Source organism: Streptomyces sp. NPDC031064, assembly GCF_055570965.1.
Genome location: NZ_JBVIGF010000015.1, coordinates 1 through 46375 on the forward strand (window position 1 = coordinate 1; position 46375 = coordinate 46375).

Genomic DNA, 46375 nt, shown 5'->3' on the forward strand with positions numbered 1-46375 from the left:
AAGGCCGCCGAAGGCACCGACAACGTCCTCTACCCCATGAAGGACGCCCTCAAGGCCCGCGCCACCGTCGGCGAGGTCTGCAACGCCCTGCGCGAAGTCTGGGGCGTCCACACCCCCAGCGACACGTACTGAAACCCGCACCCGCCGCCCACCCCGAGGACGAACCATGCCGTCAGACACCCTCCCACCGCTCCGCGTGGTGATCGCCAAGCCGGGGCTCGACGGCCATGACCGAGGAGCCAAGGTCATCGCCCGTGCCCTGCGCGACGCGGGCGTCGAAGTCATCTACACCGGCCTGCACCAGACGCCACGGCAGATCGTCGACACGGCCGTCCAGGAGGACGCCGACGGCATCGGCCTGTCGGTGCTCTCCGGCGCCCACATGACCCTCTTCGCCGAGGTCCTGTCGGTCCTCGCGGAGCAGGACGCCCGGGACATCACGGTCTTCGGCGGGGGGATCATCCCCGAGACGGACATCCCGCAGCTCCTGGACCTCGGCGTGGCCGCCCTGTTCACCCCCGGCACCCCCACCCGCGCCATCACGGAGTGGGTACGGACCCACGTACGCTCCCTCTCCGCCCCTGCCCCGGCCTAACTCCACCGCATGCCGATCGCGGACAGCCGCTCCACCCGCTCCTGCGACAGGGTCGCGGCCCGGGTGCGCTGATTGCTCACCCAGGACCCGAGTTTGACGTGGTGTTCCCGGACGCCGCCCCGGTCGTCCTCCACGGTGACCGTCTCCACGTGCTTGCGGGGTACGCGCAGGTGCCCCTCACGCTCGTAGAACCGGGTCGCCGCCGCGAAGTTGACCGCCCACTTGTCGGCCTGGGAGCGGCGCGGCGGGGGCTTCTCGTCCTCGGCGGCCGGTTCGATGCCGAGGACCTGCTCGCACATCCACTGCTGCACCGTGCTCAGCCCGTCCCAGCCGAGCCGCTGCGCCGTGACCCACCGCCCGAGGTCCTCGCCCTGCCGGACGGCCTCGCCCGGCCGGGTGGGGAGCGTGCCGCCCGCCTCCAGGTGCTTCCAGGTCAGGTGGAAGCACCGCTGCCAGGTGACCGGCCAGGCGGGGCACCACGACGGGTCGATGTCCTCCAGTTGTTCGCGCCGCTCGGCGGACAGCACCGTGGCCCTGGTCCGCAGCGGCGCCAGCCCCGCCGCCGCCCGCTGCTCGTTCTCCATGGCCCTGCGGGCGGCGGCCCGCGCGTTCTTCAGCCAGATGCCGACCGGCGCGCCCTGGTACGTGGCGTCCAGCGGCGCCAGCAGGTGACCCTTCTCCGCCGCCCACGCGCGGGCCGCGGCCAGCCCCTCCTCCCAGGCGACGTCGTGGTGCGACCACACCATGTCCAGCCGCTCCAGCGCGGCCACCCGCTCGTCGTCGAGGCCGCCCCGGGCGTGGGAGCGCCGTGCGTCGGCGATCCACTGCCCCAGCGGGAACCCCGCCAGCGAGCTGGGCCACCCCTCCACCTCCGCGCCCTCCCCGGTGGGCACCCGGTAGGTGAACGGCACGCGCAGGTCACCGTGGAGCCGGCGGTAGAGGTGGGCGGCCTCGATGCCGCGCCGCCAGTGCCCGCGCTCGGGGTTGAGGACGCGCAGGTTGATGAACGCGGCCAGGGCGGCCGGGTCGCGCGGCGTGGAGAACTTCAGCAACCGCCTGGCGGGCGCGCTGACGCCCGCCCACGGCCCGTGCTCCTCCTCGCCCTCGGGGCCCGTCTCACGGCCCTTGGGGGAGCGGCTCTGGGCCTGCCGCTCGGCGAGCTGCTCCACGACGCGGGCGTCGTGGGCGCGGAGGGCCTCCAGCAACTTCGCCAGCCCGCCGTACGCGCGGGAGGTGAGCATGTTGTCCGGCGTCTCGCCCGGCCCGAGCAGGACGGGCACCACCAGCGCGGCCGTCTTGCCCTCGCCCGGCCGCATCCGCAGCGCGCGCCCCACCGCCTGCACCAGGTCAGGCATCGACCCGCGTACGTCCGCCCAGTACACCGAGTCGCAGTTGCGGGTGTCGACGCCCTCCCCGAGCACCCGCACCGACCCCAGGAAGCTCTTCTCCACCGCCGTGCCGTCCGCCGCGACGCCCTCGGCGAACTCGGCGAGCACGCGCTTGCGGTGCAGCGGCTTGTGCTCGCCGCACAGCCAGTCGACCCGGATCGTCCTCGGGTACCGCTGCGGGTCGTCGGCCCACAGCTTGGCGGCGACGTCCGGCAGTCCCGCCGCGAACGCCTCCGCCTCCTTCACCATGTGGTGGAACACCAGCGTGCGGTGGAACCCCTCCTCGGCCGACGCCTTCACCAGCGCGGTCTGGAGGGCCGCCAGCCGCGCCCCGCGCACCTCGTCCGTACGCCCCTCGGCGCCCAGCAGCACGGCGGCCTGGAACCGCGTGTCGGTCACGTCCACGCACACCACCTGGTACGGCGCGCAGATGCCCCGGTCGATCGCCTCCGACAGCGTGAGCGTGTACGCGCGGGCGCCGAACGGCCCGTCGGGGTCGTCCTCCATGCTCGCCACCAGCTCACCCGGCGCGCCCGGTTCCTGGCCCTCGTCCTCCCCGAGCTGCCAGAGCCGGGGCGTGGCGGTCATGTAGAGGCGCCGCAGCGACGGGATGCGGGTGTTGTCGTGCACGACCGCCCACGGCTTGCCGATCCGGCCCGAGGTCCGGTGCGCCTCGTCCACCACGATGAGGTCCCAGCCGGCGAGGCCGGCCCGGTGCGCCCGCTCCAGCGTCCCGAGGCCGAGCGAGGCGTACGTGGCGAACACGGTGTACCGGTCCAGGTAGCGCGTCCACTCCACCAGCTCGTCGGCGCTCGTGGTGTTCGGGAAGGGCACGTCCTCGCCGCGCAGCGAGGAGACCCCGATCACCGGGCCCGGGCGGCCGCCCTCGCGCCAGGCGGCCTCCGTCTGGGCGAGCAGGTCCAGCGACGGCACCAGGACCAGCACCCGGCCCGCCCGCAGCTCCTCCGCGCACCGCACGGCGACGAGGGTCTTGCCCGACCCGGTCGCCATGATCACCTGCGTACGCAGCCCCTGCTCCGGCACGAGCGGCGCGGGTGACTCGAAGGCCCGCAGCACCGCGTCGACGGCTTCCTTCTGGTGGGGCCGGAGCGTCCTCTTCGTCACCGCCTCATGGTAACACCTGTTACCATGAGGTCATGGCCAAGACACAGCTCGGAGCACGAGTCGACCAGGACGTCGCGGAGCTCGCCAGGAAGCGCGCGGCGGACCTCGGACTGAGCATCGGCGACTACCTCGCCCGCCTCGTCCACGACGACGCCAGCGGCCTGCGCGCCCGCGCCGTCGAGGCGGCCTCCCGCTTCCTCGCCGAGCACCGGGACGTCTTCGACGAGGCCGAGGACGCCCAGCGCCCGGACCAGGACGCCCAGCAGCCCCGCCCGGGAGCGCACGCCGCCTGATGGACCTGCACATCGACGTCCCCTGGATCCTGCAGGTCGCCGAGGCGGCGGGGGCCGACGACCCCGCCCCGGACGACTACGGCGTCCCCGTCGCCGCGGTCGCGCGCCACCGCGCCGAGCTGTTCGAGCAGCCGGTTTACGACGGCCCCTACGCCAAAGCGGCCGCCCTCGTCCACACCCTGGGCCGCTGCCGCTGGCTGGAACGCTCCAACCTGGCCGTCGCCGCCGCCACCGGCGTCATGTACCTGGAGGCCGCCGGCATCCGCGTCAAGCCCACCCGCGACGACGCCATCGCCCTGCGCGACCTCCTCCTCGCCCCCACCTGCACGGCCGCCCGCATCGCCACCCTGCTGCGCTCCTGGCCCACGGCCACCTAGCCGGCACCCCTCACGGTCAGGAGGCCCGGCCGGCCCCCTAGGGCGTCCGGTCGCCGAGCCGCCACAGGGCGACACCGTGCTCCGCCAGCGCCTCCGGGAGCGAGGCCAGGGCGGGGAGCTGCTCGATGTGATGGACCCCCGGCGGCGGGCCGCCGGTCAGCAACTCCCGGGCGACGTGGGCCGTGACCAGCCCGGTGACCCGGCTCTGCGCCCGTCCGGTGAGCGCGTACGCCGCATGCCGGTCCCCGCGCCGCGCGTCGGCCCGCACGGCGAACCCGTCGTCCCCCACGTGGACCCGCCCGAAGGCGGCCGTCAACGCCCGCCGCACCGCGGGCCGGTGGACGCCCCGCAGCAGCCCGGCCCGCCGCGACCCGAACAGCATGGCGGTGAGCGGCCGGGAGTCCAGGCACAGACGGGTCGTCACCCCGGCGACGCCGAGGGTGCGGGGCAGGGTGTGCTGGTCGGAGAACGGGAACCAGTGCGCGGTGCGCGTGCCGTACCCGGGCAGGCCCGTCCGCGCCGGACCGGCCTCCGGGGCGCGGGCCAGCCCCTCGACCGTCCAGCGGACCGCGTCGCCGCCGTGCCGGTCGCCGGTCCCCAGGAGGACCGTGAGGTCGACGTGCTCGGCGCCGCCGACGGCCTCGTGCGCCCGGCGGGCGAGGAGGTTGGTCAGCCCGGGCGCGACGCCGACGCTCAGCACGGCGGTGGCGCCCGAACCGGCCGCCAGGCCGTGCAGGTCCGCCACGTCGTCGAGCAGCCGGGGCGTCGCGGAGATGTCGACGACGTGGACGCCGCTGCCCAGGCACACCCGCGCCACGCCGGCGTCGGGCGGCTCGGCGCACAGCACCACCGCGGCCACGTCGCCCAGTTCCTCCAGCGTCCGCCCAAAGCCGGCCGGGTCGGTGAGGTCCACCCGCACCCCGCCGAGTCGCCGCGCCCTGTGCGGGTCGCGCCCCGCGACCACCACCCGGCCGGGGAACCAGTCGCCGAGCGTCGCGCTCACCGTCGCGCCGACGGCGCCGTAGCCGCCGACGACGAGGACGCGCCCGCCGTTCCCGCCTCGTTTCACTGTAGTCATGCTCCAATGAAATACCGTCGTACCCGGCGGCGGACACCCGACCCCGCCTTCCGGTCCTTCGGGTGCCGTGGCGCGATGTGCTCTCAGGGGCTGCCCCGATGCCCCGCGCCGCCGCCCGGCCCTACCGTCGAGACCGTCATCGGCGGCCCGCACGGGCCGCTCGTGAACGTGACCGACAAGGGGGACCGACACGTCATGCACAAGCGACTGACCCGCGGATCACCACGGCGCTGGCGGCCACCGCGCTGACGGCCGGCCTGGGGCTGGCCGCCCCCACATCGGCGAGCGCCGCCGAAGGGCGCTGCGGCTACAGCGGGGTCCTCAACACCTGGCGCGCCCCGCACCCGGACACGAGCTGGTGCAATAGCTGACGCACTCCGGCACACCCCGGCCCGGGAACTCAGGGTCAGCCCCGATGCGGGCCGCCCTCCGGCTCCCTACTGTGGGCCGTACGGGGGCAGGACACGGGGGAAACGGGGGAGTTGTCCTGCTGGATGACCGGCTTCCGCCTGCCATGGCGGGAGCCGGTCCTCATGCCCGGAGGTAGGTGAGCACGGCGAGGACCCTGCGGTTGTCCATCAGACCGGGTTCCAGGCGCAGCTTGGTGAACACGCTGCGGATGTGGGTCTCCAGCGTCTTCGCGCTGACGCCCAGCCGCCCGCTGATGGCCTCGTTCGAGCGGCCCTCCGCCATCAGGGCGAGCACCTGCCGCTCGCGCGCGGTGAGCCCGTCCAGCAGACTGTCGGCGCGCCGGCGCGCCAGCAGCCGGGCGACGATCTCCGGGTCGACGGCGGACTCCCCGGCGGCCACCCGTTTCAGGGCGTCGTACAACTCGTCCGCGTCGGCCACCCGTTCCTTGAGGAGGTACCCGAAACCCCGGGGCTCGCGCGCCAGGACCTCGACGGCCGCGCTCGTCTCGACGTACTGGGACAGCAGCAGCACACCGGTGCCGGGGTGCCGCGCCAGGATCGCCTCGGCGGCCCGTACGCCTTCGTCGGTGTGGGTCGGCGGCATACGGATGTCGAGGAGCACCGCGTCCGGCTCCTCCCGGGCCACCAGCGCCAGTACGTCCTCCGCGTCACCGGTCTGCCCCACCACCTCCACGCCGCAGTCCTCCAGCAGGCGGACCAGTGCCTGCCGCAGCAGGGGGGCGTCCTCGGCCACGATCACGCGCACGGCAGCTCCGCCCGGATCCGGGTGCCTTCCCCGCGCGGGCTGTCCACCGCCAGCGTGCCGCCCACCGCGGCCACCCGGTCGGCCAGCCCCCGCAGACCGGTGCCGTGCGACAGCCGGTCGTCGGACGGCATCCGTACGCCGCCCACGCCGTCGTCCGCCACCTCCACCACCAGCCGCGCACCGCCGCGCCGCACGCCCACCCGGATGCGCCGCGCGGCCGCGTGCTTGACGGCGTTGGCCATGGCCTCGCACACCAGGAAGTACGCGGTGGTCTCCACGAGCGGCGACCAGCGGCCGGGTTCGGCGTCGACCGTGACCGGCACCGGGCACTGCTCGGCGAGCGCCGTCAGGGCCGGGCCCAGTCCCGCGCGGCCGAGGACCGCCGGGTGGATGCCGCGGGCCAGGTCCCGCAGCTCCTCCAGCGCCTGGCGCAAGCTCTCCTCCGCCTCGGCGACGGTCCGCCGCAGCGCCGGATCGGCGCCCTGGGGGAGCTTGGCGTCGAGCTGGCGCAGCGTCATCAGGGTGTACAGCATCCGGGTCTGAGCACCGTCGTGCAGGTCCCTCTCCAGTCGCTTCCGCTCGTCGTAGGCGGCTTGGAGAATACGCCGGGGACTGAGCCCCGCGCGCGGCCGCAAGTCCCGTGACCAGAGCCGGACGACCGCACCGGCCGCGTCGAGCAGGTCCGGGTCCTCCCCGAGCGCCCGGTCGTGCTCCAGGACGGCATCGGCGCCCTCGTCCTCGCCCACCGCGACCCGTGTGACGTCCCTGCCCTCGTCCCCGCCTCCCGCGCCCGGTTCGGGCAGGCGCACGGGACGGCCGTCCGGATCGGTGTAACCGCCGTCCTCCGCCCGTACGCCCAGCACCAGGGAGGGATCGCCCAGCGTCCTGCGCAGCATCTTCTGCATGTCCGCCTGGGTGGGCGCCCGGCCCGCGCTCGTCACCAGGTCGCCCACCGACGCCCGCCGCAGACGCATCCTCAGCAGGCTCACCAGGAACACGACCGGCACGGCCACCTGACTGGCGTCCGACAGGGCGGTCATGACGGCGTCGGCCGCGCCGAGGGCCTCCGGGTTCAGCAGGTACAGCACCTCCCAGCCCACGAACGTGAACGTCAGCCCGACGGCGACCCAGGCGGGCAGCAGGACCCTGCGCCGCGCGGGGCTGCCCGTGCGCCACCGCCGGACCAGGGTCAGGGCGACCAGCACGGTCAGCACGACACCGGCCCACCGGTAGGCGAGGTCCACCGCGTCGAAGGCCCCGGGGGAGTGGAGGACGAGCAGGGCGTTCGGACCGCAGTGCGCGCACGACAGGTAGCTGGTCGAGGCGTCCGCCGCCGGGTCGTACAGCATGGCCCGTACGAGACCCCCGACGGCCACCAGCGCGTACCCCGCGACGATCAGCCGGCGCTCGTGCGCGGTGCCGGCGCGCCCGTCGGGGAACACCAGCAACAGGTGGGCGAGGACGGCCAGGTTGAGCGCCTCGCCCCAGGCCCCGGCCGCGAAGAGCACCGGTACGGGGAAGCCCTGGAGGTTGCCCAGGAACCAGGTGAGCCCCTCGGCGAGCAGCAGCCGCCCGGTGCGGTTGGCCGGGCGCCGCACCCACGCCACCAGCCCGGACACGGCGAACGCCCACCCGACCGCCAGGTCGCGCACCAGGTCGGCCGGCTCGCCCCCCGCCCTGCGGTACGCCCACGCGCCGCACCCGCCGACGACGAGGGCCACGGCTCCCCACGGCACGACCACCCGCCACACAGCGGCACCCCGAAGGGCGCCTCCACGCGCCGTCTCCCCCTGCATGCTCCTCCTCGCCCAGCGGTGCCCGCACCATTCTCACCCGGCGGGACCCGCGACCCCGTCCGCCGGACGGCCGGCGTACGTCCCGGCAAACGCCCCGGCGTACGTCCGGCGTACGTTCAGCGAGGGAGAATTCCTTTCAATCTCATTTCTCGTCCTTCCAAAGAAATGATCCCCGGCCGGGTACGAGCGCTCACCCTCTTGGTTACTGCCGTGTCTTATACACGCCACAGGAGCGATAAAAGGCTCGCGGATACACCCAAATGACCTGCTGAAGTCACCCTATTGCCGCGCATCGGGCTCAAGATCCACGGCGTTAGGGCGAACGTGACTACAGAACAGGTACCTGGATCGTTTCCCAACGGCCTCGCAGCGACCATCCGGGCGGGAAAGTGGACATTCACGCCCCGATTTGCCGCCTTGCCCCTGGGGAAACACGCCACTTTGCACGATGAACGTCATTGCATCCCCCTGGAGTACACCTCGGCGGTCCTTGAGGACTTCTTGTTGACGATGAACAGAATCCAGGCCGAGTTCCACCGGCTGGCGTCGCGGGCCCGCGGCCCCTTCGCGGCACACGGCGGTGAACAGCCGGGGCAGCCCCGCCATGTATGAGTCCCACGGCCGCCACGTCAAGCCCCCCGTCGACGTCCCGCACGTCGAGCCGCTGTTCCCCTCCTGGGACCCGGCGGAGGAGCTGGCCAGCATGCTCCAGGGCACCATCCCCCACCAGCACGGCGGCATGCCGCCGCTGCTGACCGACGCCACCGACATCCACACCGCCGGTGGCGGCGGCCCGATGGCCGGACTGGAACAGATCACCGCCGAACTTCCCCCCGTACGGCCTCCCATAGCGAGCCACCGCCGCACGGCGCCCAACAAACGCGTCCTGAGCCTGTTGCAGACGTGCAGCGTCCTCACCGCCGCCATCGCCGCGGCCATCGTCTCGATGGTCAGCCTCTACGGCGGCATGGTCACCTACGACCCCCTGCGCCACATCGCCGAACCCCGCACCTCCGACGCCGTCGTCCAGTGGTGGCCCCTGCTGGTCTACGGACCCTGGATGGTCGCCTCGCTCTCCATCCTCCGGGCGGCCCTCCACCGCCGCCGCGCGGCCCACTCCTGGTTCGTCGTCCTGCTCTTCTCGACGATCGCCATGCTGCTGTGCGTCTCCCAGGCCCCCAGGACCCTCTCCGACGCCGCGGCGGCCGCCCTGCCCTCGATCGCCGCACTCGCCTGCTTCCAGCAGTTGGTCCGCCAGATCACCCTGACGCGCCCACCCCGCCAGACCGCCCCCCGTCACCGCAACGCCCCCACCCCTCCACCGCCCAGGCCCACCCCGGAGGAACCCACCCGAGTGGGTCCGGCCCCCGAGTAGACAGCGGCGCTCCTCGTACCCGGGCGCGAAGGCCCCAGCGCTTCAGGTCAGCCGGGCTCCCGACCGGGTACGGGTGGTCCGCCCCGGTGGCTCACTCGTCGTCGAGGCGCGCCGGGGCGGTCCTCGCCGCCGCGGGCCTGCTCTCGGGCTGCGACGAGGAAAAGGTGGGCCGGCTGGTCTCGCTGAGTACGCGCACAAACTCCTGACGCGCCTTCAGCTCCACGGCGTCGACCTTCCAGGGCCGCATCATCGCCGGTCCAGCCAGGGCTGACATGACCGTGCACGCGGACGCACAGGCGACAAGCAGCCACAGAGTCGTGCTCATCTGCATGACACTCCCTCTCCACGCTCAGGACGCGAAACCACTGTGACGGGATTTGTGTCGCAGGGGTCGCACGCATAACTTCTGCGCATATTCCGGAGTCACGGAAAGGATTGGCGAATACTCGCCACGGGTGTTTGGAGTGGCAACTGAGAAGCTATGGACCTATTTTCGCGTGCACCGGAGCCTGATCATCAATGCCGTTCATCAAGGAAAACGCCAACACGGTGACGCAGAGTCGTCAGCGGGTGAAGATGATCATTCCGTTAAAGGGCCGGCCTCGGCCGGCCGATGAGGGCGGTGTGACTCTCCCCTTCCGCCGCCTGCGCATGATCGCCGCCGGGCTGTTCGCCGCTTTGTGCGTCATGGCCCCGGGCACACCGGCCGTGCCGGCCGACACCGACCGCCTCCGGGCGCTGTTCGGGTCGGAGAACCGCACGATCCGCACGGGCGACCAGGTCGTCGCCGTGACGTTCAACGCGGCGTGGAACGACGCCGGCCTGGACCGCATCCTCGGCGAACTGGCCCGCCGTCGGACGCCTGCCACCTTCTTCCTGACCGGCGACTTCGCCGACCGCCACCCCGAAGTGGTCCGGAGGATCGCCGCCGCCGGGCACGGCCTGGGCAACCACTCCCACAGCCACCCCTACTTCAAGGACCTGACGGCCCCGGCACGCACCCGCGAAGTCCTGGCGGCGGACCGGGCACTGCGCGCGGCCGGCGCGGGAGCGGCACGTACGCCGTTCTTCCGCTTCCCCTACAGCGAGACCAGCCCCGCACACATCAGGGAGGTCAACGCCCTCGGATTCGCGGACATCGAGTTCACCACCGACACCAACGGATGGAAGGGCACCGAAGGCGGCATGACCGTGGACCACGCGGTGCGCAGAGCACTCGACGCCCTCCGCCCCGGAGCCATCCTCCAGATGCACCTCGGCGCCCCCGAAGGCCGCACCGAGGTGATCGACGCGTACGCCCTGCCCCTCATCCTCGACGCCTTCACCGCCCGCGGCTACCGCGTCGTCGACCTCCGCACCCTCCTCGGGTGAGCGGTGAGCGGTGAGCGGTGAGCGGTGGCCCCGCGGCCCCTTCGCGGCCCGGCGAAGGGGCTCGCGCGTCACAGCAGGCGTGTGCGGATGAAGTCCGGCAACTCTCCCGCCTCCAGCCGCTGCTCAAGGGCGGCCAGTTCGGCCGCCGTGGGGCCGGTGATGTCCAGGTAGCCGGGGTCCTCGGGAGGCCTTGGCCGCCCGGAGGGCCGGTCGGGCCCGGGCAGCGCGAGGGCGGAGGTCGCCGGCGAGTCCCCGGCGAGGTGCCTGGCCATGGCCGCCTCCGGCTTCACGGGCAGCCGCATGGGCTTGTTGCGGAGGAATCGCCAGACGTCCTCCTGGACGGCCGGAAGGTTGGGCAGGCTGCCGTGTTCGCCGTTGACGTAGCGGGTCTCGCCCACCCACGGGAGCTGGGCGGAGGCGAGGGGGACCCGTCCGTCGCCGTCCCGGTCGGGGTGGTGGGGGATCCGCGTGGTGACGCGGTCCATGTGCTGCCACAGGAAGCCCGCGCGCTTGTTGTAGGCGAGGCGGAAGAGCGTGTTGAAGCCGGTCCCGGCGATGACCGCCATCCGGTCGCGCCGGCCCTGGTCGAGCGAGCAGTGCCACGCGTGGAGGTCGCGGTGGTGCCGGGCGGCGGCGTCGAGCAGGGCCTGAAGCCGCAGTTGCCCGGCCGGGTCCGCCTTCAGGTGCCAGGCCGCGGCGTCGTACGGGTCGAAGTTGGTGCAGGGGTGGTCGTAGTCGGCGGCTTCCCCGGCGCTGCTCGCCGGGTAGACGCCGGCCGGGGCCGGGAGCAGTTGGAGCACGCCCGCCAGCGAGCGGAAGGTGTCGCGCGAGAGGTACGTGCCGAGCAGGACGAGGCGGTCGCGGCCCCACAGGTGGTTCTTGAGGTAGCCCCCGATGGCCGGGGCGCCGTAGTGGGGCGTGCCGAGGAAGACGACCCTGCCGACGTGGTCCCACAGGTCCGGGTGGCGCATCAGCGCGGTACGGACGACCAGGCCCCCCATGCTGTGCGCGACGATGTCGACGGGCACGCGCGCCCCGGCCCCGGTCCGCCGGGCGAGCACCGTGTCGTACAGGCGGTCCGCGCTGATGTGGAGCGGCTTGCGCCAGTCGTAGGGGAAGGCGAGGGGCTGGATGCCGCTTCGTCGTTCCGCCGCGAAGAGGAACCCCTCGTAGGAGGCGTCCACGGCCACGGGCTGGATCTTGAAGGCGGGGTGGGAGTCGCTGTGGCCGTCGGGGGCCAGCGCCAGGCTGTCGATCCGGTCGCGGGAGCGGATGTCCAGCCACCAGATGCCGCCCAGCCCCGTACTGGCGAGGATGCTGCCCATGACGCCGGGCACGAAGACGAGGTTGACGGGTTCGTCGTCGGCGAGGTGGTGCGCCGGGGGCGGCCCGGCCAGAGCGGCGAGCTCCTCGTAGGCGGCGGTGCCGAGCAGGTGGCGCAGCGCGTCCGCGGAGCCCGGGTCACGCACGAGGGCCATGCGGGTGCGCGTGTCCGCGGTGAGGAACCGGTGGGCGATGTCCTGCGGGTGGTGCGGTGTTGTCACGCCTGCCTCGCTCGGGTCTGCGGTGTCCGTGGGCCGGGGCGGTGCATGGCCGCGACTTCATGGGGTTTGGCGATGAAGACCTGGTCGTCGTTGACGTAGCTGTAGAACAGGCCGCCGATGCTGCGGAACTCGTCCCAGAAGAACTTCCTCGTCTGGGCCAGGGCCTCGCCGGCCGCGGTCGGGGCGCCCTTGGCGTCACGGGTGTAGAGGAAGTGGAAGAAGACGCTGGCGAAGCGTGCCGCGAAGTTCGTGGGCACCTTGCACTCGCTGCCGATGTACGCGCGGCTGCCGCGCTCCAGGAAGGTGTTCTGGAGCTCGTTGCTGTAGGTGTGCTCGGCGGCGGACGTCTCGCAGGCGTTGATGAAGATCAGGGGCTTGTCGGTCAGCGGGTCGTCGCCCATGTCGGCGAGCTGGAGCACGTCGCACGCCTCGCCGGTGCTGCCGAAGCGCAGGCTCGGCTTGTTGCCGGCCCCGGTGGCCGCCTGGCAGAAGACGTAGATCAGCGAGACGGGGGAGGGCGAAGGGTCCCAGAGGAACGCCGACAACTGCGCCTTCGGGTTCTCCTTCGAGGCGGGCAGGACCGTGGGCTGCCAGGCGGCCAGCTCCAGCGCGTGCTCCTCGGCCGCCAGCAGGGTTTCGTCGTCCGGCCGGCCGCCCCAGTACATCAGGTGGGCACGGACGGCGTCGTCGTCCAGCGAGCGCGTGGACTCGCAGGGGTGTATGACGTGCGAGATCCGCAGACGGAGGCCCAGGAAGTCATGGGCCTGTACGGGGTGCCCGGGCGGCGGCAGCGGGCCGCGGTACAGCAGCGGCCACGGCACGTGCTGGGGTGTGCAGTCCTTCCAGTGGATGGTGAGCCGGTCGCCGGGCTCCAGCGTCTTGACCAGCGTGCTGAGCTCGGTGTCCTCCGGGAACATCGCCTTGAACAACTGGCGGCCGGCAAGGGCCAGCGCCCGCATCTCCTCACTGCGCGCGTCCGCGCCCCACGCCTTCTCGTCCTCCTCCTTGACGGCGAGCCCGGACCGCGCCGACCAGTCCGCACGTGGCCGGAAGTCCCGCAGGCGCTTGGCGACGTCGGAGGCGGAGATGAGGTTGTACCGCTGCGCGCAGCTCTGCCAGTAGGTGTCCAGGGCCACTTGTGCGTCGCGGACGCGTTGCCCGGCCGTGGCGGACGGCTGCCATGTGGTCATGTCGGTCCGTTCGCGTGCGCCGGCGACCCGCAGGCTCCACCAGGCGCTGGGCGGGGTGACGTACACGGACAGTTCGCGGGCCGCCCGTTGCCAGTCCTGGGGGACGCGGAGGGCCGTCTCCCTGGCGGGCACACGCTGCCGTGCCCGTACCCGCACGGGGCCGCGGTGACGCTGACGGGGCCGTGGGGGACATAACGCGCGCGGCACCGGCACCGCCTCCGGCCTGCCGCTGCCGCTGACACTGCCGCTTCCGCTGTCGTCGTCGGAGGGCACCGTGGCGGGTGGCCGGGGGCCGGGCAGGCCGGAGGCCGTGGTGCGCGGGGGATGCCCGGTGGGCGGCCGGTCCGGTGAGCCGGCGCCTGAGCCGGCGTCCAGTCCGCCTCGCGGCTCGGTGGCGAGGGACTCCTCCACCGGGAACTCGATGGTCAGTTCCCGGTAGGGGTCACCGTCGACCATCACCATGACGTCGATGCGCGCGGTGCCCGCCTGCTGCGGCGTGACGACCACGAAGCGCTCCTCGGACCGGCCGTCAGGCGGGATGAGCAGGTCGAAGTCGACGTTCCACTGTGGTCTGTCGCCCCCGACCGTGACGGAGGCCCGGAACTCCGGGTCGGCGTCGGCGGGCAGGGCCAGCTCGCACGTGGAGGACGACACGATCCACCGCGTGGGCAGTCCGGCGGCGGGGATCTCGTCGGCCGGGATGACCCGTTCGCCGGCTGCCAGGTTGTCCGGGTGGTCGGGCCCCACTTGGAAACAGCCGGTGCGAGGCTCGGCCACCCGCAGCGGGGTGTCGTCCGAGGGCATGTCGGTGAACCAGAAGTTGACGTGCTGGGCGTCCACGGCGTCCAGCTCATGGACCGGCATGACGTCCTCGGCGCCCCGCCCGTGGCCGTCTCCCGCGTCCGGCCGGCGGCCGTCGTCGTCGGGGAACCCGGCGGACCCGGGCGCGGCAGGCGGCTCACCATCACCGCCGTCACCACCCCCGCCGCTCCGCGCCGCACCGCCGGCGGGGATGTCGTCCGTATCGGCGTCCACCCACTCACCGGGCTCGTCGCCGCCCTCCCCGCCGTACTGACCCGAGTGCCGCGCGTGCACCCGAAGGCTGAGGTTTTCCAACTGGGTGAGGAAGTCGTCCGGTTCGGGCACGCTCGCGAGGCCGGCCGCCGACGGCCGGTGCGGGCGAGGAGCCCGTACGGAGGTCTCGCCGGCGCCGATCTCCCGCGCGGCCCCCTGCTCCCGCGCCTTGCGCAGACCGCGCGAGTCATCGGCTTCCGTGAAGAGCTCCGTCGCCTCGTCCAGCGCCGAGACGGCGTCGTCGAAGCGGCCGCTGAGGCGGAGCGCCAGATACAGGCCGTACACCGCCCGTGCCGCCCCCAGCGTCCAGTTGTCCCCGACGCTGGTGCGCACCGCCCCTTCCAGATCGGTCACGGCCCGCCGGAGGTCCCCCTCCGCGATGGCCAGCAGGCCGGACAGGTGCGCGAACAGGGCCTGTGCGCGTACGTCCCCACGGCTGGTCATCCGGTGATGGCCGGCCTCGATGAGCTGCCGGGCGGTGCGGATGCCGTCGTCGCCGCGCTGGAGCAGATACGCGATGACGACCGTGACCAGGTCGGCCACCACTTCGGGATGGTCCGCGGTGTACTGCGTGCAGGCCGCGAGGTTGTCCAGTTCGGCCGCGAGCCACTGCGCGGCCTGGGAGGGCCCGCTGAGGGACGGGGCGAGCTCGGGCAGTGAGCCGCGTAACGCGTCCGCGGACCGCTGCTGCGTCTGGAGCAGATAGGCGGCCGTGGCGGTACGGCGGTAGTAGTCGACGAGCCGTCGCCTCACCTCCTCCGGATCCGCCGGGCCCTCCGGCGCCCCCGTCCCGGCGAACCGCTCCGGCGGGGCTGCCAGGAGGTACGACGACAGCAGGACGTGCATCCGGAAGCGACCGGGGGAGACCTCGGTCAGCAGGCTGTGCCGGTACAGGGAGTCCAGGCACTGGTCGGCGTACTCGACCGTGGTGTCCGCCAGGACGGCCGCCGCGCGCTTCTCCAGCTCCGGCCCCGGGTGCATCCCCAGCCGCCACAGGAACCGGCGCTGCGTGTCGTCGAGCGTGCGCACCGAGGTGTCCAGCACCTCGGAGACCGAGGCGCGGCCACCGGCGAGGCGGGTGAGCCGCCGTGGCGCGCTGGACAGGTCGTCGACCAGGTGCGGCACCTGCCAGGTCGGGTGGGCCAGGAGGACACTGGCGGCGAACACGAGGGCCAGCGGGAGGTTGCCGCACAGGCGGGCGACCTCATGGGCGTCGCCGGCGTCGCTCGCCAGGCCGCGATGGCGCAGCAGGCGGTCGAAGAGCTCGGCGGAGGTGTCGGGTGCCAGCTCGGTCACGGGAACGGACCTGGTCACTTCGGCCGCTTCCAGCCGGAGCCTGCTCGTGACGACGGTCAGGCACCCGGGATACCCCGGGAGCAGGGGCTCGACCTGACCGAAGTCGGCCGCGTCGTCCAGGATGATCATCATGCGCTTGGACGCCAGCCAACTGCGCCACATGCCCGCGCGCCCGTGCACGCTCTCGGGCTGGACGGCCTTGGGGAATCCCGCTGCCGTCAGCAGCGATCCGAGCAGTTGGAAGGGGGACGCAGGCTCGTCCCCGGGGTCGTGCCCCCGGAGGTTGATGAACAACTGCCCGTCGGGAAACCGGTCGGCCACGCGGTGGGCGGTGTGGACGGCCAGGGCCGTCTTCCCCACGCCCGGCATGCCGTGCACCAGGCACACGGACGGCTCATCGGGGGTGTCGGCCACCTCGACCAACTGTTCCACTTCGTACTCGCGCCCGGTGAACGTCGGCACGTCGCGCGGCAGCATCCGGGCGGGGCCCAACCGGTCGAACACCGTGGGGCCGGGCAGACACGCGGCCGAGGCGCCGGAGGCGTCATCCGCCGTCAGAGCCATGGAGGCGGCGGACCCGACAAGTCCCCCAAGCGGTATCACCGGCACTCCCGACAAGCCGCCGGCCAGCGTCGTCAGCAGCGAAAGGCCGGCCGTCTGCGACAGGACGCTGCCCCTCGACGCGATGAGCAGCTCGTTGAGCAGGCGGAGCAGATCCTGGTCGACGGACGCACTGCTCCTGACCAGATCCTGGAGCCGACGCTGGAGCGTGACCGTCAACTCGTGCTCGACCCGGGCGTCGTCGTGCTCCCGGGCGGCGAGAATGAGGTCACGGGCCTCCTCGAGCTCCAGTGACACATTGTCCGCCTCATCGGGCTGAACGTGACGGAACAGCTCCACCAACCGGTCCCGCACCTGCTGCCAGGCGTCGGTTGCGAGGGCCCCCACGACCGAGGCTGACGTCGCGGCAAGAACAAGTGGATCCATCAGGCCCCCGCCCAATCGTCCGTCGTCCCCCACTCTACGAGTCAGGAAGGTGGCCAGGGCTCGTTTCGACAGGTTGTCCAGAAGCATGGTGAGGGAGCCCCGTTCATTTTCGCGAGCGGTGGCGGCGCCGCCCGTAAAGGCGTCAACACGCCTGTGATTGCTGGTAGTTGTGCGTCGCTGACGGATATTCACCGGCGGGCGTCGTCCCCGGGGACGCCGGGCGCGGTTGAGGCAGCAACAGACGTTAGGCCCTGCCGGTGATCGCCTCCCGCGCGTGTTACCGAATCGCGACAATAGGTCACACCCGCAGGTGAGAAACGGGGACCGTGCATCATGGGCGCATGAGAAACAGCGGGGGACGGCAGGACGAGCCGACGAGCTACGGGCTCCAGCCGCCGGTCGCGGCGGCGCGGGAACAGCACAGTGACAACGGAAGCGCGGACCACTCCCGCCCGGAGGCCGGCGCGGAAGCCGGTGTGGAGGCGGGTGTGGAGGCCGGTGCGGGACGCCTCGTCGGCGACCGCTACCGGTTGCTGGAGCGACTGGGGGCCGGCGGGATGGGGACCGTCTGGCGGGCCCGTGACGAGGTCGTCGACCGGGACGTGGCGATCAAGGAGCCCAGGGTTCCGGACCACTTCACGTCCGCCGAGCGTCACACCGCGTACCAGCGTATGCAGCGCGAGGCCCGCGCCGCCGCACGCATCGACCACCCTTCGGTGGTCGCCATCCACGACGTGGTGACCGAGGGGGACCGCCCGTGGATCGTGATGGAGCTGCTGCGCGGGAAGTCCCTCGCCGAGCTGCTGGACGAGGGAACCCTCTCCCCGCAGGAGGCCGCCCGGATCGGGCTCGCGGTGCTCGGCGCGCTGACCGCGGCGCACGAGGCCGGTGTGCTGCACCGTGACGTGAAGCCCGGCAACGTAATGGTGGGCCGTCACGACCGCGTCGTCCTCACGGACTTCGGCATCGCGCAGATGGAGGGCGAACAGAAGCTCACCGAGACCGGGTCCTTCGTCGGCTCGCCCGAGTACATCGCCCCGGAGCGGGTGCTCGGGCGCCGCCCCGGCCCGGAGTCCGACCTGTGGTCCCTGGGCGTGATGCTCTACCAGGCCGTCGAAGGCGTCTCACCGTTCCGCCGCCAGACCACGCCGTCCACGCTCCAGGCCATCCTCCTCGCCGAGCTGCCGCCACCGCACAACTCCGCCGAGCTGACGGCGGTCATCACCGGCCTGCTGCGCAAGGAGCCGGAGAACCGGCTCACCGCCCAGGCGGCCCTGCCGATGCTGCGGGCCGCGGCGAACCCCCTCGCCCGGCAGCCGGCGTCCATATCCGCGCCGGGCGCGCCGGAAGGCCCCGGAACCCGGCCCGCCTCCCTCCGCCACCGCCTCCTCCGGCCGCTGCCGCTCGGCGCCCTCACCGCCCTGGTGGCGGCGCTGGTCGTCACCCTCGTCCTCCTCCCGTCGGGCGACGACGTCCCGGAGGGCTGGAAGCGCTACGAGGAGTACCGCATGCGGGTCACCGTCGCCGCCCCGGCCGACTGGACCATCACGACCGGGGACGACATCGCCAGTTCGGACGGCGCCTACCTCGCCACCCGGTACACCTCGCCGAAGGGCGACATGTCGCTGCTCGTGGACAAGAAGGAGAAGACCACCGAGACCGCCGTGGCGACGGCCCAGCGCTGGAAGCAGGAACACGAGACGGCCACCCCGCCGACCGGAGGCTCCGCCGCCGTCGCCTCCGTGCGGCCCACCACGGAACAGGGCCGTGACGCCGCCCTGATCACCGTGACGTACAGCAGGGAAGGGGAAGGCACACCGCGCCGCCTGTCCAAGACGCTCGTCGTGGTCAACTCCCGGCAGGAACGTCTCACGGTGAACGTCGACGTGCCCGCCGGCAAGTCGGCCGAGGCCACCGCCGACGACCTGCTGAACAAGGCCCGCTCCCAGTACCGGATCGGCGACCTGTAACCGGCCGAACCGCCCGTGGGGCCCCGGTTCCGCCAGCCGCGAGCCGGGGCGGCCTGCCGGACGCCGCCGATTCACAGGGACCACCAGCAATAGAGCCGCAACCCGGAGGCCCGAGCACGACGGGCCAGTCCGGCCAGGCTCTTGAGAACACCAGCCGCACCCTCGGCGCTGATCGGTATCCGCCGGAGTTCATCGGTCGACGACCACGGCCCGGCGAAGCGAACGAGGTCCTCCTCCGTCGCCGAGACGAGGGCATCGAACAGGCCGTCCGACACGCCGACCACAAAAGGAGGCCCCTCCTCCGCCGATGACAACAGGTGCCCGAACCGTGGGTCCCCACTGACCTCCTCGTAACCGCGGCCCGTCACGACGGCCTCGAGCTGCCCGATCGCGACGACCGGATCGACGTTCCTGAGGAAGACCACGTCAAGCCCCGCCTGCCCGGGGCCTCCCGGAACCCCGAGGACCCCGACGGCGGCCCGGTCGTCGGCGGCGGAGAAGTAGTCGCACAGCGTCATACGGCGGATTCTGACACCCACCGCTGACAGCCCTGCCGACACGCGAGCAGCGGCGGGGGCATCGCCCATCACGCCGCCGCAGTGCGGTGGGCGATGCCCCACCGAGCTTGGGGCGGTCACTCGTTCGGTCTACGAACGCTCGCTGGTCGCGTCCATGATCCGTAGCGTCGGACTCCGGCTGAGCCAGTCGGCCGGAAGGGAGCCGGGATGATGAATCGCCGTTCCGCGTCCGCCGGGATCCTGATCGCCATCGCGTCGGTCGTACCCCTGGCCGCCACCGCACACGCCCAGGACCTCGACTGCCGCGACTTCGCGTTCCAGGAGGACGCGCAGGCGGTCTTCAACAGCGATCCGAGCGATCCGCACCGTCTTGACGAGGACCCGGGCCCCGATGACGGCATCGCCTGCGAGGCGCTGCCCCGACGCGCCGGCGCCGTCGCGCCACGGGCCGCGACACCCACGCCGCCGACCGCCACCCCGACGACCACCCCGCCGCCGACCGCCACGCCGACCCCGACGCGTGGGGCTCGTGGCGGACTGGGCGGCGCCTCGTCCTCCGACCGCGCGGCCTGGCAGATGGGCATCGGCCTCACCTTCACGGCAAGCGCCGCACTCGCTGCCGGCTGGGCGGTCAGGCGCCGCCGCCACGGCTGACCGCTCGGCCGGCCCGGCGATGGCCCCCGCCCCCGGGGAACGGAGCCGGCTCAGGCCGGCCGGGACGCGGGCCGGAGGGACTCGATCGTGCGGGACAGGCTGGCCGCCGCGTGGCCCTGGTCGATCTGCTGCTGGAAGAGGGCGTGCAGCGGGGCCAGGAGACCGGTGCCGACTCCCTGGGCGCGTGATGCGCTGAGGATGTTGGCCAGTCCGGTGGCGTTGATGGACAGGTTGGACGTCTCGGTGGCGTAGTCGCCGGAGTCGATCTCTCGCGCGAATCCGGGCAGGGCGCCGGCCGCCCCGGTGAGCCAGCGCAGCAGCAGCTCGGTGAGTTCCCCGGCCTTGATACCGGCGGAGTCCGCCAGGGCCACCGCCTGGAAGAACCCGGCGAACATGCCGTACATCCCGCTCAACAGGGCGATGTCGTAGACGGATGCCAGGCCCGCGTCGGTGCCCACGAACGTACTGTCCCCGAGCAGTTCGAGCAGCGCGCCGTGCGCGTCGAAGGCATCGGACGGTCCGCTGTAGAGGACGAACGTCTCGGGTGTGCCGATGGTCTCCGGCACCCCGTACACCGCGCCGGAGAGGTACGCGGCACCCCGCGCGGTGGCCCACGCGTCCAACTCCCGGGCGGACCGGGGGGTCCCGGAGGTCAGGTTCACCACCACGCGGCCGGCCAGGGCGCCGGCAGCCGGGTCGAGGACCTGCCGTACGGCGTCGTGGTCCAGTACGCAGACGATGACGAGGTCGCTCGCCGTGACCGCCTGCTCCACGGTGTCCGCCCGTACCGCTCCGGCGGCGACCAGGCCGTCGGCCCTGCCGGGCGACCGGTTCCACACGGTGGTGCGGTGGCCCGCCCGCAACAGCGTACGGGCGAGGGCGCGGCCCAGGTTCCCCAGGCCGATCACCGTGACGGTGCGGCGGGTGTCGTGCGTGGTGGTGGCTTCGTTCCTGGTCATGGTCTTCCTTCCCGTGGTGGCCGGTGTGGGAACAGCCTCGCCGAGGGGGCTGTTGACCGGCTGTTGGTGCACTGTCGGTGCGCTGCCGGTGCATGGTGGGTCCGCCGACAGGACCGCGGCAGGGCTGCGAGAGGGAGGGGTGTGCGGTGCGTTTCGGAGTGCTGGGACCGCTGACGGTGTGGGGGGCGGACGGCCGTCCCGTACCGGTGCCCGGTGCGAAGGTACGGACGCTCCTGGCCCGGCTGCTGGTGGCGCCCGGTCGTGCGGTGTCCGCGGACCGGCTGGTGGACGACCTGTGGGGGGACGAGCTGCCGGACCACCCGCGCAACGCCCTTCAGGGCAAGGTCTCCCAGCTCCGCCGGGTGCTGCGGCGCGCCGCGCCGGACGAGCCCGAACCGCTGGTCTCCGAGGCCGGGGGCTACGCGCTGCGGATCGGCGCCGACGCCGTCGACGCGGGACGGTTCAGCGCGCTCGCGCGACCGCGGCGGACGGGTACCGCACCGCGGGCGAGGGCGGCGGAACTGTCCGAAGCGCTCGGCCTGTGGCGGGGCGAGCCGTTCGCCGGGTTCACCGACGAGCCCTTCGCCCGCGCGGAGATCGCCCGGCTGTCGGAGGAGCGGCTCACCGTTCTGGAGGAACTGGCGGAGACGCGACTGGAACTGGGGGAGGAGCGCACGTTCCTCGCCGAGCTCGATGCCCTCCTCGCCGCACATCCGCTCCGCGAACGACTGCGTGCCGCGCACATGCGCGCCCTGTACAGAGCGGGCCGGCAGACCGAAGCGCTCGACAGCTACGAGGCGCTGCGCCGCCGCTTGGACGAGGAGCTCGGACTCGTGCCCGGCCCGGGACTCGTCGCCCTTCGGCAGGCGATCCTGCGACAGGACCCCGCACTGGACACGCCGCCCCGCCCGAACGCCACCCGCCCGAACGCCACCCGCCCGAACGCCGCCCGCCTGCACACCGCCCGCCTCCCGGCGCCCGTCACCCGCCTCGTCGGGCGCGACGACGCCCTCGACGGAATCGCCCGCACGATGGCGGACTCCCGCCTGGTCACCCTCACCGGACCCGGCGGGGTCGGCAAGACGAGGCTGGCCGTGGAGAGCGCGCGGCGGGCGGCGGATGACTTCCCCGACGGCGTGTGGCTGGTGGAACTGGCCTCACTCGAACCGCGACCGGGAGCCGCCCGCCCGGCGCCGGAGGCCACCTCGGCCGTCGCCGAGGCGGTGATGAAGGTGCTGGGCATCCGGGAGGAGCACGCGGAGGACGGCGAGGCGAAGCCGTCCCCCGTGCGGCGGCTGATCGGCGCCCTCGGCGGCCGCCGCACCCTGCTCGTACTGGACAACTGCGAGCACGTGGTACGGCCGGTGACCGCCGTCGTCGCGGCACTGCTGCGCGAAGCCCCGGGACTGACGGTCCTGGCGACCAGTCAGGAACCGCTGCGCATCACCGGCGAGGCGGTGTGGCAGGTGCCGCCCCTGTCCCTCCCGGATGCCGTCGAGCTGTTCACCTCACGTGCCGCCACGCCCGCCCTCGCAGCCGGCGGGCCCGACGCGGAAGCCGTCGCCCTCCTGTGCCGGCGCCTCGACGGCATCCCGCTCGCGCTGGAACTGGCCGCCTCCCGCGTGCGGACGGCGGGCGTGCACGGGCTGCTGAACCGGCTGGGCGACCGGTTCGGAGTGCTGACCGGCGGCGCACGGGACGCCCCCGAGCGCCAGCGCACCCTGCGTGCCGTGCTCGACTGGAGCTGGGACCTCCTCACGGCTGCCGAACGCACCGTACTTCGGCGGTTGTCCGTCCACGCCGGAGGCTGCACCTTGGAGGCGGCCGAAGCGGTGTGCGCCGGTGACGGTGTCCCGGTGGCCGACGTACCGGGTCTGCTGGAGAGCCTTGTCGACCGGTCCCTGGTGGTGCTCTCGGACCGTCCCGACACGACCGCGTACCACCTGCTGGAGACCGTCAGGGCATACGGGCGCGAGCGACTGACCGAGGCCGGCGAGAGCGGCGCCGTACGCGAACGGCACAGCCTCTACTACAGCCGTCTCGCTCTGCGCGCCGCTCCGCTGCTGCGCGGGCCCGAGCAACAGCGGTGGCTGGAGCGGCTGGACGGCGCGGGCGCCGACCTCCGCCGGGCGCTCGACCACGCCGTGGCGGCGAACGCCGGCGAGCGGGCAGTGCGCATGGTGAACGCGCTGGCCTGGTACTGGGTACTGCGCGGCAGACTCGCCGAGGCGTCGAGGGCACTGGACAGCGTGCTCGGCCCCCTGCCGGAGCGGGAGGTGCCGGGGCGGCTGGTGCCGGAAGGGGCGGTGGCCGAGCGGGCGGTGCTGGAGGGGGCGGTGTCGGAGCGGGCGGTGCCCGGGCGGGCGGTGCCGGAGCGGGCGGTGCCGGAGCGGGCGGTGCGGGAGGGGGCGGTACCGGAGCGGGGGGTGCCGGAGCAGGCGGTGCCGGAGGGGGCGGTGCCCGGGCGGGCGGTGCCGGAGCGGGCGGTGCCGGGGCGGCTGGTGCCGGAGGGGGCGGTGGCCGAGCGGCCGGTGCCCGGGCGGGCGGTGCCGGAGCGGGCGGTGCGGGAGGGGGCGGTGCCGGAGCGAGGGGTGCCGGAGCGGGGGGTGCGGGAGGGGGCGGTGGCCGAGCGGCTGGTGCCGGAGCGGCTGACGCCCGAGCGGGCCCTGGCCATGGCGTGGCGTACGGGGATCGGCGTGATGGCCGATGCCGACGGGAACGGGGACACGGCGGGGCGGATCGGGGCCGCCCTGGCGGCGTACGACGAGGTCGACGACCCCGCCGGGCACGCCACCGCGCTGTGGTTCCTGGGTACGGCCCAGATGGGCGCCGGGGCGGTCGCGGCCGGCGAGGCCCTCGTCAACCGTGCCCTCGACGGCTTCGCGGCGCTGGGCGACGGCTGGGGGACGGCCGCCGCGCTGAGCGTGCGCGCGCGGCACGCCATGGCCCGCGGTGACCTGGCGGCCGTCCGGCGCGACGGCGAGGAGAGCGCGAGGCTGTTCCGTGCGGCCGGTGACCGGTGGGGGTGGCTCCAGACCGTCTTCCCGCTGGCGGCGCTCAGCGAGATCGGTGGCGACTACGAGGCGGCCGGCCGGCTGCACCGCGAGGGGCTGGCCGTCGCGGAGGAACTCGGCCTGGCGCGGGAGGCCGCTCAGCGCCTGTGCGGCCTGGGCAGACTGGCCCTCCTGACGGGACACCACGCCCAGGCCCGCACGTACCACGAGCGCGCCCGCGAGCTGGCACGGGAACACCACTTCAGGTCCGGGGAGGTCGACGTGGAGCTCGGTCTCGCGCTCGGCGCGCGCCGGGAGGGCGACTACGCGCTGGCGGAGTCCCACCTCCGTCCCCTGCTCGCCTGGTTCACCAAGGCCGGGTACGGGCCGGGCGTCACGCTCGTGACGGCCGAACTCGGCTTCGTCGCCGAACTCCGGGGCGACGCCGCCACGGCCCGTGAACTGCACCTTAAGGGCCTGGAGGCCGCCAACGACCTGGGCGATCCACGCGCGCGTGCCCTCGCCTTGGAGGGCCTGGCCGGCGCCTTCACCCTCACCGGCCACCATCGCCGGGCGGCGCTCCTCCTCGGCGCGGCCGAAGCCGCCCGCACCTCGGCCGGCGCTCCGCTGCCGCCGGCGGAACGCGCTGACGTGAACCGCGCCATGACCGCCGCCCGCTCCGCGCTCGGCCCGCAGGCCTACACCGCCGCCCACACCGAGGGCGCGTCGCTGGACGGGGAGGGCGTCCACGCCGTGGCGTACACCGACGCGACGGCGCCCCCGCGGGCGCGGAGGTCCACTGCCGCCCGCTGCCGGTGCTGATTGCGGGCGGGCGGCGGGCGGACCAACGCCCGCTGCGTCCCGCACGGAACCAATGGGTTCCACCGGGTTCCACGCGGCCCACTCGTCGGCTTCAGCGGTATCCGGGCTCTCTCCCGGGCCCGGACCCCAGGGGCGCCCAGGTGCATCCGGGTCGCCCCGTTCAGCGCGTCCGCCCCCGACCACCGCACCCTCCCCGCCTCCGGCAGGATGCCTCCGTGAACCATGTCCTGTGCGGTCTCGCGACCAACCCCGCCCTGCCGTCCGAGCTGGTCGACCGGCTGATCGAGATCGCCGACGGCGAGCTCGCCGAGGCCCTCGCCGACCGCGAGGACCTGAGCCATGCCCAGTCCCTCGCGCTCGCGGCACGGGGCGAGGAGCCGGCCGTGCGGCTTGCCCACACGGGCAGGCTCACCGTCGCCGACGTCGATCCGGTCACCCGGCCGCGCGTCGCGCTCGCCCTGCTCGACGAGGGCGCCGGCAGCGCTGCGTGGGCCCGCCTCCTCGCCGGGGACCCGGACGTGCGGCACCGGGAGAAGCTCGCCGCCTGCCCCGGCCTTCCGCCCGACGTCACTCAGACACTCGCCGTCGACGCGGACATACGCGTCGTCGCCGAGCTCGCGCTGTGGACGACGCCGTGGATGGCGGCCCGACTCGCGCGGCACCCGCACGCCGAAGTCCGCAGCGCGGTGGCCGCCAACGACAGGACGCCACCGGACGTGCTGGCGATGCTGATCACGGGCGAGGGGCTGCCGCCGGCCCAGCGGTGCCTGGTCTGCGACCGCGAGGCGACGCCTTTCGTGCACGACCCCTCCTGCCCGCGGCCCGACTGCGATCTGCGACCGGGCGCCGCGTGCGACGGCTCCCACCAGTCCACCGTCCACGACCTGTACGAGCGGGCGCTGCGCAACCCGGCCACGCCCACCGAAGCCGTCATCGGCTTCGCCGACCACCCCTCCATGCTGCTGCGCTGGCAGCTCGCCGCCCGCCCCGACCTGCCGCCGGAGGTCTGCGAACGCCTCGCCGGCGACCCCTCTCCCGGCGTCCGGGCCGACCTCGCCCAGAACCCTGCGACCGGCGAGGCGCTGATGCGCCTGCTGGCCACGGACGCCGACTCCGAGGTGCGGCGCAGCCTCGCGTTCAACCCCCGGGTGCCGCTCGACGTACTCGCCCAGGTGGCCGGTACGGCCAGGATCGGCCCGACCCTTGTGCCCCGGATCGCCGCCGCCGGTGCCGCCGAGGTCGAGGCGCTGGCCACATCGCCCCATCCGGCCGTCCGCATGCTCCTGGCCGAACGGCGCGACCTGCCGGCCGGCATCCGCGACGCGCTGGCCGCCGACCCGGACGCGAAGGTGGTCAAGTCCATCGCGGGGCATCCGGGCCTGTCCGAAGCCCGGTTGCGCGCCATGGTCGACCGGCACGGAGCCCGGGTCGTCGCCAAGGTCGCGGCCAACCCGGACGTACCACCGGCGCTGCTGGAGGACCTGGCACACCATGAACCGACGGTGCCCAAGGCGCTGCGCGAAGTCGCCCGGCACCCCCACGCGACGCCCCTGTCCCTGCTCGCCTGCCTGGCGGACACGCGGGCCAGGCGCACAGCCGCCGGGCACCCGGCCCTGCCGTCCCGGGTCGTGACCGGCCTGCTCGCCGACGACGACCCCGACGTGGCGCAAGCGGCGGCCGCCAACCCCGCACTGCCGCTCGCGGAGATGTCACGGCTCGTGCCCTTGACCTTGACACGGTGACAAGGTCTTCACTTCGGACCATGCCGAAAGAGGACACGAACACGACACGAGCCTTCCAGGAGCGGGAGAAGGGGCTGGAGAACAGCAGCTCGTCGGTACGGCTGAAGGCCGCACTGGCGGTCGGCACGACCCCGGACCCGCGGTTCATCGACAAGCTCATCGAACGGTGCGCGATCGAGCCCGATTTCTCCGTACGCGAGATGCTGACGTGGGCACTCACCCGCCACTCCCCGTCGACGACGGTCCCAAGGCTCGTGGACGAACTCCGCTCGCAGCGTGCGCAGGCACGCAGCCAGGCGTTGCACACGCTGTCCAAGATCGGGGACCGGCAGGCGTGGCCGGCGATCACCCGGGCGCTTCTGACCGACGCCGACGACGAGGTGGCGCGGAGCGCCTGGCGGGCAGCGGTCGTACTCGTACCCGAAGGCGAGGAACCGCGGTTGGCCCACGTGCTGGCGACACAACTCGGGCGCGGCGAGCGCGAGACGCGGTTGAGCCTCAGCCGGGCGCTGATCGCGCTCGGCGAGGTGATCATGCCGCCCCTGCGGGCCGCGATGACGGATGCCGACCCCCGCGTGCGCGGGCACGCGATCGCCACGGAACGGCTGTTGCGCGACCCGGACGCCGGATTCGAGTTCGCGATCGAGGAGGCGAAGCGCATCGTGGTCCTCGGCACGACCGGCAAGGAGGGCTGACAGGCAGTGTTGATCGGTGATGTGGCACGACGGTCCGGGGTCAGCGCCCGCATGCTCAGACATTACGACTCGCTCGGCCTGGTGCGGCCGACGGGGCGTACCGAGGCCGGCTACCGCGAGTACTCCAGCGAGGACATCCGGCGAATCTTCCACATCGAGAGCCTGCGGTCACTGGGGCTGTCACTGCGTGAGGTCGGGCGCGCGCTGGACGATCCCGGCTTCAAGCCCTCACAGCTCGTCGACGACCTCATCCGCCAGACGCGAGAACGCATCGCGCGCGAGACGGAGCTGCTCACGCGACTCCGTCGCATCGGTGCCGCGGAACCCGCCGGATGGGAGGACGTCCTCCAGACCGTCGCACTCCTGCACGCCCTGGCATCGGAGAGCGCCGGGAAGCGCCAGCGCGCCGCCCTGGCCTCGGTCGAGGAGGCCCCGGTGCCGGTGGAGGCCCTGGTCGAGGCAGCGCTGAGCGAGACGGACCCGCACGTCGCCGGGGCCCTTCGATGGGCGCTGGCGCAGTCGGGCGACGATGGACCGGCCCTGCTGGCGCGGGGCCTTCGCTCACCAGTGGCCGAAGTACGCAAACGAGCCGTCCAGTCCATCGCCGAGATCCCGACCGGCGAGGCGACCGCACTGCTGCGGGACGCCCTCACGGACACCGAACTCGTGGTCCGCGGATGCGCGGCTCTGGCACTCGGGGCCCGCGGGGTGTCCGACGCGGTCCCGACGCTCATCGACATGATCGTCGAGGGCATGAACGACGTCGACGCGGCCGACGCACTGCACGCGCTGGCGAGTGATCCGGCGTCCGGTCCGGCGTCCGGTCCGGCGTCCGGTCCGGCGTCCGGTTCGGCGTCCGGTTCGGCGTTGGCGGATCACATCGCCACCAGCCTCGTCGACCGCCTGGCCAACGGCACCGTCGAAACGCCCGCACGCCGACGGCTGACCCAGGCGCTCGCGGACATCCCGGGGAGCACCACGTCACGTGCTCTCGCGGATCTGTCACACGACGAAGACCGTGGCGTCGCGCTGACCGCCACCTACCTTCTGGAGCTGCGCGACACACGATGACGCGGGCGCCGCGGACGTACGTGGACGTTCGTGGACGTTCGTGGACGTCGGGCTCAGGGCTGCCGCTCGTAGACGCGGTTGCCCAGCACGTACGTGGCGGTGACGGCCTGTTCGCCTCCGAGGATCATCAGGGCGAAGAGCCGTTCGTCGAAGGTCTTGGCCGCTTCCGTGCGACGGGCGAGGACCGGGGTGGCGGCCCAGTCCAGAACGGTGAAGTCGGCTTCCTTGCCGACGGTGAAGTTGCCGATGGACCGGTCGAGGTCGAGCGCTTGGGCGCCGCCGAGGGTGGCGAGGTAGAAGCCGCGGTAGGCGGACAGCCCCCGTCCGCGCAGGGCGGTGACCTTGTACGCCTCGTTGAGGGTCTGCAGCATGGAGTAGCTGGTGCCCGCCCCGATGTCGGTCCCCATACCGACGTGCACCTTCTGCCGGCGGGCGGAGTGCAGGTCGAACAGACCACTGCCGAGGAACAGGTTGGACGTGGGGCAGAACGCGATGGCCGACCCGGCGTCGGCCAGCCGGGAGCGGTCGGTGTCGTCGATGTGGATGGCGTGGGCGAACAGCGACTTGCCGGTCACCAGCCCGTACCGGTGGTAGACGTCCACGTAGGAGCGGCCGCCGAACAGCTTCTTGACCAGGGCGACCTCGTCCTGGTTCTCGGACACGTGCGTCTGGAGCCACAGGTCGGGGTGGTCGCGGTGGAGCCGGCCGACCATGGTCAGCAGTCGCTCGGTGGAGGTGGGGGCGAATCTCGGGGTGAGGCTGTAGCCCAGTCGGCCCTTGCCGTGCCAACGGTCGATCAACTCGCGTGTCTCCCGCTCCGCCCGGTCGGTGCTGGAGTCCCGCAGGTAGGCCGGCGCGTAAGGCTCACGGTCCATCAGGACCTTCCCGCACAGCATGCGCAGATCGCGCTCGGCGGCCTGCTCGAAGAAGGCGTCGACCGATACCGGATGCACGGTGGGGAAGACACTCGCGGTCGTGGTCCCGGCTGCCAGCAGCCGGTCCAGGAAGAAGCCGCTGACCGCACGCGCGTGTGCCCGGTCGCCGAACTTCGCCTCGGCGGGGAACACGTACTTCTCCAGCCATTGCAGCAGTTGCTCGCCGTACGAGGCGATGATGTCGACCTGGCTGGCGTGAACATGGGTGTCGACGAAGCCGGGCACGATCAGCTTCCCGCGGTGGTCCTCCTGCCGCGCGCCTTCACGCAGCCGGTGCGGAAGCCGGCCGGCCGGACCGGCCCAGGCCACCTTGCCCTCGGCGTCGACGGCCAGCACCCCGTCCTCGAACAGCTCCCACGCCCGCGGATCGGACGTCTCCCCGGGGTCCTTGAGGAAGTGCAGAATCGTCCCGCGCACCACAACCGGCCGGCCACGGCCGTTCCCTCCCGCCGTCGCGGCACCGGACGCGACGGAAGCAGATCCGCCCGCGCCCACCAGGGCGGACGCCGCGGTGGCCACGCCCACGCCTGTCATGACGCTGCGCCGTGACACTCCGGGGACTGTGTGAGGGGTATCGGTCACGGGGCGAGTATCGAAGTCGCGTCGCGTATGGCCTGCCGACCCGCTCAATGCCGTCGCTGCGGGCCACCCGAACAGATGAGCGCGACGGCATTTTTGACCATGGGAAGGACCAGCCGTACCCGGTGGGGGCGCGGTCACATCCCGGCCCCGGTGCCGGTCCCGGCCCCGGTCAGGGCGTCGGGGCCTCCTCCACAGCGCCCAGGTGGTCCTGGAGGCGGGCGTGCCGGAACTGGTACACAGGTCCGTTCCGGCGCAGGACTCCGCGGCGGTGGGCGTCGTGGAGGAACCGCATCAGGCGCCAGGGCAGGTCACCGCGGAGTGCGAACCAGACGCGGGTGAGGAGGAACCAGCTCCACGTGCAGGCCGGCAGCCCCGTCTGGAACCGTCCCACCAGCCGGCCCGCCGTTCCGATGCTGAGTCCGGTGCCGAGCCCCACGGTGAGGCCCACGAGGACGCCCAGCTCGTGCTCGATGACCAGTGCGACCACGGCACCGGCGACCAGCCCGGAGCCGAGGGTTTCCACGGCCATGCGGATGGCCATGACCGCGCGGTCGTTGCGCAGCAGTGACTCCGGGCTCGCCGAGCGCAGGGCGTCGACGGGACTGTTCAGCCACTCCATGACACCGAAGGCCAGACCCAGGCCGATTCCAGCCACGAGTCCGGCCAGCAGCCCGACGACACGCCCGCCCGTGAGTTCGGCCAGCAGCCCGGCCCCGGCGCCCGCGCCGACGCCGGTGGCCAGTCCGACGGTGAGTCCCGAGCCGAGCGTACGTCCGAGGCGCCGGCCCCGGCCGCGCAGGCGGATGTTGACCTGCTTGGGGTACGCCGGGGGCTGCACGAGCAGACCGGCGACGGCCCCCGCGGCCGCGCCGGCGGCCAGACCCGCGGGCACACCGACCGACAGCCCTGCCGCGAAGCCTCCCGCCAGTCCGCTGACGAGTTCCAGTACGAGCGCGGCGACCAGCCTGCCGCAGGGGGACAGCGCGCGGTGGAGCCGCCACCAGGCCAGGTCCCGGGTGCCCTGCCGGTGCAGGTGGGCGGAGAGGAAGGTCAGCCAGCGCAGTGGCTGTTCGGGCCGATAACCGGGCGCCGAACCCGTGCGCCACTGCTGCCCGGGCGCCGCGGTACGGGAGGCGTAGACGGCGGGGATGAACGCGTCCAGCAGGTGGCGCTCGATCGCCCCGCGCTCCACGAACCGGGGTGTGTCGAGCAGTTCGGAGGGGTCGGTGGCGGGCGCGGTGTAGGCGGACCGGGCGAGGGACGCCATCAGCGGAGACGACAAGGCCTGTGCCAGGGGCGCCAAGGGCTGCTCGCGGAGGTGGGCGAACACGGGGTCCCAGCGTGCGTCGCTGCTGACGGTGCCATGGGTCAGGAAGGCGATGGTCTCCTGTACGCCGACGGGTTCGAGTTCCACGACGGCCGCCGTGGCGAGCACTTGTCCGCTGGAGGTGACGGCCGCCTCGTACTCGGCGCTGCGGCAGGTGACGACGAAGGGGCGGCCCGCGACCGCCCGGTCGATCTCACCGAGGGCCGCCGGGCGCAGATGGGCGGGCATCTCGTCCAGTCCGTCGAGCACGGGCAGGATGTGGCCGCCGGTGACCAGCCGGGTCGCGGCGCCGGTTCCGTAGGCCTCGGGGTTGGCCAGTGCGGGATAGTCCTCGTCGAGCCGGCGGGCGATCCACGCGGACAGGTGCTCGCCGTGCGGATCCCAGGAGGACAGCGACAGCAGGACCGGCACCGGCCCGCCGTGCTCGCACCGCCGCTCGAGAAGTCCGAGCGTCAGCACCATGGCCAGTACCGTCTTGCCCGCCCCGGGCTCGCCGAGCACCACCAACTGCTTGCGCGGCAGGGCGACGTAGCGGGGTACGACGTCGGTGAGTCCACCGTGCAGCCTCAGGCGCACCGGCCGCCCGCCCACGGTGTCGCCGAGGACCGCGCCCGGCCGGGCCGCCACCGGGCGGGGCGTCGCCGACCAGCGTACGTTCAGCGGCCGTGGCCGGTGGAGCATGCGGATCGCCGACTCCTCCTCCCACTGCCGCCGTACCGTCGCCGCGAGTCGGGCCAGCGTCCGGCTCTCCCTGGCATCGGCTGCGTCTTCCGCGCCGTCACCGCGCCGCCCGACGCCACCGTTGCCCCGCGCCTCCGCGTCCTGCCGGGCCCGGCGTGCCTCGTTCCCCGCCACCACGAGTGCCAGCACCACCGCCGCGGGCCACGACAGCCACAGGTAGGGGCCGAGCCGCGCGGGGACGGCGTTGGTGGCCACGTTGGTGGCCACCGGCAGCAGGAAGACGGTCACCAGGACGAGGCCGAGCGTGGCTCGCGAGAAGCGTCGCATCTGTCCCCCCCCCGTGCTCCCCCGGCCGGGCCGGTGCGGACGCGGCGCATGCCCTGTGCGCGTAGGGGCAAGGTTACAGATGGTGACGGCATCGGGGAGCCCGCTGGTCCGAGGCAGGGCCTTCTCCATGGGAACGCGCCAGGCGCGTGACAGCCCAGCGGCCCTCCGCGGCGATGGAACCGGTCGTGGCGCATGCCCGGCGGCGGCGTAGCCGGCCTCGCCATCCATGCGCACCGGCGTCAACCGCGTCCGGATTCCGGCGCACCGTACGGTCCATGGCGCCCTCCGCTGCTCGTGGCTGCGGCCACCACCGGCCTGCCGTCGCCGTCCCACGCGCCGAGCGTGGGCGGGGCCGTCCGCTTCGCGTTGACGTTGTGCTCCTCGGCGGTGACACCGGCACAGCGACCGAAGCGACTCTTCTCGCCGAGTGCGACCGACGACGATGAGCCCGCAGGCCCGACCGTGGCCCTGCGGAATTCCTGAACGCCCGCCGCTGACCGTTGACCTACCCGAACGCTCTCACCACCAGGTAGCCGCACCACCGAGTAGCCGCACCACGGAGTGGCCCCGCGGAAAAGGCCGGCGGTTCCGATACGGCGCAGGTCTCCGTTGCCGGCCGGCTGCGGCGCCATCCCCGCTCTCCCCGCCCATGGCTAGGCGCCGCGGCGAGCGCCGCGCCGCTGTGCGGCCGACTGCCGTCGCTCGGCTTCCCGAACGCCCGAGCCGGCCTGGTCGGTTCACTCATCCCGGCCCACGGCGAAGGGGAGGTCAGAGGTCAGCGCAGATTCCGCGCGCCTTGGCCAGCTCCTTCTTCACCTCGGCGTCGACCTCGAAGACCTGGCGGTGACGGTGGTGCGCCCGGGTAACGGCGTCCGCGAGCGGCCGGTACGACGAGTCGCCTGCCGCGGCGGCCGTGGCCAGATCGAAGGCGCCCGCGAAGCGGTACACCATCTGCTCGCCTTCCTCGCCCTTCGTCGCGACCTTCGACTCGTCCAGGCCGGCCAGTGCATCGCACGCGCCCCGGGCGTCCGCCCCGGCGCCACCGCCCGCGCCCGACGTGCCGCCGGTCAGCACCCAGGCCGCGCCCACGCCTCCGGCGCCCACCAGAACTCCGACCAGCACAGCGGCCACCAGCGGACCCCTGCTGCGCGCCGCCGTGGTGGGCGGCACGGGCGAGTGCGGCGGAACGGGGGCCTGGTACGGCTGCTGTGGCTGCATGTACACGACCGTAGCGGGCCGTCCGTCCGTGGGCCCATGCCGGGTCGCTCGGCCGAGGCGGCCGACCCGGTCGACGCTGCCCGCCGGACCCCCTCCATCCAGCGCACTTCCGCATTCGGGCCACCGTCTTCACGTGTCCACCACGGGTTCGCGGTCACGGGGCTGTTGTGAGCCGCCCGACCGGAGGTACACGCGACGGGCGGGCGCCGGCGGTTCAGCGTGTCGCGCGCAGCGACAGCCGTGCGTAGGCGGGGATCAGTACGCCCCGCGCCGGGCGCCGACCGGCTATCACCAGCTCCGGGAAGCCCCGCAGGACCCCGACCACCGCGCGGGTCTCCGCCATGGCCAGCGGCATCCCCAGGCAGAAGTGCGGGCCCGCTCCGAACCACAGCCGGCGCAGACCGGCGGTTTCGGAGGGGTCCCGGTCCGGCGAGAACGGGCCGTACGCCCCCGTGCACAGCAGCGTGGCGATCACCACCCGCTCCCCGGCCTCCACCCGGACGCCCCCGATCCGCCCCGCCCGAGCCGCGCTGCGCAGCATCACCGGAGTCGGCGATGTGACCCGCAGCGCCTCCTCCACCAGGGCGTCGGTGATTCCTTCCGGCCCCCGGCCCGTGTCGTGGGCGAGCGCGACCAGCCGGGGCACGAAGGAGACCAGCGTCTCGGTGCCCGTCAGCAGGAACAGCCCCACCGCGCCTCGCGCCTCGGCCTCGTCCAAGCCCAGCGCGCGCAGTCGCCCCGGCACCGTGGTCTCGTCGCCGGCCCGGTAGGCCGCCACCGCCGCCTCGCTCAGCCGGGCCAACGCCGACCGGGCACGATCCAGTTGGCGCCCGGACAGCGTCGTCCGCCACAGCCGTACGGACGACACCACTGCGGCGGTCTCCGTGAAGTCGGTCCCGCCGGCGGGGAGCCCGACCAGCTCGCGGATCACCTCGGCGGCTCCGTCCCGGACCACCCGGACGAGGTCCACTTCCTCACCCGCCGCGAGCCGCCGCTCCAGTCCGCCGAGCGGAGCGCGCAGCACCCGTTCGCACACGGCCGCCACGTGTCCCTGCGTGAACAGCCCGCCGAGCCGCCTGCGCAGCGCCGCATGCTCGGCGCCCTCCAGCGTGATCAGCACCCGCGAGCCGAGCACCGGGCCCCACAGGGCGGCTGCCGCGCTCGGCCCGGTCTTCGTATACGCTTCGGCGTCCGTCAGCACCTCCCGAGCGAGACGGGCATCGCTCACCACCACACCAACCCGCGGCACCCGCACCACCGGACCGCGGGCGGCGACCGCGCGCACCAGCCGGTACGCCACAGGGTGAGCCGCCGTCTGCACCCGCCGCTCCCAGCGCTCCCACTCCTCCATCCGGGCAAGGTAGCGCCCCTCACGAAAGGAAGGGAGGCCGGGCGCCGGACCAGCCCAAGCCGTCTCGGCCACTGCTGCCAGCCGGTCGGTGGCCGCGCCGGCGACGCGGACCGGCCCGGTCGGCCTCACCGCAGTGGCAAACCCACACGATCTGGCGATGCCCTATCGGACAAGAGCCTGGCTACGCTTGCTGCACCGGCGCTGAGCTGCGTCAACGCCGAGGGGCTTGGCCGTTTTCGGCGAGCCCGGCCTTGCACTGTCCATACGACGGGAGTAGGTCCGCCATGCCATACCGACGCCATCTGAAAACCGCCGCCGTGGGGTTGTCCTCGGTGCTGGCCCTCGGTCTCCTCACCCAGCACGGCTCCACCGCCGTGGCCGCCCCCGGACAGTGCGCGGGCAGCGAACGTGACTTCATCGATCCGCCGCAGCCCGGCGGCCGGACGGCGTTCGAGCTCTCCAAGCCGTATACCCAGGAGGGCACCAAGGTACGGACGGTGCAGTTCAACGCGGGCGGCTCGCTCACGGTCGTGCCGACGGACCCCTCGGCGGCCGCGGCCGGCTCGTGGTTCTTCGAACCGCCGAACGGCAGCCACCCGGCCAAGAAGGGGGTGGTCACCTTCGTCACGGGGGTGACCACGTCCGACGGGGGGAATTACCGCACCTTCTTCACCGTCACGGTCCCCGTCTGCAACCCCCAGAACAATCAGCGGCCCACCAACGTCTTCCAGATCAGAGGCGACCGCACGCTCACGGTCACCGCCCCCGACGGCAGGACTGTCACCACCCCGGACACGGCCTACCAAGCGGATCGCTGACACCGGCGTCCCCATGAGCCGCGGCACCATCAGCCAGCCGCAGCTCGGGAGTTCGCGGACGCTGCAGTGGCCGACTTACTGATCATTTCAGAATGAGGTTCGGAGTCGGCGAGTTGGAGCAGTCCGAGGTGAAGGTCGGCTCGTATCTCGTAGCGGATCCGGAGGCTCGTGACGGCTTCCGCTGGTCACGGACACTGCGAGAGGTGTTCCGCAGCGGTCGTTGATCAGGTGGTGCTTGCTGCCGGAGCGGCCGTGGTCGACCGGCGAAGGTCCGGTGTGAGCCCCCTTTGAAAGCTCTGAGGTGCGAGCCGTCGATCGCGGCGTCGTCGATGTCCAGCAGATCTGCCGTGCGAGGTTCGGCGAGGAGGATGGCGTGCAGGCGGGGCCAGACGTCGGCCTCGGTCCAGTCCCGCAGACGTCGCCGGCACGTCACCCCGCTGCAGCCGATCGTCTCGGGCGGCACGTCCGCCCCGGTCACGCCCGTGCGTAGTGGGGTGCCTGCGGACGGCGGTCCGCGCCCATGCGACGAGCCCGTTCTCGCGAGGCGACCGGAGCCGAATGCGGGCGGCCGATTCCGGGAGCCGCGCACACGTCGGAACCGTGCGCAGTGGGCAGAGCGCAGGGGCGGGCCCGATCAGTTGGCCGAGGTGTTCCGTGTCATCTCGGCTGCCTCGGTGAGGGCGCGTTGTCTGAGATCGCCGAACAGCCGCATCGTGACGGCGGCCAGGACGTCGTCGGCGCCAATAGTCCGCCCGTCCCCGCGGCGGGTGGACAGGGCGAGGAGGGGGTCCTTGAGCAGCGGGGCCGGGGCCGGCTCGCCCGGCACCACCAGACTGACCGTCCCGAACCGCTTGACCCCGCCCTCGCGGACGACCTTTGCCGCGTCCCGGGCCAGGGCCGTCAGGAACACGCTCGCGATTCCGTCCAGGTCGCGGACCATCGCCGGGACCGCCCTCACCCCCCGGCTCCCCAGCAGCCTTCTCACCCCGGCCTCGAACCGGTGGGCGCCAGCCACACCACTGGGTGTACGCGCCCCGCGGCGCTCACGAAGAGACACGAGCGCACCATCGGCGTTGCGCATCTCGCCGATCAGGCCGTGGAAGGTCGGGCTGTGCAGGTACCACGCCGATCCCACCCCCACCTCGACGTTCCGGTCGATTGCCGAGACGAGGTCCTTGGGAATCAGCCTCTTCCTGGCCTCCTCGGCCGCCGCGCTTCTCGCGGCGTCGATGATCTCCGTCAGCACGGTCCGCGTCACCGACGCGGCGGCCCACGCGGCTGGCCGGGAGACGTGCAACGAGGTCACGTCCCTGAACACCGCTTTGACGAGCTGAGGCTTGAACGGCAGGTCGGTCACGACGGAAGCGGTCTGCGGACCGCTGCGCTCGGTGCGTAGGGGTTGTGTGGTCATCGAAGAATGTGCTTTCTGCTGTCGGAGGTGTCAGTGGCCCAGGCCGCACCGGGCGGCGAGACCACAGAGCTCTGCGGAGGGCGCCGAGCCGACACAGGGCCTGCCGGGCGGGGCCGCCGGCACACGGAGGTACAGGCGGCCCCGCCCGGATTCTCGGCGTTCCGGCGACCGGGCGTGCGGCAGGCGGGTGCCACCCGGGCGACGCGCTGTGGTGCGGCGCCGTGCCGGTCAGGCGACCTGGTACCTGCCGACTTCCAGGAAGTGGCGCAGTGCTTCGGGTGTGTTGTCGTCCAGGGCGGCGTTGGCTGCCGCGCGCAGGGCCGGGCTGATGGACGGGTCGGCGAGGATGCGGGCGATGGCGACGCGGTCGTCCTCGGCCTGGGCGATGCGGTAGCCGGTCTCGAGCCAGGCGCGCATCGCCTCGGGGTCGTTGGCGTCCAGGAGGGCGTTGGCTTCTCGTGTCACACGCCGGCCGCTGTCCGGGTCGGCGAGGATCCGGACTATGGCCACCCTCAGGTCGTCGGCGTCCGGCTCGTCCGCGGACGAGGACACCGCGGGCACCGTCACCGCGGTCGGTGCCGCCGTGGCGGCGAAGGACGGGGTGGCGAGCAGGAGGGCCGGGGCGAGGATGCCCGCGGCGATGCCGGGCGCTACGCGATGCAGTCGCAAGGGAAATGCTCCTCTTCGTTCGCGACGGAGGTGAGTTGAGGACGCCTCAGGGCGTTCACTTCGGTGATGCTGCCACCCGGGTCTGACAGTGGCAGTCACCCCGCTTCGGCCGCCGGGCACCGTCGCCGCGGACGTGGCCGGTGTTTCATGGCGGCGCGCCTTCGAGAAGGGCGGCCTTGAGCGCGGCTCGTGGCTGTCGGGCGTGATCGGGGCGAGACGATTCCTGGGGGCGTGGTGTGGTCCGAGCGTGCGGTGGTGCGCGACGGGGTTCGGCTTGTCTGCCGGGACCGGGGCGGGCCGGCGGAAGCGAGAGCACCGCGCACTCGACCGACCCGCCCCCGCGACCAGGCTCTGGCGATGCTCGCAGAGCGCTCCGGCCGCGTTCGCCGATGCCACCGCGTGGACGTTCTGGCGGTGGAACCCGGCCTGGCCCGCTCGGCTCCACGTGGCAACTACCGTGTCCCGGCATACCGCGGCTGCCGCCCCCGGTGAAGGGCAGGGAGGGGGTTGCCCCGCCTTGCCCCTGCCCTCGTGGCCAGCAGCGACGTGGCTGCTCTGATGAGCCAAGCTCCCGTGGCCGGCCCAATGTCAGTACCAGGTGGCAGGCTCTGCCTCCATGAACAAGCAGCAGTTCTGGCAGCTCATTGAGGCAGCCCGCAATCAGACGTCCAACCCGAACGACGCCGAAGCGGTCGCTCGCGAGGCGACCTCGCTGCTGGCCTCCCGGCCGGTCGAGGAGATCGTCGCATCTGAGCAAGTGCTGTGGGGCCTGATGGCTGACTCCTATACCAATCCTCTGTGGGCCGCTGCTTACCTCGCCAACGGTGGGTGCTCTGACGACGGCTTCGACTACTTCCGGGGCTGGCTGATCGCTCAGGGGCGTGAAGTCTTCGAGCGCGTAGTCGCTGACCCCGATGCCCTGGCAGAACTGCCCATCGTTCAAGCCTCCGCAGCCGACGGCGGCGACCTGGAGGGTGGAGACATGCTGGGCATCGCGTGGAACGCACGCATTTCGGCGACCGGTGATCAGCTCCCCGCGAGCCCACCCACCATCCGTTACCAGGATTTGGATCCCACCTGGAACTTTGATTTTGATGACCACGACGAAATGACTCGCCGACTGCCCCGCTTGGCTGCTCTCTATCTGGATTAAGCGGAAGCCCGCCGTCACATGACGAGGTCAAACGGCGGAGGGCGGGGCTCCCGAACATCACTGCCCGTCACTGCATCAGGCCATGAACATGTCTCGGCTGACGAATACGCGACACCTCAACACGCGGGCCTGCCCGTCCCGGGGTCGGTGAAGCCTGCGGGTTCAGAGGCACCGAAGCCTGTGCAGCGAGGACGCACGAGTCGGTCCGTGTGCGTCAGCCGGGCGCATCCGTGGGTTCGCCCGGAACCGTGGGGTGGGCTGCGAGGCGGCGGGCTTCGGCCGTGACCTCGGCATCGACCTGGTCCACGGTTCTGTCGCCGTATTCGAGGATGTCGTACTCGTCGTCGAGTTCGGCGAGCCGCTCAGTCAGTGGCAGCTCATGTCCGTAGCGCTGGTGAAGCCGGAAAGTGAACTCCCGAGGAGTGAGCTCGCCGGCGAGCATGTGGCGTGCGAGAGCTCGGGCAGCGGCTTTCTTGCCGGCCTCGCTGTCGACCGGATAGAAGGTGAGGCCGAGTTCGTCGAGCGCTGTGGGAAGCAGGTCGTGGACGTCGTAGTCGGCCTCGGCGCGCGTGCAGGCGGCGAGGGTACGAAGGCCGGGGGTGTCGAGTCCGGCGACGAGCGCGTCACAGGCGGCATTGACGACATCGCTCGCGCGGACTTCGCCCGTACTCCAGAGGGCGGCATGGTCCTGTAGAGCGATTGCTGCTGCTTCGGTCGACGTCACTGGTCCATGATTCCCTCAACGTTGCGTCCCGGTCGAGCAGATTTCATCGAAGGTGCTGTTCAGCGGCCTGTTCCAGCAGGGCTCGTGCGGAATCCGCGTAGCGCATCGCGGTCTTCTCGTCGAGCCCGAAACCTCGGGCGAGAGGAAGCGGGTCGGGTGCGTGGGTCAGGAATCCTCTTCGAGTTGCCGGTCGGTGCGGAGCCGCTCAGCGTCGCAGCCGCGACGGAGCGCTCGACCTGCCGGCGAGAGCGGTTGCAGCACGCCGTACTCGTGCTGCCCGGCCCGGATCCGGCTGGTGGGGTTGTGGAAGATCGGCTCGTGCCGTTCGGCCCAGGTGAACGGCGTCCGCGGGGCGCCATGCTGATCACGTCGATGGCGGCCGTCCACGGATTTCATGTGGGCGAGGATGTCGTCGCGGGAGACCGCGCGTGCCGCCGTCGCGCAAGGCAGGGGTCCAGCGCTCGGCTTCCGAGCGGATGCCAGGGGCGAGCCCCCTCACATGGTCGGCGATCCAGCGCTCGAGCTAGTCCGGTGATCCGGCCGTCGCGGATGGTGAACGACATGGCCACCCTCGACCCGGCCATACGCCCCGATCTGACCGTCCCCATGCAGGGCAACCGCTCCCACCTCGCCTTCGGCGCGGGCGTGCACGAATGTCCTGGCCAGGACGTCGGCCGCTCCATCGCGGAAACGGGCATCGACCTGCTCCTCGAGCGCGTCCCGGACCTGCGCCTCGCCGTTGACGACGATCAGGTACGGGTCGTGGGCACCTGGATGGCGCGCCGCCTGACGAGCCTGCCGGTCGCCTTCGCCCCGCAGCGCCAGGAGAAGCCGGCCGGCGCGCAGCAGCGTCCCGAGCCACCGGCTCGAGTGGACGCGGCCGGTGCCAGGCCAACTGGCGCGCTCAGTCACAACGGATGTGTCTGGGTGCGGGTGTTGGCACCGTTGGACGGCTTCAATGCTCAGTTTCCGCATGGCGGTATCCCAACCCAGACCCCAAGGGAAAGCATCCCGTAAAGCATCCCGGCGAAGGGGCGAAGAGGAGCGGGAGATGACGGTCCTGCTTCCCGCCGTCCTCTAACCGAGCGTGAGCATCGCCTCCGTGACCTCGCCGACTGCCGCATCAGGGATGGCCGTGGCGGCCTCCTGGAGGACCAGCAGCCGTGCCCCGGGGATCTCGCGTGCGATCGCCTCGCCGTTGCCGACGGGGAAGAAGCGGTCGCGGCGGCCGTGGACGACGAGAGTGGGGACCTCGATCTCGGGCAGGCGCTCGCGCCAGCGGGGCGTGCAGTCGAGCCTGGAGAACACCATGCCCATCTGGTTGGCCATCTGGACCGGAGGTGCGGTGCCGGGGGTGCGGTCCCAGATGCGCGCGGCGGTTGCGCGCGCGGTGACGGGGTCGTTGCCGAGGATCTCCGCGCCGGCGGCGGCGAACTCCGCGACGGCCTCGCGGTCGGTCCAGTCGGGCATCGGACGCGCGAACAGCCGGCTCATCGTCACGTGGTCGTGGTCGGGGAGGTCGTCGTCGGGCGGGCCGGGGGCGACCGCGCGGGTGCCGACCAAGGTGAGCGCCGAGAACGCGTCCGGATGGTCGAGCACGGCCACCTGGGCGACCATCCCGCCGACGCCGATCCCCGCGAGGTGCGCGGGCCCCCCGCCGAGCGCGTCGGCGAGGGCCGCCGCGTCGGCGGCGAGGCTGCGCAGGCTGTAGGCGGGCGCCTGTGGATCTCGCGTCGTCGACTCGCCGCTGTCGCGCAGGTCGTAGCGCACCACTCGGCGGCCGCCGGCGGCAAGGCGCTCGCACAGCGCGTCGGGCCAGGAGAGCATCGTCGTCCCGCCCGCGAGCAGGACAAGTGGCGCGTCGTCGTCACCGAACGACTCGATGCCCAGGGCAGTCCCATTGACGTTGACAGTGGTCATCGGATCACCCCGGGGACGTCGTAGGCCAGGCGGGCCGCGGTCGACGTCGAGATCACGCTCCGCTGCTGCCGGGCCTCGCCGCCGGTACCCAGACCGTTGTCCGGGCTGCGGTCGGGCTCGGTGACGAAGCGGCCGAGAGAGACCGCGGTGTTGGCGATGGTTCGAGTCATGCCAGGACAGACCCGATCCGCCGTCCAAACTCATCGCTCACGCCGAAGCGAGTGGCCCACACGGAACACCGAAGAGTTGTCATCGTGTGCGGTGCCGGAGTGGTGTGCCGGTCGGCCAAAGGGAAGGGAAGGGAAGAGAGAAGCCCCGCCGGACGTGGGTCCGGCGGGGCTTTCCTCATGTCGGGTCAGCGGGAGCTGACGGAACCGATCGAGGTGAGTCCTCCTTGGCCCGTCTCGCCCCGGAGCTCCGCAAACGCCGACAGGAAGCGGTCGGCGAGCGAGGAGCTCAGCAGCAGGCGGTCCGGGAGGGGCGGCAGGTTCTCCCCGTCGTACAGCACCGGTGAGTCCCAGTCGCCGGGTTCGGTCACGCCGCTGCGGTCGACGACCACGGCACGGGTCGGTACCGGAAGCGCGGCGGCCGCGGCGAGGACGGCTGCCTCCACCGTGTCCGACTGCTCCGTCGTGAGCCCATCCAGCCACAGGGTCTGGATCTCGCAGCCGAGCGGTTCGTAGGTGTACTGGTCGACCACGTCGATGTCGGCGGACAGCCACCAGTTCGTCGTCAGGGACGCGATCCGCAGTCCCAGCAGCCGACCGAGTTCCTCCGGAGGCAGGAGGACGTCGTCCCCCTCGACGTCGAGCACCACGGCCGCGCCTTTCGCGGGGTGCACGAGACTCAGACCGTGCGCCTCGAACAGCTCCGCCTGTGCGGCGAGGACCGGCGTGGCCGCCGACTCGCGGTACCAGCGGATGTATCCGTCACTCATGGTCAGCAGTCCGGCAGCGTGAAGATGTGCACATTCTCGTCTCCGAAGACCTTCTTGGCCTGCTTGATGGCCGATTCCGGGGTGTTGTCGGCGAGGTAGTAGACCGCCTTCACGCCCGCCTCGTCGGCCGCGTACTTGTTGATCTTAAGGGCCTTGCCGAACTTGGACGGATTGGCCGCCTTGGCGCCACCGCCGACGTACACGTACTCACCATTGGGACCGATGACGTCGAGACCGCTGGAGCCGACGTTGGGCATGACGATCTTGATGTCCTGGCCCTTGTCGTCCTTGGCCACCTTGCCGCCGACGAGCTTGGCGATGTACTCCTCACGAGCCAGACCGATGTCACCCGCCTCCTTGCCGCCCCCGCCCGACGCGGCCGCCAGGGCGCGCTGCGAGCCGAACGCCTTCGCCGAGGCGCTCCTCGCCGACGGGCCGCTCTTCTTCCGGTCGGTCGCACAGGCCGGGAGCTTCTTCCATACGTCCTCGATGACCTCCTCGCCCTTGTCGACGAGCTTCTTGGCCTTGGCCGACTTGTCGAGGAACTCCTTGATGCCCCAGATCGCCTTGCCGATCTTCGGGAGCTTGCTGACGATGGCGGCTGCCTTCGTCCACGGGAGGTTCTCGACGATCGCCCACAGGCAGGTCGGGATGTCCGGGTCGTCCCAGCACTCCTTGATCTTCTCGGCGGCGATCTCAACGAGGAGCTCGGCGCCGTTCTCCATCAGGTAGTCGAGGAGGTCCTGCTGGGCCAGAGCCCGGGCCGCCTCGTACTCGGCCGGGCTGATGCCCGCCGCCTCCAGCGCCTTGCGCTCGGCCGCGTCCAGGGAGTAGGGGTCACCCTTCTCCTTGGCCTTGGCGGCCTCTTCGCGTTTCTTGCGCTCCAGCTCGCGCTGGTACTCCTCGGCCTTCTTGGCGGCTTCGTCGGCTTCCTTGGCGTAGGTACCGGCGTTCTTGGCCGCGGTTTCGGCGGAGGCCGCGTGCTTCTCGGCGGACTCGGCGAAGGAGTTGGCGTCGGCGGCGTCCTTCTCCGCCTGAGTGGCCGCGCCCTGGGCGACGGCGGCCTCCTTCTCGGCGAGGGTGGCGGCGCTGTTGGCGGCTGCCGCGTGGTTGTCGGCCTCGGCGGCGGCGCCCCGGGCGCGGGCTGCCTCGGCTTCGGCCTGGGTGGCAGCGTTGCGCGCAGCGGCCGCGTCGGCGTACGCCTGGTTGGCGGCCGTACGGGCGAGTTTGGCGTCGGCCTGGGCCTGGGCGTCGGCCTCGTTGGCCCGTGCCGCGGCGGCCCGGGCCTTGGCACCGTCGTCGGCGGCCTGGGCGGCGGACTTCATCGCCGCGACCGAGGAGCGTGCCGCGTCCGCGGAGGAACGCGCGGCTGCCGCCGCCGCCTTGAAGGCGGGTGCGACCTGGGCGTTGGCGCGGGCGGCGGCGGCTTCTGCCGCTTCGGCCGCCTTGAGCGCTTCCGCTGCTCGGGCTTCCGCCTTGGTGACTTCTGCCTGGCCCATGGTCTGGGCGGCCTTGGCGACCTCGGTGGCGAAGTCGGCGTCCACGTCCGTGCCGGTGAACGGAGCGGTCAGCGCGATGGCGGTGTTGGCCGGGTCGGCGATGCCCGCGGCGGTGGTACGGGCCGAGGTCGCGGCCTGGACCGCGATCGTGGCCTGGAGGCGGGCCATGGCCGCCTCCCGGGTGGCGCCCTCGGCCTCTTCCTTGGTGCGGTTGGCCGCCTGGAGGGCGTGGTTGGCGTGGATGGCGGCCAGGCCGGCCAGCCGGGACGCCTCGTGGGCGGCGATACCGGCGCGGGCCTCCTGCGCGGTGGCCTCGGCCGCCTTGGCGTTCGCCCGTTGGGCCGCGGCGCGGGTGGCGGCGGCCTCGGACTCGGCCCTGTTGGCCGCCGCGTTCGCCGCGAAGGCGGCCGCTTCGGCCTTGTTGGCCGCGGCGTTGGCCCGTGCGGCGTGCGCGGTGGCCTCGGCGGCCGCCGCCCGTGCCCGCGCGGCGGCACCCGCCGCCTCGATGGCCGCCGAGCGCGACCGTACCGCTGCCGCGGAGGCCTGGTCGGCCGCGCCGCGAGCGGTGCCTGCCGCCGTCCCGGCCGCGGTCGCCGCGGAGCGGGCCTCGGTGGCCGCCGCGCGGGCGGTCTCGGCGTGCTCGGTGCCCTTGGCCTTGGCGGCCAGCGCCTCGCTCGCCCGGGCGCGGGCGTCCTCGGCCTTGTGGGCGCGTTCGGCCTCCACCGCCTTGTTACGGGCGGTGCGGGCCTTGGCCTCCTCGCCCCTGGCCAGCTCGTCGGCCTTGGCGGCGATGCCTTCCTGGGCCTGCGCGGTGGCCCGCTTCTCCGCCGCCACGGCCGCCGCGGCCTGTGCGTCGGCCCGCTTGGCCGACGCGGTACGGGCCTCGGCCTCGGCACGCGCGCGTGCCGCCGCGGCCGCATCCCGTTCCTGCTCGGCCCGCACCCGCGCGGCCGCCGCCAGATCCCGCTCACGCTCGGCGATCGCCCGCTGCTCGGCCGCGATCCTGGCCTGGGTCTGCGCCTCGATCCGCGCGTCGCGGGTCTTCTTGGCGTGCTCCCAGGCCTGCTTCTCGGCCTGCTCGGCCGCGATCCTGGCCTGGCGGGCCTTGGCCGCCGCGTCCGCGGCGATCTTGGCCTGCTTGGCGGCCGCCTCGGCCAGCCGGGCCGCCGCCTTCGCGTGCTCCTCGGCGTTCGCCCGCCACTTCGCCGCCTGCTGGGCGTGCAGCTCGGCCTGGTTCTTGGAGTTCAGCCCGGCCGCGTCGGCGGCCGTGGCGTCCACCGCGTGCCGCGCGGTCGCCGCCGCCGTGGCCGCCGCGGTGGCCGCACCCTCAATACCGGACGCGACCTCCGCCCACTGCACCCCGTGGGTCAGCCCGGTGTCGACCAGCACATCGGCCTGCACCTTGGCCTGCCCGGCCGCGACCTGCGCCGCCTTCGCCGCACCCTCGGCGATACCCACCTGCCGGGCGACCTCGGCTTTGACCGGCGCGTAGTCCGACAGACGCTTCCCGGCCTTGTCGGCCGCCAGCATCCGGTCGGCCTCACGCGACTGCGCGGCCGCCGCACTCATCGCGTTCGACGCGGTCTTCAACGCCCTGACCGCGTCCCCATGAGCGGCGATCAGCTTCGTACGTGCCTCGGCGGCGGTCGCCGCCTTCTGCGCCAGCTCCCGCAGCCGCTCCGCCGCCTCGGCCGCCTCCTTCTGCGCCTTCTCGTGCGCCGCCCGATCGTCCGCGTCCTTCTGCGCCGCGACCAGGTAGCCCTTCTCCAGGAACTCGGCGATCACCTTGGCGTCACCCGTGGCCAGAGCGGCCTGAGCGGCCCGCTTCACCTCCGGGCCACCCACCGCGACGAGCATCTCGACCCGCTTGCGGTTCTCCTCGACCCGCTGCTGCTCGTTCTGCTCGGTGGCCTTGTCCCGCTGCCGGGCGATGTCCGCACCGAAGGCCAGGAAGTCGGCCCGGTCCCGGGCCGTGCCCTTCAGGACCCGCTCGACCTCCGCGTTGAAATGCGGACCACCGGTCCCGCGCAGCGCCTCGATCTTCCGCCGGTTGTCCACATCGGCGGCATCCCGCTTGTCCTTGGCACGCTGCCGCGCCTCGGCCTCACCACGCTCCAGGAAGTCGCGGATCGCGTTCGGGTCGGTGCTCGCCAGCGCCTTCTTGGCGGCCTCGCGGACCTCTTCCTCCTCGTCGAACTCCGCGAAGTCCTCGACCAACTGCCGGTCACGCTCGTCACTGATCCGGTCCAGCTCGGACGTGGCGGCGGGCGCCGGGGCGGCGCCGCTCTTCGGCTCCGCCGCCGCGAGCGCGTTCAGCGACTGGAGCGTCCGCGCCGGCGACGCCTGTTCGGTGCGTACGGAGGTCGCTGCGGCGGCCTCACTGGCGACGGTGCCCAGCACCGCCACGGCGACCGCCGCGGACACGGCCTTCCGTACATGTGCGGCCACGCCGACGCGCGGCCCTCCGGCTCTGGGCCGGACTCTTCCCCACACGGGAAACCCCCTAGACGAATGATCGAGAAAATCCCGCCCCGGTCACGGGCGGGTGGTCGGTGCGCCGACCGGCGGGCCATCGGTGCGCCCGAGCCGGCCGGACTCCCGGCCGGCCCCGGCAACGGGCCGGCCGGGCGCTTCCCCGGGCGCTTCCCCGGGCGCTTCCCCGGGCGCTTCCCCGGGCGCTTCCCTGGGCGCTTCCCTGGGCGCTTCCCTGGGCGCTTCCCTGGGCGCTTCCCCG

Annotated in this window: 36 protein-coding genes; 15 read left to right on the forward strand and 21 right to left on the reverse strand. The window is 72.9% G+C overall.

Annotation, left to right across the window (positions count from 1 at the left end):
• Together ACZ46W_RS34885 and ACZ46W_RS34890 are read left to right on the forward strand one after the other, a co-directional pair.
• On the forward strand, nucleotides 1-132 hold a 132-nt coding region (locus ACZ46W_RS34885; RefSeq protein WP_468346429.1), incomplete at its 5' end, for a methylmalonyl-CoA mutase family protein.
• A 34-nt stretch (nucleotides 133-166) separates the two neighbouring features.
• Entirely contained in the window at nucleotides 167-595 is a 429-nt protein-coding gene (locus ACZ46W_RS34890) for a cobalamin B12-binding domain-containing protein (protein WP_468346353.1), read from the forward strand.
• Here the strand turns inward: ACZ46W_RS34890 and ACZ46W_RS34895 are convergent.
• A complete protein-coding gene (locus ACZ46W_RS34895; protein WP_468346355.1) occupies nucleotides 592-3108 on the reverse strand; it encodes a helicase associated domain-containing protein in 2517 nt (838 codons plus the stop codon). The two genes, ACZ46W_RS34890 and ACZ46W_RS34895, sit on opposite strands and share 4 nt — an antisense overlap.
• Nucleotides 3109-3140: 32 nt before the next feature.
• On the opposite strand from ACZ46W_RS34895, the gene ACZ46W_RS34900 reads away from it, so the two are divergent.
• Together ACZ46W_RS34900 and ACZ46W_RS34905 are read left to right on the forward strand one after the other, a co-directional pair.
• On the forward strand, nucleotides 3141-3401 hold the full coding sequence (locus ACZ46W_RS34900) for a hypothetical protein (protein WP_468346357.1): 261 nt from the start codon (nucleotides 3141-3143) through the stop codon (nucleotides 3399-3401).
• Nucleotides 3401-3778 (forward strand): fic family toxin-antitoxin system, toxin component, encoded by a 378-nt coding sequence (locus tag ACZ46W_RS34905; RefSeq protein ID WP_468346359.1) that lies wholly within the window; start codon nucleotides 3401-3403, stop codon nucleotides 3776-3778. Before ACZ46W_RS34900 ends, ACZ46W_RS34905 begins: the two co-directional genes overlap by 1 nt.
• A 37-nt stretch (nucleotides 3779-3815) precedes the next feature.
• On the opposite strand, the gene ACZ46W_RS34910 is transcribed toward ACZ46W_RS34905, so the two are convergent.
• The 3 genes from ACZ46W_RS34910 to ACZ46W_RS34920 all read right to left on the reverse strand — a co-directional run bounded on the left by ACZ46W_RS34910 (nucleotide 3816) and on the right by ACZ46W_RS34920 (nucleotide 7753).
• Nucleotides 3816-4856: a saccharopine dehydrogenase family protein gene (locus ACZ46W_RS34910; protein WP_468346361.1), complete on the reverse strand. Its 1041-nt coding sequence runs from the start codon at nucleotides 4854-4856 to the stop codon at nucleotides 3816-3818.
• Between the two features lie 531 nt (nucleotides 4857-5387).
• On the reverse strand, nucleotides 5388-6026 hold the full coding sequence (locus tag ACZ46W_RS34915; RefSeq protein WP_468346431.1) for a response regulator transcription factor: 639 nt from the start codon (nucleotides 6024-6026) through the stop codon (nucleotides 5388-5390).
• Nucleotides 6023-7753: a sensor histidine kinase gene (locus ACZ46W_RS34920; RefSeq protein ID WP_468346363.1), complete on the reverse strand. Its 1731-nt coding sequence runs from the start codon at nucleotides 7751-7753 to the stop codon at nucleotides 6023-6025. The genes ACZ46W_RS34915 and ACZ46W_RS34920 overlap by 4 nt, the downstream gene beginning before the upstream one ends.
• A gap of 679 nt (nucleotides 7754-8432) precedes the next feature.
• Between ACZ46W_RS34920 and ACZ46W_RS34925 the strand changes: the two genes are divergently transcribed.
• Complete coding sequence (locus ACZ46W_RS34925) at nucleotides 8433-9203, forward strand: DUF2637 domain-containing protein (RefSeq protein ID WP_468346365.1); 771 nt, start codon at nucleotides 8433-8435, stop codon at nucleotides 9201-9203.
• A 91-nt stretch (nucleotides 9204-9294) separates the two neighbouring features.
• On the opposite strand, the gene ACZ46W_RS34930 is transcribed toward ACZ46W_RS34925, so the two are convergent.
• Nucleotides 9295-9528, reverse strand: coding sequence for a hypothetical protein (locus tag ACZ46W_RS34930; protein ID WP_468346367.1), 234 nt, complete (start codon nucleotides 9526-9528; stop codon nucleotides 9295-9297).
• A 299-nt stretch (nucleotides 9529-9827) separates the two neighbouring features.
• On the opposite strand from ACZ46W_RS34930, the gene ACZ46W_RS34935 reads away from it, so the two are divergent.
• Nucleotides 9828-10574, forward strand: a complete 747-nt coding sequence (locus ACZ46W_RS34935; RefSeq protein ID WP_468346369.1) for a polysaccharide deacetylase family protein — start codon at nucleotides 9828-9830, stop codon at nucleotides 10572-10574.
• Nucleotides 10575-10642: 68 nt separating this feature from the next.
• Here the strand turns inward: ACZ46W_RS34935 and ACZ46W_RS34940 are convergent, their stop codons facing one another.
• Both ACZ46W_RS34940 and ACZ46W_RS34945 read right to left on the reverse strand, forming a co-directional pair.
• The gene (locus ACZ46W_RS34940; RefSeq protein ID WP_468346371.1) at nucleotides 10643-12118 is read right to left on the reverse strand and encodes an esterase/lipase family protein; all 1476 of its coding nucleotides are present in this window, start codon (nucleotides 12116-12118) and stop codon (nucleotides 10643-10645) included.
• Nucleotides 12115-16626, reverse strand: a complete 4512-nt coding sequence (locus ACZ46W_RS34945; protein WP_468346372.1) for an AAA family ATPase — start codon at nucleotides 16624-16626, stop codon at nucleotides 12115-12117. The genes ACZ46W_RS34940 and ACZ46W_RS34945 overlap by 4 nt, the downstream gene beginning before the upstream one ends.
• A gap of 380 nt (nucleotides 16627-17006) precedes the next feature.
• Here ACZ46W_RS34945 and ACZ46W_RS34950 point away from each other — a divergent pair, with 380 nt between their 5' ends.
• Nucleotides 17007-18635 carry a serine/threonine-protein kinase gene (locus ACZ46W_RS34950; protein WP_468346374.1) on the forward strand — a complete coding sequence of 543 codons (1629 nt, stop codon included), beginning with the start codon at nucleotides 17007-17009 and terminating at the stop codon, nucleotides 18633-18635.
• Nucleotides 18636-18706: 71 nt separating this feature from the next.
• Here the strand turns inward: ACZ46W_RS34950 and ACZ46W_RS34955 are convergent, their stop codons facing one another.
• Nucleotides 18707-19153, reverse strand: coding sequence for a hypothetical protein (locus ACZ46W_RS34955; protein WP_468346376.1), 447 nt, complete (start codon nucleotides 19151-19153; stop codon nucleotides 18707-18709).
• A gap of 210 nt (nucleotides 19154-19363) precedes the next feature.
• Between ACZ46W_RS34955 and ACZ46W_RS34960 the strand changes: the two genes are divergently transcribed.
• Nucleotides 19364-19807, forward strand: a complete 444-nt coding sequence (locus ACZ46W_RS34960) for an excalibur calcium-binding protein (RefSeq protein ID WP_468346378.1) — start codon at nucleotides 19364-19366, stop codon at nucleotides 19805-19807.
• Between the two features lie 50 nt (nucleotides 19808-19857).
• Here the strand turns inward: ACZ46W_RS34960 and ACZ46W_RS34965 are convergent, their stop codons facing one another.
• Nucleotides 19858-20766: an NAD(P)-dependent oxidoreductase gene (locus ACZ46W_RS34965; protein WP_468346380.1), complete on the reverse strand. Its 909-nt coding sequence runs from the start codon at nucleotides 20764-20766 to the stop codon at nucleotides 19858-19860.
• 146 nt (nucleotides 20767-20912) lie between these two features.
• Between ACZ46W_RS34965 and ACZ46W_RS34970 the strand changes: the two genes are divergently transcribed.
• The 4 genes from ACZ46W_RS34970 to ACZ46W_RS34985 all read left to right on the forward strand — a co-directional run bounded on the left by ACZ46W_RS34970 (nucleotide 20913) and on the right by ACZ46W_RS34985 (nucleotide 28089).
• Nucleotides 20913-24581 (forward strand): AfsR/SARP family transcriptional regulator, encoded by a 3669-nt coding sequence (locus ACZ46W_RS34970; protein ID WP_468346382.1) that lies wholly within the window; start codon nucleotides 20913-20915, stop codon nucleotides 24579-24581.
• A gap of 215 nt (nucleotides 24582-24796) precedes the next feature.
• Nucleotides 24797-26323 (forward strand): hypothetical protein, encoded by a 1527-nt coding sequence (locus tag ACZ46W_RS34975; protein WP_468346383.1) that lies wholly within the window; start codon nucleotides 24797-24799, stop codon nucleotides 26321-26323.
• A 20-nt stretch (nucleotides 26324-26343) separates the two neighbouring features.
• Nucleotides 26344-27018 (forward strand): HEAT repeat domain-containing protein, encoded by a 675-nt coding sequence (locus tag ACZ46W_RS34980; protein WP_468346385.1) that lies wholly within the window; start codon nucleotides 26344-26346, stop codon nucleotides 27016-27018.
• A gap of 6 nt (nucleotides 27019-27024) precedes the next feature.
• Nucleotides 27025-28089, forward strand: coding sequence for a MerR family transcriptional regulator (locus ACZ46W_RS34985; protein ID WP_468346387.1), 1065 nt, complete (start codon nucleotides 27025-27027; stop codon nucleotides 28087-28089).
• A gap of 53 nt (nucleotides 28090-28142) precedes the next feature.
• On the opposite strand, the gene guaD is transcribed toward ACZ46W_RS34985, so the two are convergent.
• The 4 genes from guaD to ACZ46W_RS35005 form a co-directional block, all read right to left on the reverse strand.
• Complete coding sequence (gene guaD, locus ACZ46W_RS34990) at nucleotides 28143-29576, reverse strand: guanine deaminase (RefSeq protein ID WP_468346389.1); 1434 nt, start codon at nucleotides 29574-29576, stop codon at nucleotides 28143-28145.
• Between the two features lie 199 nt (nucleotides 29577-29775).
• Nucleotides 29776-31941, reverse strand: coding sequence for an NACHT domain-containing protein (locus tag ACZ46W_RS34995; RefSeq protein WP_468346391.1), 2166 nt, complete (start codon nucleotides 31939-31941; stop codon nucleotides 29776-29778).
• A 768-nt stretch (nucleotides 31942-32709) separates the two neighbouring features.
• Nucleotides 32710-33159 carry a hypothetical protein gene (locus tag ACZ46W_RS35000; RefSeq protein WP_468346393.1) on the reverse strand — a complete coding sequence of 150 codons (450 nt, stop codon included), beginning with the start codon at nucleotides 33157-33159 and terminating at the stop codon, nucleotides 32710-32712.
• Nucleotides 33160-33373: 214 nt separating this feature from the next.
• On the reverse strand, nucleotides 33374-34510 hold the full coding sequence (locus ACZ46W_RS35005) for a cytochrome P450 (RefSeq protein WP_468346395.1): 1137 nt from the start codon (nucleotides 34508-34510) through the stop codon (nucleotides 33374-33376).
• A 284-nt stretch (nucleotides 34511-34794) separates the two neighbouring features.
• On the opposite strand from ACZ46W_RS35005, the gene ACZ46W_RS35010 reads away from it, so the two are divergent.
• On the forward strand, nucleotides 34795-35328 hold the full coding sequence (locus tag ACZ46W_RS35010; protein WP_468346397.1) for a hypothetical protein: 534 nt from the start codon (nucleotides 34795-34797) through the stop codon (nucleotides 35326-35328).
• 634 nt (nucleotides 35329-35962) lie between these two features.
• On the opposite strand, the gene ACZ46W_RS35015 is transcribed toward ACZ46W_RS35010, so the two are convergent.
• Both ACZ46W_RS35015 and ACZ46W_RS35020 read right to left on the reverse strand, forming a co-directional pair.
• Nucleotides 35963-36739 carry a hypothetical protein gene (locus tag ACZ46W_RS35015; RefSeq protein ID WP_468346399.1) on the reverse strand — a complete coding sequence of 259 codons (777 nt, stop codon included), beginning with the start codon at nucleotides 36737-36739 and terminating at the stop codon, nucleotides 35963-35965.
• A gap of 228 nt (nucleotides 36740-36967) precedes the next feature.
• Complete coding sequence (locus ACZ46W_RS35020) at nucleotides 36968-37408, reverse strand: ALF repeat-containing protein (RefSeq protein ID WP_403686203.1); 441 nt, start codon at nucleotides 37406-37408, stop codon at nucleotides 36968-36970.
• 616 nt (nucleotides 37409-38024) lie between these two features.
• Between ACZ46W_RS35020 and ACZ46W_RS35025 the strand changes: the two genes are divergently transcribed.
• Nucleotides 38025-38561 carry a DUF4240 domain-containing protein gene (locus ACZ46W_RS35025; protein ID WP_468346401.1) on the forward strand — a complete coding sequence of 179 codons (537 nt, stop codon included), beginning with the start codon at nucleotides 38025-38027 and terminating at the stop codon, nucleotides 38559-38561.
• 214 nt (nucleotides 38562-38775) lie between these two features.
• Here ACZ46W_RS35025 and ACZ46W_RS35030 read toward each other — a convergent pair whose 3' ends face one another.
• Nucleotides 38776-39285 (reverse strand): hypothetical protein, encoded by a 510-nt coding sequence (locus tag ACZ46W_RS35030; protein WP_468346403.1) that lies wholly within the window; start codon nucleotides 39283-39285, stop codon nucleotides 38776-38778.
• Nucleotides 39286-39450: 165 nt separating this feature from the next.
• A complete protein-coding gene (locus ACZ46W_RS35035; protein ID WP_468346405.1) occupies nucleotides 39451-39681 on the reverse strand; it encodes a hypothetical protein in 231 nt (76 codons plus the stop codon).
• 165 nt (nucleotides 39682-39846) lie between these two features.
• Here ACZ46W_RS35035 and ACZ46W_RS35040 point away from each other — a divergent pair, with 165 nt between their 5' ends.
• On the forward strand, nucleotides 39847-40302 hold the full coding sequence (locus ACZ46W_RS35040; protein WP_468346407.1) for a hypothetical protein: 456 nt from the start codon (nucleotides 39847-39849) through the stop codon (nucleotides 40300-40302).
• Between the two features lie 60 nt (nucleotides 40303-40362).
• On the opposite strand, the gene ACZ46W_RS35045 is transcribed toward ACZ46W_RS35040, so the two are convergent.
• The 4 genes from ACZ46W_RS35045 to ACZ46W_RS35060 form a co-directional block, all read right to left on the reverse strand.
• Nucleotides 40363-41205, reverse strand: coding sequence for an alpha/beta fold hydrolase (locus ACZ46W_RS35045; RefSeq protein WP_468346409.1), 843 nt, complete (start codon nucleotides 41203-41205; stop codon nucleotides 40363-40365).
• Nucleotides 41202-41375, reverse strand: coding sequence for a hypothetical protein (locus ACZ46W_RS35050; RefSeq protein WP_468346411.1), 174 nt, complete (start codon nucleotides 41373-41375; stop codon nucleotides 41202-41204). Before ACZ46W_RS35050 ends, ACZ46W_RS35045 begins: the two co-directional genes overlap by 4 nt.
• A 185-nt stretch (nucleotides 41376-41560) precedes the next feature.
• Nucleotides 41561-42142 (reverse strand): hypothetical protein, encoded by a 582-nt coding sequence (locus ACZ46W_RS35055; RefSeq protein WP_468346413.1) that lies wholly within the window; start codon nucleotides 42140-42142, stop codon nucleotides 41561-41563.
• 2 nt (nucleotides 42143-42144) lie between these two features.
• On the reverse strand, nucleotides 42145-46089 hold the full coding sequence (locus ACZ46W_RS35060) for a hypothetical protein (protein ID WP_468346415.1): 3945 nt from the start codon (nucleotides 46087-46089) through the stop codon (nucleotides 42145-42147).
• Nucleotides 46090-46375 lie beyond the last annotated feature (286 nt).

Coding starts and splice junctions, on each gene's coding strand:
- ACZ46W_RS34995 (WP_468346391.1), bottom strand. CDS start 31,941: ATGCGACGCTTCTCGCGAGCCACGCTCGGCCTCGTCCTGGTGACCGTC.
- ACZ46W_RS35015 (WP_468346399.1), bottom strand. CDS start 36,739: ATGACCACACAACCCCTACGCACCGAGCGCAGCGGTCCGCAGACCGCT.
- ACZ46W_RS35005 (WP_468346395.1), bottom strand. CDS start 34,510: ATGGAGGAGTGGGAGCGCTGGGAGCGGCGGGTGCAGACGGCGGCTCAC.
- ACZ46W_RS34980 (WP_468346385.1), top strand. CDS start 26,344: ATGCCGAAAGAGGACACGAACACGACACGAGCCTTCCAGGAGCGGGAG.
- ACZ46W_RS35050 (WP_468346411.1), bottom strand. CDS start 41,375: ATGACTCGAACCATCGCCAACACCGCGGTCTCTCTCGGCCGCTTCGTC.
- ACZ46W_RS34910 (WP_468346361.1), bottom strand. CDS start 4,856: ATGACTACAGTGAAACGAGGCGGGAACGGCGGGCGCGTCCTCGTCGTC.
- ACZ46W_RS34955 (WP_468346376.1), bottom strand. CDS start 19,153: ATGACGCTGTGCGACTACTTCTCCGCCGCCGACGACCGGGCCGCCGTC.
- ACZ46W_RS34965 (WP_468346380.1), bottom strand. CDS start 20,766: ATGACCAGGAACGAAGCCACCACCACGCACGACACCCGCCGCACCGTC.
- ACZ46W_RS35025 (WP_468346401.1), top strand. CDS start 38,025: ATGAACAAGCAGCAGTTCTGGCAGCTCATTGAGGCAGCCCGCAATCAG.
- ACZ46W_RS34950 (WP_468346374.1), top strand. CDS start 17,007: ATGAGAAACAGCGGGGGACGGCAGGACGAGCCGACGAGCTACGGGCTC.
- ACZ46W_RS34925 (WP_468346365.1), top strand. CDS start 8,433: ATGTATGAGTCCCACGGCCGCCACGTCAAGCCCCCCGTCGACGTCCCG.
- ACZ46W_RS35040 (WP_468346407.1), top strand. CDS start 39,847: ATGGCCACCCTCGACCCGGCCATACGCCCCGATCTGACCGTCCCCATG.
- ACZ46W_RS35055 (WP_468346413.1), bottom strand. CDS start 42,142: ATGAGTGACGGATACATCCGCTGGTACCGCGAGTCGGCGGCCACGCCG.
- ACZ46W_RS34900 (WP_468346357.1), top strand. CDS start 3,141: ATGGCCAAGACACAGCTCGGAGCACGAGTCGACCAGGACGTCGCGGAG.
- ACZ46W_RS34905 (WP_468346359.1), top strand. CDS start 3,401: ATGGACCTGCACATCGACGTCCCCTGGATCCTGCAGGTCGCCGAGGCG.
- ACZ46W_RS35010 (WP_468346397.1), top strand. CDS start 34,795: ATGCCATACCGACGCCATCTGAAAACCGCCGCCGTGGGGTTGTCCTCG.
- ACZ46W_RS35000 (WP_468346393.1), bottom strand. CDS start 33,159: ATGCAGCCACAGCAGCCGTACCAGGCCCCCGTTCCGCCGCACTCGCCC.
- ACZ46W_RS34960 (WP_468346378.1), top strand. CDS start 19,364: ATGAATCGCCGTTCCGCGTCCGCCGGGATCCTGATCGCCATCGCGTCG.
- ACZ46W_RS34930 (WP_468346367.1), bottom strand. CDS start 9,528: ATGAGCACGACTCTGTGGCTGCTTGTCGCCTGTGCGTCCGCGTGCACG.
- ACZ46W_RS34890 (WP_468346353.1), top strand. CDS start 167: ATGCCGTCAGACACCCTCCCACCGCTCCGCGTGGTGATCGCCAAGCCG.
- ACZ46W_RS35035 (WP_468346405.1), bottom strand. CDS start 39,681: ATGAAATCCGTGGACGGCCGCCATCGACGTGATCAGCATGGCGCCCCG.
- ACZ46W_RS35045 (WP_468346409.1), bottom strand. CDS start 41,205: ATGACCACTGTCAACGTCAATGGGACTGCCCTGGGCATCGAGTCGTTC.